49 protein-coding genes (2 of these 49 only partly in view) are annotated in these 57671 nt (G+C 36.0%); 19 read left to right on the forward strand and 30 right to left on the reverse strand.

Going from position 1 to position 57671, the window contains the following annotated elements; genetic code table 11:
* Window positions 1–541, reverse strand: partial view of a type IX secretion system membrane protein PorP/SprF gene (locus OD90_RS07535; protein ID WP_144668519.1) — the 5' portion only. 458 nt of this gene lie to the left of the window's left edge; only the first 541 of its 999 coding nucleotides appear in the window; its start codon is at window positions 539–541; its stop codon lies beyond the left edge, outside the window.
* A 293-nt stretch (window positions 542–834) separates the two neighbouring features.
* Here OD90_RS07535 and OD90_RS07540 point away from each other — a divergent pair, with 293 nt between their 5' ends.
* Complete coding sequence (locus OD90_RS07540; protein ID WP_144668521.1) at window positions 835–1737, forward strand: NifU family protein; 903 nt, start codon at window positions 835–837, stop codon at window positions 1735–1737.
* Window positions 1738–1815: 78 nt separating this feature from the next.
* Here OD90_RS07540 and OD90_RS07545 read toward each other — a convergent pair whose 3' ends face one another.
* From OD90_RS07545 to OD90_RS07560, 4 genes are all read right to left on the reverse strand, one after another.
* On the reverse strand, window positions 1816–2994 hold the full coding sequence (locus tag OD90_RS07545; protein ID WP_144668523.1) for an acyl-CoA dehydrogenase family protein: 1179 nt from the start codon (window positions 2992–2994) through the stop codon (window positions 1816–1818).
* Between the two features lie 59 nt (window positions 2995–3053).
* Window positions 3054–3830: a tRNA1(Val) (adenine(37)-N6)-methyltransferase gene (locus OD90_RS07550; protein ID WP_261374480.1), complete on the reverse strand. Its 777-nt coding sequence runs from the start codon at window positions 3828–3830 to the stop codon at window positions 3054–3056.
* 14 nt (window positions 3831–3844) lie between these two features.
* On the reverse strand, window positions 3845–4369 hold the full coding sequence (gene rimM / locus OD90_RS07555) for a ribosome maturation factor RimM (protein WP_144668525.1): 525 nt from the start codon (window positions 4367–4369) through the stop codon (window positions 3845–3847).
* Window positions 4370–4485: 116 nt separating this feature from the next.
* Entirely contained in the window at window positions 4486–4998 is a 513-nt protein-coding gene (locus OD90_RS07560) for a 30S ribosomal protein S16 (RefSeq protein WP_144668527.1), read from the reverse strand.
* Window positions 4999–5399: 401 nt separating this feature from the next.
* Here OD90_RS07560 and OD90_RS07565 point away from each other — a divergent pair, with 401 nt between their 5' ends.
* Complete coding sequence (locus tag OD90_RS07565) at window positions 5400–5846, forward strand: ferritin-like domain-containing protein (protein WP_144668529.1); 447 nt, start codon at window positions 5400–5402, stop codon at window positions 5844–5846.
* Between the two features lie 309 nt (window positions 5847–6155).
* On the opposite strand, the gene OD90_RS07570 is transcribed toward OD90_RS07565, so the two are convergent.
* From OD90_RS07570 to OD90_RS07580, 3 genes are all read right to left on the reverse strand, one after another.
* Window positions 6156–6533, reverse strand: coding sequence for a hypothetical protein (locus OD90_RS07570; protein WP_144668531.1), 378 nt, complete (start codon window positions 6531–6533; stop codon window positions 6156–6158).
* 245 nt (window positions 6534–6778) lie between these two features.
* On the reverse strand, window positions 6779–7531 hold the full coding sequence (locus OD90_RS07575; protein WP_144668533.1) for a hypothetical protein: 753 nt from the start codon (window positions 7529–7531) through the stop codon (window positions 6779–6781).
* Window positions 7532–7608: 77 nt separating this feature from the next.
* Entirely contained in the window at window positions 7609–8568 is a 960-nt protein-coding gene (locus OD90_RS07580; protein ID WP_186434725.1) for a hypothetical protein, read from the reverse strand.
* 287 nt (window positions 8569–8855) lie between these two features.
* Here OD90_RS07580 and dnaE point away from each other — a divergent pair, with 287 nt between their 5' ends.
* The 9 genes from dnaE (at window position 8856) to OD90_RS07595 (ending at window position 17342) form a co-directional block, all read left to right on the forward strand.
* Window positions 8856–13247, forward strand: a complete 4392-nt coding sequence (gene dnaE, locus OD90_RS07585) for a DNA polymerase III subunit alpha (RefSeq protein ID WP_144668534.1) — start codon at window positions 8856–8858, stop codon at window positions 13245–13247.
* 338 nt (window positions 13248–13585) lie between these two features.
* Entirely contained in the window at window positions 13586–13750 is a 165-nt protein-coding gene (locus tag OD90_RS13155) for a hypothetical protein (RefSeq protein ID WP_186434726.1), read from the forward strand.
* 33 nt (window positions 13751–13783) lie between these two features.
* Window positions 13784–13948, forward strand: a complete 165-nt coding sequence (locus OD90_RS13160; protein WP_186434727.1) for a hypothetical protein — start codon at window positions 13784–13786, stop codon at window positions 13946–13948.
* Window positions 13949–13981: 33 nt separating this feature from the next.
* Window positions 13982–14146: a hypothetical protein gene (locus OD90_RS13165; RefSeq protein ID WP_186434728.1), complete on the forward strand. Its 165-nt coding sequence runs from the start codon at window positions 13982–13984 to the stop codon at window positions 14144–14146.
* Between the two features lie 33 nt (window positions 14147–14179).
* Window positions 14180–14344, forward strand: coding sequence for a hypothetical protein (locus OD90_RS13170; RefSeq protein ID WP_186434727.1), 165 nt, complete (start codon window positions 14180–14182; stop codon window positions 14342–14344).
* A gap of 33 nt (window positions 14345–14377) precedes the next feature.
* Window positions 14378–14542 (forward strand): hypothetical protein, encoded by a 165-nt coding sequence (locus OD90_RS13175; protein WP_186434727.1) that lies wholly within the window; start codon window positions 14378–14380, stop codon window positions 14540–14542.
* A 33-nt stretch (window positions 14543–14575) separates the two neighbouring features.
* Window positions 14576–14740, forward strand: a complete 165-nt coding sequence (locus tag OD90_RS13180) for a hypothetical protein (RefSeq protein WP_186434727.1) — start codon at window positions 14576–14578, stop codon at window positions 14738–14740.
* A gap of 27 nt (window positions 14741–14767) precedes the next feature.
* A complete protein-coding gene (locus OD90_RS07590; protein ID WP_144668536.1) occupies window positions 14768–16666 on the forward strand; it encodes a tetratricopeptide repeat-containing sensor histidine kinase in 1899 nt (632 codons plus the stop codon).
* A gap of 10 nt (window positions 16667–16676) precedes the next feature.
* On the forward strand, window positions 16677–17342 hold the full coding sequence (locus OD90_RS07595; protein WP_144668538.1) for a response regulator transcription factor: 666 nt from the start codon (window positions 16677–16679) through the stop codon (window positions 17340–17342).
* Between the two features lie 301 nt (window positions 17343–17643).
* Here the strand turns inward: OD90_RS07595 and odhB are convergent, their stop codons facing one another.
* A complete protein-coding gene (odhB, locus tag OD90_RS07600) occupies window positions 17644–18900 on the reverse strand; it encodes a 2-oxoglutarate dehydrogenase complex dihydrolipoyllysine-residue succinyltransferase (protein ID WP_144668540.1) in 1257 nt (418 codons plus the stop codon).
* Window positions 18901–18965: 65 nt separating this feature from the next.
* Window positions 18966–21716, reverse strand: coding sequence for a 2-oxoglutarate dehydrogenase E1 component (locus tag OD90_RS07605; protein ID WP_144668542.1), 2751 nt, complete (start codon window positions 21714–21716; stop codon window positions 18966–18968).
* Between the two features lie 112 nt (window positions 21717–21828).
* On the opposite strand from OD90_RS07605, the gene OD90_RS07610 reads away from it, so the two are divergent.
* Window positions 21829–22368 (forward strand): hypothetical protein, encoded by a 540-nt coding sequence (locus tag OD90_RS07610; protein ID WP_144668544.1) that lies wholly within the window; start codon window positions 21829–21831, stop codon window positions 22366–22368.
* A gap of 150 nt (window positions 22369–22518) precedes the next feature.
* Window positions 22519–23259: an SDR family oxidoreductase gene (locus OD90_RS07615; protein WP_144668546.1), complete on the forward strand. Its 741-nt coding sequence runs from the start codon at window positions 22519–22521 to the stop codon at window positions 23257–23259.
* Between the two features lie 82 nt (window positions 23260–23341).
* On the opposite strand, the gene scpA is transcribed toward OD90_RS07615, so the two are convergent.
* From scpA to hflX, 5 genes are all read right to left on the reverse strand, one after another.
* Window positions 23342–25468, reverse strand: coding sequence for a methylmalonyl-CoA mutase (scpA, locus tag OD90_RS07620; protein WP_144668548.1), 2127 nt, complete (start codon window positions 25466–25468; stop codon window positions 23342–23344).
* A 60-nt stretch (window positions 25469–25528) separates the two neighbouring features.
* The gene (locus OD90_RS07625) at window positions 25529–26893 is read right to left on the reverse strand and encodes a methylmalonyl-CoA mutase subunit beta (protein WP_186434729.1); all 1365 of its coding nucleotides are present in this window, start codon (window positions 26891–26893) and stop codon (window positions 25529–25531) included.
* Window positions 26886–27149 carry an FtsB family cell division protein gene (locus OD90_RS07630; protein ID WP_315897470.1) on the reverse strand — a complete coding sequence of 88 codons (264 nt, stop codon included), beginning with the start codon at window positions 27147–27149 and terminating at the stop codon, window positions 26886–26888. Before OD90_RS07630 ends, OD90_RS07625 begins: the two co-directional genes overlap by 8 nt.
* Before the next feature lie 88 nt (window positions 27150–27237).
* A complete protein-coding gene (gene udk / locus OD90_RS07635; protein WP_144668554.1) occupies window positions 27238–27846 on the reverse strand; it encodes a uridine kinase in 609 nt (202 codons plus the stop codon).
* A gap of 57 nt (window positions 27847–27903) precedes the next feature.
* Window positions 27904–29136: a GTPase HflX gene (gene hflX, locus OD90_RS07640; protein ID WP_144668556.1), complete on the reverse strand. Its 1233-nt coding sequence runs from the start codon at window positions 29134–29136 to the stop codon at window positions 27904–27906.
* 69 nt (window positions 29137–29205) lie between these two features.
* On the opposite strand from hflX, the gene OD90_RS07645 reads away from it, so the two are divergent.
* Window positions 29206–30189: an endonuclease gene (locus OD90_RS07645; protein ID WP_144668557.1), complete on the forward strand. Its 984-nt coding sequence runs from the start codon at window positions 29206–29208 to the stop codon at window positions 30187–30189.
* 85 nt (window positions 30190–30274) lie between these two features.
* Here the strand turns inward: OD90_RS07645 and OD90_RS07650 are convergent, their stop codons facing one another.
* Together OD90_RS07650 and OD90_RS07655 are read right to left on the reverse strand one after the other, a co-directional pair.
* Window positions 30275–31684 carry a DUF5689 domain-containing protein gene (locus OD90_RS07650; RefSeq protein WP_144668558.1) on the reverse strand — a complete coding sequence of 470 codons (1410 nt, stop codon included), beginning with the start codon at window positions 31682–31684 and terminating at the stop codon, window positions 30275–30277.
* A gap of 30 nt (window positions 31685–31714) precedes the next feature.
* Window positions 31715–34486 (reverse strand): carboxypeptidase regulatory-like domain-containing protein, encoded by a 2772-nt coding sequence (locus tag OD90_RS07655; protein WP_144668559.1) that lies wholly within the window; start codon window positions 34484–34486, stop codon window positions 31715–31717.
* Between the two features lie 146 nt (window positions 34487–34632).
* On the opposite strand from OD90_RS07655, the gene OD90_RS07660 reads away from it, so the two are divergent.
* The gene (locus OD90_RS07660) at window positions 34633–35691 is read left to right on the forward strand and encodes an endonuclease/exonuclease/phosphatase family protein (RefSeq protein ID WP_222430160.1); all 1059 of its coding nucleotides are present in this window, start codon (window positions 34633–34635) and stop codon (window positions 35689–35691) included.
* Between the two features lie 86 nt (window positions 35692–35777).
* Here the strand turns inward: OD90_RS07660 and OD90_RS07665 are convergent, their stop codons facing one another.
* From OD90_RS07665 to OD90_RS07700, 8 genes are all read right to left on the reverse strand, one after another.
* Entirely contained in the window at window positions 35778–36212 is a 435-nt protein-coding gene (locus OD90_RS07665; RefSeq protein ID WP_144668560.1) for a potassium-transporting ATPase subunit KdpA, read from the reverse strand.
* Window positions 36213–36326: 114 nt separating this feature from the next.
* Window positions 36327–39530: a carboxypeptidase regulatory-like domain-containing protein gene (locus tag OD90_RS07670; protein ID WP_144668561.1), complete on the reverse strand. Its 3204-nt coding sequence runs from the start codon at window positions 39528–39530 to the stop codon at window positions 36327–36329.
* Window positions 39531–39701: 171 nt separating this feature from the next.
* Window positions 39702–41315 carry a glucose-6-phosphate isomerase gene (gene pgi, locus OD90_RS07675; RefSeq protein ID WP_144669666.1) on the reverse strand — a complete coding sequence of 538 codons (1614 nt, stop codon included), beginning with the start codon at window positions 41313–41315 and terminating at the stop codon, window positions 39702–39704.
* Window positions 41316–41332: 17 nt separating this feature from the next.
* The gene (locus OD90_RS07680; RefSeq protein ID WP_261374481.1) at window positions 41333–42619 is read right to left on the reverse strand and encodes a peptidoglycan DD-metalloendopeptidase family protein; all 1287 of its coding nucleotides are present in this window, start codon (window positions 42617–42619) and stop codon (window positions 41333–41335) included.
* Between the two features lie 19 nt (window positions 42620–42638).
* Window positions 42639–43577 (reverse strand): tryptophan 2,3-dioxygenase family protein, encoded by a 939-nt coding sequence (locus tag OD90_RS07685; RefSeq protein ID WP_144668562.1) that lies wholly within the window; start codon window positions 43575–43577, stop codon window positions 42639–42641.
* Between the two features lie 8 nt (window positions 43578–43585).
* The gene (locus OD90_RS07690; RefSeq protein ID WP_144668563.1) at window positions 43586–44404 is read right to left on the reverse strand and encodes a DUF3108 domain-containing protein; all 819 of its coding nucleotides are present in this window, start codon (window positions 44402–44404) and stop codon (window positions 43586–43588) included.
* Between the two features lie 100 nt (window positions 44405–44504).
* Complete coding sequence (gene hppD / locus OD90_RS07695) at window positions 44505–45665, reverse strand: 4-hydroxyphenylpyruvate dioxygenase (RefSeq protein ID WP_144668564.1); 1161 nt, start codon at window positions 45663–45665, stop codon at window positions 44505–44507.
* Window positions 45666–45831: 166 nt separating this feature from the next.
* Window positions 45832–46992 carry a homogentisate 1,2-dioxygenase gene (locus tag OD90_RS07700; RefSeq protein WP_144668565.1) on the reverse strand — a complete coding sequence of 387 codons (1161 nt, stop codon included), beginning with the start codon at window positions 46990–46992 and terminating at the stop codon, window positions 45832–45834.
* A gap of 258 nt (window positions 46993–47250) precedes the next feature.
* Between OD90_RS07700 and OD90_RS07705 the strand changes: the two genes are divergently transcribed.
* From OD90_RS07705 to OD90_RS07720, 4 genes are all read left to right on the forward strand, one after another.
* Entirely contained in the window at window positions 47251–50271 is a 3021-nt protein-coding gene (locus tag OD90_RS07705; RefSeq protein ID WP_144668566.1) for an aminotransferase class III-fold pyridoxal phosphate-dependent enzyme, read from the forward strand.
* 225 nt (window positions 50272–50496) lie between these two features.
* Complete coding sequence (locus tag OD90_RS07710) at window positions 50497–51045, forward strand: response regulator (RefSeq protein ID WP_144668567.1); 549 nt, start codon at window positions 50497–50499, stop codon at window positions 51043–51045.
* 4 nt (window positions 51046–51049) lie between these two features.
* Window positions 51050–52462 (forward strand): sensor histidine kinase, encoded by a 1413-nt coding sequence (locus OD90_RS07715; protein ID WP_144668568.1) that lies wholly within the window; start codon window positions 51050–51052, stop codon window positions 52460–52462.
* 4 nt (window positions 52463–52466) lie between these two features.
* Window positions 52467–52886, forward strand: a complete 420-nt coding sequence (locus OD90_RS07720) for a response regulator (RefSeq protein ID WP_144668569.1) — start codon at window positions 52467–52469, stop codon at window positions 52884–52886.
* Here the strand turns inward: OD90_RS07720 and OD90_RS07725 are convergent.
* From OD90_RS07725 to OD90_RS07745, 5 genes are all read right to left on the reverse strand, one after another.
* Window positions 52883–53884, reverse strand: a complete 1002-nt coding sequence (locus tag OD90_RS07725) for a metal-dependent hydrolase (protein ID WP_144668570.1) — start codon at window positions 53882–53884, stop codon at window positions 52883–52885. The two genes, OD90_RS07720 and OD90_RS07725, sit on opposite strands and share 4 nt — an antisense overlap.
* 7 nt (window positions 53885–53891) lie before the next feature.
* Window positions 53892–55664 carry a MutS-related protein gene (locus OD90_RS07730; protein WP_144668571.1) on the reverse strand — a complete coding sequence of 591 codons (1773 nt, stop codon included), beginning with the start codon at window positions 55662–55664 and terminating at the stop codon, window positions 53892–53894.
* Window position 55665: 1 nt separating this feature from the next.
* Entirely contained in the window at window positions 55666–56022 is a 357-nt protein-coding gene (locus tag OD90_RS07735) for an MmcQ/YjbR family DNA-binding protein (protein ID WP_144668573.1), read from the reverse strand.
* A gap of 104 nt (window positions 56023–56126) precedes the next feature.
* Complete coding sequence (locus tag OD90_RS07740; protein WP_144668575.1) at window positions 56127–56741, reverse strand: DUF4230 domain-containing protein; 615 nt, start codon at window positions 56739–56741, stop codon at window positions 56127–56129.
* A gap of 122 nt (window positions 56742–56863) precedes the next feature.
* Window positions 56864–57671, reverse strand: the 3' portion of a protein-coding gene (locus OD90_RS07745; RefSeq protein WP_144668577.1) for a carboxypeptidase-like regulatory domain-containing protein. 695 nt of this gene lie beyond the right edge of the window; the window shows 808 of its 1503 coding nt (coding positions 696–1503); its start codon lies off the right edge, out of view — the gene reads right to left on this strand; the stop codon is at window positions 56864–56866.

Here is a 57671-nt window from a genome sequence, read left to right on the forward strand (position 1 = left end):
CTGGAATCGCATTCTTAACTGTAAAATGAGCAGAAAAATCTAAAAAGTTATAAGACATCCCAAAATCAACATTAAAGTAAGCGTCGCTTAGAATACCACCAGTAATTATAGGATCGTTAGTGGGGCCAAAAGCAGTCTCATCTAATTTACCTTGGACAATACCCCCGCTAATGCCAAATGAAAGTTGGTTAAGGTCCGTATAATTACGTGATAGTAGTAAATGGTACGCAAATGTTGCAAAAGCCCCTTGTTGAGAAAAGTAACCATTACGATCATTATAAAGAATCCCCCCTACACCTATCTTTTCGCCCACGCGACTATTGACATTTAATGTTTGTAAAGCGGGTGCATTATTAACACCTGCCCACTGGCTACGTGCTGTCAATCTGATTTTCCCAGTTTTTGAAGCTCCCGCCATAGAAGGATGCAATAGGTACAAATTATCTTGTAAATAATCCCAGTAGACAGGAATTCCCTCTTGTGCTACTGCAAATTGAACAAAGAATAATGCTAATAGAAAATATAATTTCTTAAAACTCATTGTATACTTTTTCTATGATACATTTATGAAATGTTTTAACGTAACATCTCATGTATGCTCATTAATTCAGGTAAGAAATCACGTTACACGCTGTCTCTCCTATGGCTTTCAAAAATAGAGCTTTTCATTAATTCTAACTTTAGAATTGATGTCAACTTTTTAATAATTTCTATTAATGATGATTAAATAATTATGCTTTCACAGAAGCAGTGAATTTCACTTAAAAGAGTGTGATAATAAGGTCAATAAACGAAGCAAAAGCTAGACTTTAATTACCTTTGCAAAAAAAATTAATGGCTCCATATAAGATTTCTGTAGAGGTAACTACAAACCCAGCAATTAAAAAGTTTCAGGCAGATCAATTTCTCGTTAATCATAACAGCTACGAGTTCAAAAATATTGATGAGGCAAGCAATTCTCCACTAGCGCAACAACTGTTTTATTTACCATTTGTAAAAACGGTTTACATTGCACAAAACTTTGTAGCGATAGAAAAGTATAATATTGTAGACTGGATTGATATACAAGATGAGGTTGCAAATCAAATTGCAGATTTTTTAAATGACAATGGGATCATAATCATAGAGGATGTTGCCGCAAAGAAAATTCCTGCAACGGTTTATGCCGAGTCTACTCCCAACCCTTCTACCCTTAAATTTGTAGCCAATAAAAAATTGGTCACCACCGCTTTTGAGTTTAAAAGTATTGAAGACACCACTAATGCGCCGCTTGCAAAAGCACTTTATAGCTTTCCGTTTATAAAAGAAATCTTCTTTGATGAAAATTATATTTCTATTCAAAAATATGATGTGGTAGAGTGGGATGAGGTCGTGACAGAAACGCGTGAATTCATAAGAGATTACATTCAAGAAGGAAAAGAGATTGTGACTGCCGCACAATTAAAAACACCTCAGCAAGCAGATGCTATTTCAGAGAAAGAATTTGAATCTCTAGATGACATTTCAAAAGAGATTGTCAACATCATAGAAGAATATATCAAACCGGCTGTAGCCAGTGATGGTGGTAATATCCTTTTTAAGAACTACGATGAAAACAGTAAAAATGTCTCTGTAATTCTTCAAGGAGCTTGCAGCGGGTGTCCTTCAAGTACATTTACACTTAAGAATGGTATAGAAAATATGCTTAAAGAAATGCTTCCTGGTAAGATTAATAATGTAGAAGCGATTAATGGATAGAAACTAATATTCCACTAAAAAGAAAACCCTTTTGATAGTTCAAAAGGGTTTTTTCTTAGGTATAATATAGAGATCTAACTATTTAAAAGCATTTTCTCCAGTAATATCCAATCCGGTGATCAGTAAATGAATATCGTGTGTTCCTTCATACGTAATCACACTTTCTAAATTCATCATGTGTCTCATGATACTGTACTCACCAGTAATTCCCATACCTCCTAGCATTTGTCTTGCTTCACGAGCAATTTTGATAGCCATATCAACATTGTTACGCTTAGCCATAGAAATTTGTGCAGAGGTTGCACGGTCTTCATTTTTAAGTTGACCTAGACGAAAAGCTAGTAACTGTGCTTTGGTGATTTCTGTAATCATCTCTGCAAGTTTCTTTTGTTGCAATTGAAAAGCTGCAATAGGCTTCCCAAATTGAATACGCTCTTTAGCATATCTTAGAGCCGTATCATAACAGTCCATAGCTGCTCCTATGGCTCCCCATGCGATACCGTAACGTGCAGAATCTAGACACCCTAACGGTGCTCCTAGTCCTGATTTGTTTGGTAGTAAGTTTTCTTTAGGCACTTTTACATCCTGAAAAATAAGTTCTCCGGTTGCACTCGCACGCAATGACCACTTATTATGAGTTTCTGGCGTAGAGAATCCTTCCATCCCACGCTCAACAATAAGACCGTGTATACGCCCTTCCTCATTCTTTGCCCAGACTACTGCAACATCACAAAACGGACTGTTAGAAATCCAAAGCTTTGCTCCATTTAATAAGTAGTGATCTCCTTTATCTTTAAAGTTGGTCACCATCCCACTTGGGTTGGACCCGTGATCTGGTTCTGTAAGACCAAAAGATCCCATAAACTCACCAGAAGCAAGTTTAGGTAAGTATTTTTTGCGCTGCTCCTCTGTACCATATTTGTAGATAGGATACATCACAAGAGAAGATTGTACAGAGGCAGTAGATCGCACTCCAGAATCTCCACGTTCTATTTCTTGCATGATTAGTCCATAGGAGATTTGATCTAGTCCTGCTCCACCGTATTCCTCTGGAATATATGGACCAAAAGCCCCTATTTCTGCAAGACCAGGGATGATAGATTTTGGAAATTTGGCCTCCTGAGCTGCTTCCTCAATTATAGGTGATACATCACGCTTTACCCATGCACGGGCAGCATCTCGTATTAATTTATGTTCTTCGGTCAGAAGGTCGTCTAGATTGTAATAATCTGGCGCCTCAAAAAGATCTGGTTTCATAGCTTGGTTTTTAACGCAGTAAAAGTAACGAAAACGTTTTCTTCCTAAAAAAAATACGCCTACATTTTAAGGTAGAAATCTTTGACCAAGGAGATATACTCCGAAGTGTAGTTGTGGCGAGAATTTTCAATGGTGAGCTCAGATACTTTTGGTGTAGTTTCGCTTTCGCGAAAGCGGAATTCCATCAAACTCCTCTTAACTTCAGAAGTAGGGGTTCCCTTTACTCTCGTAATTCGGGTAGGAAACAAATCTGCTCGTGAACAAAGCAATTTAAAATCTTCTTCACGATAATACGGAATGACCACGGAAAACTGTCCCTCTGGAGATAGCAACTTTGCTACAGCCCCCACTAACAATTCAAATGGCATGGCATCTTCAAAACGTGCATTTTCTCTAGCATTTTGAGCAGCGCCATCTGCAACCGAACGTGATTGCACATCACTTACAGTTGCTGCACTTAAGTTCTTTTCAAAAAAGGGTGGGTTACAAATAATGAGATCATACGTATCCTCAATTTCTACGGCAAATTCATACAAATGCGCATGATAACAAAACAGCCGATCGCCCCAAGGACTGTTTTCAAAATTTTCGGCCGCTTGTTCAAAGGCGTTATCGTCTAGCTCTACCGCATCTATAGTTTGCGCATTGCTCCGTTGGGCAAGCATCAAAGCAATGACTCCTGTACCTGTACCGACATCTAAAATACTGTCTGGATAGTGATCTAGCGATGCCCATGCTCCTAACAAAACTCCGTCGGTTCCTATTTTCATGGCACAACGGTCTTGATGTATTGAAAACTCTTTAAATGTGAAAGGTTTAGATGCAGAGGTACTCATAAAGCTTTTGATTGTTAGATATATAAATCAATCAAACCTTCTGGTAATTCAAAGTGCATTTGCTTTGCCTCACGATCTACCTTTTTAATAAAATCATCTACCATAGGAATAAGGACTTGATTGCCGTCCCTATCTATTTCAAAAATAGCTTGGGTATTACTATCATTTACGTAAGTAATCGTACCTATCTCTCCAAACTCCTTATCAACCGCAGTAAATCCTACAACTTCATGAAAGTAAAATTGATCACCTTTTAACTCTGGTAAAAGGTCTAAGGGTAAGTACAAGCTAGCTCCTATCATATCATCTGCATCCTCTTCGGTATCTACATCTTCAAACTTTACCCGGAGTAAACTTGATTTATGTAACTGTGAAGATTCTATAAAATAAGGAACTAAGGTGGGGCCAAAATCTACAAATACAGAATCCATACCTACATATAAGTCTGGCTCATCTGCATCAAGCTTCGCTAGTAACTCTCCTTTAAAACTATACTTGCGTACTATTTTACCAAGGTAAAAACATTCTTCTTTCTTCATAGACTCTAAAAATAGTATTTAATCTTTTTATTACCACAAAAGGGCTTTTGATATTAAAAAGAAACAAAAAAAAAGCCTTGACGTTACATCAAGGCTATTCTTAAACATCTAATGTTTTACTCTTCAGAATCTGCTCCTGCTTCTTCTGTAGCTTCTGCAGTTTCTTCTCCTGCTTCTGGCTCAGGTTGAGCTGCTGCAATACGAGCTTCGTTTACCGCTTTTTCTGCTGCAAGCGCTTCTGCTTTTGCTTTCTCTTCAGCTGCAGAAAGATTTCCTTTCTTAGCCTCCACTTTGTTAGCTTTTTCTTCTACCCAAGCATTAAATTTTTCTTCTGCTTGCTCCTCAGTGATAGCGCCTTTACGTACACCACCTACTAAGTGATTTTTAAGCATTGCTCCTTTGTAAGAAAGAAGACGCTTTGCCGTTTCAGTAGGCTGTGCTCCGTTCTGTAACCATGTTACCGCTCCGTCAACATCTAAGTCTATTTGAGCTGGGTTACTGTTAGGATTGTAAGTACCTAGTTTCTCTAAGTATTTACCATCTCTCTTTGCACGAGCATCTGCTGCTACGATCCAGTAAAAAGGTTTTCCTTTTTTACCGTGTCTTTGTAATCTGATTTTAACTGACATAAAAGTTAATTTGTGGGGTACCCGACCCCTATTTATTTTAGCCTGCAAATATACTATATTTTTAAGACTCCCAACACTTTATAGATATTTACTGTTAGTCTATTCCTTAAAATTCTAATGGATTGTTTACTCAATGTGTTGAATTATAAAAAAGTGGTATTCCTTATTATTCTATAATCAATAGTTCTAAAGTCTTGTGAGTACGCTTTCGCGAAAGCGTAACCCTGTTCATATTCACCTGAAATTTTCTTGTTTGTTAATGCCTTTATGATTGCTTAACTCGTTTTTAAGTTAATTAGTCACAATTTGAGTATGAATAGGTTAAAGGTGGTTAAAGTACTATGCATAGGGGGATTACCACTATATCTTTACATCATTACTAACAACAAAAAAAACAAAAAATGAGCTATTCAGAAGAAGTAGGAAATAAATTAAATAATTTACTAACTAAATCATACGACGCAGAAGCTGGTTACAAGAAAGCATCAGAAAACGTAAAGAATTCAGGATTAAAAAATTTCTTTAACAGCAGAGCGCAAGATCGTTACAACTTTGGACACGAACTTAAAGAAGAAATCAGAAGCTTTGGACAAGAAGTAGATAAAGGAACAAGTTTCCAAGCAGATATGCACAGAGCATGGATGGACGTGAAAACAGCATTCTCTACAGATGACGACGAGTCAACGTTAGAAGAAGCAATTCGCGGAGAAAAAGCATCAGTTGAAGAATACAATGAAGTATTGACTGAAACTACATTACCAAGTTCTACTAGAGCTATTCTAGAAAAACAACGTAATAGCATACAGAGTGCTCTTAACGAAGTGAAGTCACTTGAAGAGTGGGCATAATCTAATAAAGATTGCAATGAAAAGGAGAAAATCCAGCCAATAGGCTGGATTTTTTTTTGCTTTAATCAACGATAGATTCAAAGTTTGTACGAAGACTGTTGAAGTAGCTTGCTTCCTAACTCAGTTCTATATTGCAATTAGTTACTCTAAATATCGCCACACAAATTGCACCTATCAGAAATGCCGCAAGAATTTTATATTAATTTGTTTTTTCAATTTTGACTTTATACATAAATATAGCGCTATATAAAGCGTTTACTTTTAGGACTTAACAGAGAAGTTCAATTTTTAAATACAATGATTTTCGTCTCAATCTATAAACTCCGAGATAGAAAACTTCAATGACTTATTGATGGAATCATAATCAGTTTCTTTGTCCATGTGTTTTTCAAATTCGGCGAATTTTAGAACTAGAGTTGAATCGATAATTTTAAAGTGCCCCTTACCTTTAGCACCAGATATATATGCTATGGTCCCACACCCTCTTGGTTTATTTTCTTTTTCGCGCTCTTCTTTCACAGTAAGTGGCGAGAAATTATGGTATTTATTATATTCAAATACGTTATTTTCCTTTATGATTATATACGTTAGTTTATCTTTTAAAATATGCTGTCCCTTTTCTAACTTCTCTTGAGAATAAAGTGTTGAGGACATAATAATTAGTAATAGTATAAATGCTTTTGTCATCGTAAAATTATTATTAGTGATCTGTGATTACTTTTACTATGAAGGGCCTGTATTGCATCTCTTATCATCTAATTTAAAAACTATTATTGAATGAATCGAAAGCCAAATTCTTAAATTTTACTATTCATTTGTTTATTACAAAGTCGCCAATTTCAGAAACTTCCCAACTTTTTAAAAATACCTCAACTTTAATTGAGCAAATTATTTACCTTGATATTTATATAAAAAATATCACTAAATATTTCTCACAAGTGGTGCTGACTTAAAAAACTTAGGTTTGCTTTTTGTTGCTCATAATAAAATATTATTACTAATAATTTACTGTTTTCAGGCACCTTGTTTTTTACTTTCCTATCAAAGCTAGCCCAATTACTGTCCTCAATAATTTTAATCAATTTTGAATCCACGGGGTTATCAAATCCAACTATCATATTTATATTTTTAATACCTAAATCAGATGTAAATACGATCTCATAAATTCCATATTTTTTTTCAAGCTCAATACCACTAAATTGTTTTAATTGTTGAGCCAAATTACTTTCATTTCTAAAACTGATTTTATTGGTAAAATGTATATCCTTTGATTTGAGAGTTCTTAAAATATCTAGTTCTTTTTTTTGTTTTCTGATATTCCAATCATAAAATTGAAGTAATCCAGAACACATTCCAACCACATAATTTCCATTATCATTTTTACTCGTATAGATTATTAATTCAGTGTTTTCTGGAATAAACATAGCACATGAGCTTCCCATGTTTCCATCACTACGACCAGCAATAAATATTGACTCAGTTTTTTTACCTTTAAAAAGTTCCTGAATTATTATATCTGCTCTATAAAGTTCTTCCGAACCTTCATTACTATAATTTTTAACGATTTTGACTCTTGCCACTAAATCAGATTTAGAATACTTTTCAGTTAGATTTGGTGGCATACAATCACAAGCAAACACCCCGATGGAAAAAAGAAATAGTGTGATTTGTAAGATTTGTTTCATAGCTGGTGATAACTATAGATCAAAATTAGCTTAAAAAGGCTTGTTTTTAACTCAGTTTTTTTGTGAATTGCAAGACTCTATTCCTGATTAAAATCCATTTTAGTTTGATTCTCTAACTCGCGATTTCTTTGTTTCCTTTTCGTTTCTATACGATTAGAATCTTCAAATACATCAGTCACATTATAAACGCTAATTGTTCCAATTTGAATTTCTCCATCATCATCCATTGTTTGTTCCATTTCTAAGTCTGCAATGATATTTGTTCCATTTGAGAAACTAATTTCTTTATTAATTACAGCTGTTCTAAATTCAGCATCTCGCATATAAAAATTTATTGGAATACCATTAAAAATACCTTTCCATTTCATATTTCCTTTTTTAAGAACAGGAGCAACAATTTCTATAAGTTCACTTTCCTTATATTCAGGCTCAATTTCAATCGTATGAATAATAAATTTATCAAAGTGCTCTCTTGGAACTATATTTTCTTTTGTAATTGGCTCTAAATCTTCATTTAATCTTTGAGTAGAAACTTTTTCAATTTTGTCTTCCTTCAGTAGATTGGAATAAAAATTAGATTTAAATAATTTTACCTTGTTAGTTTCTCCAATATAGATGGATAAATTTTGAATTATTAAGATTTGTTCTTCTGATGTTTTATCATCAGATTCCAAGTCTTCTTTTAATTTTTCAATATGAAGCCTAACTTCTTCCTTTTTCATTTTTTCATAATCTCCATCTCTCGTTATTTCGCTAACTACAACTTCTGTAATAATAGCAGACAGAATACCACCTAAATACAAAAGAGCATTTTTTACACTTCGCTTAACTTTTTTCTTCTTAAGTAATTTGTAATAAGCTTTTATTCCTCCTTCTCCAATCGCAATTGCTTCAAAAAGTAACTCTTCATCAAGTTCAAGAATTTCAGTAACTTCTTTAAAAATTCGAAGTACTTCAAATTCCGATTTATTTTTCAGATAAGCATCCATTGAATGGAAGTCATCTTTAAGAAAGTAATGTATTTGTAAAAACTCCATCTATTAATGTTGGTAGCACGTGTTGCACATAACTAGCGTTTATATAATCCCACCAAAATACACATTCTATCAACAAAGTATTTGCGGATTTCCGCAAATAGATGAAATAAAGCAATTTAACCGTTAGCAAGGTGCTATTTTAAAAGCAAATCCTTGTAATCAACTAGCCATCTATACGACCTACTACCTACCTCTCATATTTGTATAACTCTTCATAATTCGCTGCTGTAAATCGCCCCCTAAAACCCTAAAATTACCTACTTTTAGTACCCACATTTTTTTCGCCTATGTACCTCATTTTTGACACAGAAACCACTGGACTTCCTAAAAACTGGAACGCCCCACTTACAGACTCAGACAACTGGCCACGCGCGATACAGATCGCCTGGCAGTTACATGATGAACTAGGGAATCTTATAGAGCATCAAGACTATTTGATCAAGCCAGAAGGTTTTGACATTCCTTATGATGCAGAGCGTATACACGGGATTTCTACGGCGCTGGCAGAGAAAGAGGGCGTTGCACTATCTGAGGTGTTAGAAAAATTTAATATCGCCTTATCACAAACCAAATTTGTAGTGGGTCAAAATGTGGGTTTTGACACCAATATCATGGGCGCAGAGTTTCACCGCCTACACATTGGGAACGATTTACAAGAGCTCCCCGTACTGGACACTTGTACAGAAAAAACGGCCACCTTGTGCCAATTGCCGGGTGGTAGAGGAGGTAAATTTAAACTCCCTACGCTTACAGAGCTGCATAAGCATTTATTTGGTGAAGGTTTTGGCGAGGCGCACAATGCCACGGCAGATGTAGAGGCAACCACGCGTTGCTTTCTGGAGCTGGTGCGCCAGCGTATCTACACCGTAGAGGAGCTCGATGTACAACCCGATTATTTTGAGCGGTTTTCTGAGGCAAATCCGCAGCCCATCACCTTTATTGGGCTAAAGCACATCAACCTCAAAAAAGCATCTGAAAAGATTGCCAAAGCGCTGGCTTCTCAAAACGAGGCTCCAGAAATTTCTAAGGCAGAGATTGAAGAAAATAAGGAGCAACTCTCAGAGGTTAAGTTTTCACACTTACACAACCACTCGCAATTTTCTATTTTACAGTCTACCGCTAGTGTACAAGATATTGTAGCCGCCGCAGCTGCACAAAAAATGCCCGCCGTTGCCATGACAGATATGGCAAATATGATGGGTGCCTTTCACTTTACAAAAGCGGTAAAGGGTCATAACGCTTTCGCGAAAGCGGAAAACCAAAAATCACAAGAGGCAGGCGAGGCTCCAGAACATCAAGAATTAAAGGCAATAATAGGTTGTGAGTTTAATGTCTGTACAGATCACCTCAACAAAAACCAAAAGGACAACGGTTACCAAATCGTCATCCTTGCCAAAAATAAAAAAGGCTACCAAAACCTATGTAAAATGGCGTCTATCGCTTATACAGACGGATTTTATTACGTCCCTCGTATTGACAAAAATGTCGTAGCACAGTATAAAGAGGATCTCATCGTCCTTACCGGAAATTTATACGGTGAGGTGCCCAGTAAGATTCTCAATGTAGGTGAAAATCAAGCCGAGGAGGCGCTTATCTGGTGGAAAGAACAGTTTGGCGAAGACCTCTATGTAGAGCTCATGCGTCACGGGCAAGAGGATGAAGATAGAGTGATGCCGGTGTTGATCTCGCTTTCGCGAAAGCATAACCTCAAACTAGTCGCTACTAATAACACGTTTTACATCGATAAAACAGATGCAGATGCGCACGATGTGTTGCTCTGTGTAAAAGATGGAGAAAAGGTCGCCACCCCTAAAGGTCGTGGCCGTGGGTATCGTTATGGATTACCGAACGATGAGTATTACTTCAAAACGGCCGAAGAGATGAAATCCCTCTTTGCCGATGTGCCAGAAGCCATACTCAACGTACAAGAAATTGTAGACAAGGTAGAGCCTTATGAACTAGCGCGAGACGTACTCCTTCCTGCTTTTGACATTCCAGAGCAATTTCAAGTAGCCGAAGATCTCGCCGATGGCGGTAAGCGTGGAGAGAATAAATTTTTACGTCACCTGGTGTACGAGGGGGCAAAAAAACGATACGGAGCAGAGCTCTCGCAAGAAGTCACAGAGCGGCTAGACTTTGAGCTAGACGTTATTGAAAAAACAGGATATCCGGGATATTTCTTGATTGTAGAGGATTTTATACGAGAGGCTCGTAATATGGACGTTTCGGTAGGTCCGGGACGTGGGTCTGCCGCGGGATCTGTAGCGGCTTATTGTTTATGGATTACCAATATCGATCCGCTTAAGTATGATTTGCTTTTTGAGCGTTTTCTCAATCCGGATCGTGTGAGTATGCCCGATATTGATATTGACTTTGATGATGAAGGTCGAGGTCGTGTCATGCAGTATGTAATTGATAAGTATGGCGCCAATCAAGTAGCCCAAATTATCACCTACGGCACCATGGCGGCAAAGTCTTCTATACGAGATACCTCAAGAGCACTAGACTTACCGCTTAGTGATGCAGATCGTATTGCGAAGCTCATTCCTACGATGAGTAAATTGCGTAAAATCTTTGGCAAAAGTGACGCAGAGTTGCGTAGCTCCTTCCGTGCAGATGATCTTGTGAAAGTGCAAGAATTAATCACGCTAGAGCAAGAGGATACGATGGAAGGCCAGATGCTTAGGCAAGCTCGGCAATTAGAAGGATCTGTACGTAATACAGGTATTCACGCCTGTGGGGTTATCATCACGCCGAGTGATATTACCAATTTCGTTCCCGTTGCCACCGCAAAGGATTCTGATCTTTATGTGACACAGTTTGACAACTCTGTGGTAGAAGATGCCGGTCTGCTAAAAATGGATTTCTTGGGTCTCAAAACGTTGACCCTCATTAAGGACACCGTAAAGCTGGTAAAGTACCGTCATGATGTAGACCTAGATCCAGAGAACTTTCCGCTAGATGATGAAAAAACCTATGAGCTTTTCCAGCGTGGAGATACCGTAGGGATATTTCAATATGAATCTCCTGGAATGCAAAAACACATGCAATCTCTCAAGCCGACTGTATTTGAGGATTTGATTGCCATGAATGCCTTGTACCGTCCGGGTCCTATGGAATACATTCCGTCCTTCGTGCGTAGAAAACACGGGGAAGAAGATATTGAGTATGACCTCCCAGCGATGGAAGAATACCTCAAAGAAACCTATGGTATTACGGTATATCAAGAGCAAGTGATGCTACTGTCACAAAAACTCGCCGATTTTACCAAAGGTGAAGCCGACGTCTTGCGTAAGGCCATGGGTAAAAAGCAAATTGCCGTACTTGATAAAATGAAGCCTCAATTTATTGAGCAAGCGAGTGCAAAAGGTCATGACCCCGTAAAACTGGAGAAAATTTGGAAAGACTGGGAAGCATTTGCGGCCTACGCTTTTAATAAATCACACTCTACCTGTTATGCCTGGATTGCCTATCAAACAGCATATTTAAAAGCACACTATCCAGCAGAATATCTTGCGGCAGTGCTTTCTAACAATATGAATGACATTAAGCAGGTAACCTTCTTTATGGAAGAGGCAAAACGGATGGGTCTAGAAGTATTAGGACCTGATGTAAATGAATCATTTCGGAAATTTACTGTAAATGATCAAGGCGCTGTTCGTTTTGGAATGGGAGCAGTAAAAGGAGTGGGAACGAATGCCGTTGCAACTATTGTAGAAAATAGAAATGACGGAAAATATAAGTCTGTATTTGACTTTGCTCGAAGAGTAGATTTAAGAGCAGCTAATAAGAAAGCATTTGAAAGTCTTGCACTGGCAGGTGGATTTGACGAGCTAGATCTAAATACACATAGAGCTCAGTTTTTTAATGATGACGGTGACGGTATTACATTTTTAGAAAAAGCAGTGAAGTATGGCGCTCGTTATCAAGAGAATGAGAACAGCTCGCAAGTAAGTTTATTTGGTGAATCTAGCGAAGTGCAAATACCCGAACCCGAAGTTCCTCCGTGTGAAGAATGGGGCACTATGGAAAAATTAAAGCGTGAAAAAGAAGTGGTAGGTGTTTATATTTCTGGCCATCCACTAGACGACTTTAAAACGGAGATGACTACGTTTTGCAACGCAACGCTCGCTCATTTCAATAGAATGGAAGAGTTAGTCAATCGGGAGCTTATCTTCGGCGGGGTAATTACAGACGTGCAACATCGAGTTTCTAAAAATGGGAAAGGCTGGGCTATGTTTACAGTAGAAGATTTTACAGATACGTTTGAGTTTAGGATGTTTGGAGAAGAATATCTCAAAAATCGTCACTACCTCATCCCAAATAGCTTTATTCACGCAAAAGTGTTTATCAAAGATGGCTGGGTAAATAGAGATACCGGTCGTAAGAGTGAACCTCGCACGCAGTTTAACGCCATCGAAATGTTGCAAGATGTGATGGAGAAGAATGCTAAAAAGCTTACCATTAATCTTGATATTAAAGAAATCGCCGACAACAGAATTGAAGAAATAAAACAAATTCTGGATCAGCACAAAGGTGATGGAAAATTACATTTTCAAGTTTTTGAACCTTCCGAAAAGATATATGTAAAAATGCCTAGTAAGCGTGTTAAGGTTAATATTTGCCAAGAATTACTCGATGAGCTTGAAAAGAATAACGTGCACCATAAATTGAATTGACCAAATATTTATTCCTACTATTTAAATTGGACTAGATATTTTGATAAAGCTACATAAGTGCATCTTTTGACGATTATTTAAAGTTAAATAGTATATTTACCTAACAAACAGTTAGATACCAACACATAATCAAATACATTATGAAAAGTCCCCTACGACTCAGAATTCTTTTTTATAGAAGTCCTTGCTCATTTTTAAGCAATTGACACCATCTGATTTTATTTTTTTATTGATTACTACTACTACTTAATCAGTAATCTTTTCTTTTTCAACAAGGTCAGATCCCTGTTGAATAAATCAATCTTATTAATTCTATTTACTAATAAAAATTCAATTTTATGAAAACTATTATTTATGCCCTATTATTTCTTTTTCTAGGTGTAAACTTTACAGCCTGTACTCCAGAGGCTATCTATGACCAAACGGACACAACTCAAAGTACTGTTCTAGGTGAGGACGCAAATGATCCAGAGGATGAGGATGACATGGACAACGGAATTTAAAATTCAAAAATAAAAACATTAAAATATAACAATATGAAAACTACACTATACATCCTACTATTCTTATTCTTAGCAGTAAACTTTACCGCTTGCACACCAGAAGCTATTTATGATCAGACTGACACAACTCAAAGTACTGTTCTAGGTGAGGACGCAAATGATCCAGAGGATGAGGATGACATGGACAACGGAATTTAAAATTCAAAAATAAAAACATTAAAATATAACAATATGAAAACTACACTATACATCCTACTATTCTTATTCTTAGCAGTAAACTTTACCGCTTGTACACCAGAGGCCATCTATGATCAAGCAGACCAAACCCAAAGTACTGTTCTAGGTGAGGACGCAAATGATCCAGAGGATGAGGATGACATGGACAACGGAATTTAAAATTCAAAAATAAAAACATTAAAATATAACAATATGAAAACTACACTATACATCCTACTATTCTTATTCTTAGCAGTAAACTTCACAGCATGCACACCAGAAGCTATCTATGATCAGACTGACACAACTCAAAGTACTGTTCTAGGTGAGGACGCAAATGATCCAGAGGATGAGGATGACATGGACAACGGAATTTAAAATTCAAAAATAAAAACATTAAAATATAACAATATGAAAACTACACTATACATCCTACTATTCTTATTCTTAGCAGTAAACTTCACAGCATGCACACCAGAAGCTATCTATGATCAGACTGACACAACTCAAAGTACTGTTCTAGGTGAGGACGCAAATGATCCAGAGGATGAGGATGACATGGACAACGGAATTTAAAATTCAAAAATAAAAACATTAAAATATAATAATATGAAAACTACACTATACATCCTACTATTCTTATTCTTAGCAGTAAACTTTACCGCTTGCACACCAGAAGCTATTTATGATCAGACTGACACAACTCAAAGTACTGTTCTAGGTGAGGACGCAAATGATCCAGAGGATGAGGATGACATGGACAACGGAATTTAAGTTTAATTAAACTCTTATCTTAGGAGAATGAATAAAATTATTGTTCTTCTTGTACTAACGGGTTATTTATGCAACTTTAACATATCGGCTCAAAATAACTCTGATTTGCTTTTAGACAGTTTAAAAAAACGGGCAGAAAGCAAGTCACTTTCTTTTGATGAGAGATTACTGGCTTTAGAAAGGATAATACCAATAGCAAAAAATATATCTGATTCTTTATACTTTAGAGTTCTAGACTACAGATTGACATTATTGAACATTTCTGGTAATTATGATGGAGCAATATTAGAAGCAGATAATTTAATTTCGCTATCTAGAAAATCAGGAGAGCCTCAAATAACTGCCGATACCTACAAGAAGAAGGGGAGGCTTTTTGCAAAACAAAAAAAGCAATTACAAGCCTTTAAGAACTATTCTCGCGCTTTAGAGCTATACACAATACTAAAAGATAGTTTAAAATTTGTGATGACCTCTAAAAGTTTGAGTTTTATACAGTCGCAAAAAGGAGATCTTGTAGGAGCAGAATATACTATTGTAAATGCTTTAGATTACAGTAACGCCGTGAAAGACAAATCTGAACTAGCATGGTTTTATGACGTCTTAGGAAGAATATATAGAGAACGTTCGCTTTGGCAGGAAGCTATTCAAAATCATCGAAAGGCTTTGCAACTAGAAAATAGCCCTAAATCTAGAGTATCATTACTTAACAATTATGCCATTACACTTACTAAAGCCAGACGATACAATGATGCAATGAATACATTAAACATCGCGCTAGAGTATAATAGCATAACAGATCCCATTATGCGGTATAGGTTACTTGATAACTTTGCTTTCGTAAAGGGAAAACTAGGCGCAACAGACGCCATTGAACTATTAGAAAAATCCTTAAAATCAAGACAAGAAATTAATGATGCCCCTGGTGAATATGCCAGTCATATCCATCTATCTGAAATCTTTGCATCTCAAAATAATGACACAAAAGCAAGATATCATGCACAACAAGCCTATAACATCGCGCGCCAATTACAAAACACAGAAGCAATAGTAAGAGCACTGGATTTTCTGATTCCTGTAACTGAACAATCAAATGTGCTCTTTGGAGAATATTCAGCACTTTCAGATTCGCTTACCTCAGCTCAGAATAAAGCTAAATTTGAGTTTGCAAAATTACGCTTTGACGTTGAAAAAGCCGAAGAAAGAGAATCTATTGCTCTTAACGCACAATCTGCAAGTGAATTAAGGGAATACAAAGCGGTGAGACGTCGTAACTGGGCCTTTGCTGGACTGATAAGCTTTTTACTAATTGGAACTGTATTTCTCTTATACCAACAAGAAAGAATAAAAAAACAACGCCTTTTAGACACTTACAACACTGAAAAACGTATTGCAAAAAAATTACACGATGAACTGGCAAACGAAATTTATCTTGTGATGACACAATTAGAAGATACTCGTACACAACCAGTTTTAGCAGATAAATTAGAACACATTTATAAGCTAACTAGAGACATCTCAAGGGAAACACAACCTATAAGCACAGACAACTCTTTTTCCAATGAGCTTGCACTGAGTTTGCAAAACTATACATCTGATGATAGAAAATTAATTTTGAGAGGATTAGAATCTGTAAATTGGAATCAAATAGATGGCAAAAAGAAAATAGAAATTTATCGGGTTTTACAAGAACTTATGACGAATATGCGTAAGCACAGTAAGGCCTCTTTTGTAGCGCTGGTATTTAAAGAATTTACTAGTATATTAGAAATCAACTATAGTGATAACGGTAAAGGAGTTTTTCTCAGAGAAAATGTATTAGGTGGGTTAGAAAATATGGATAGCAGACTCGCATCTATAGGAGGAACCATAAAATTTGACTCTGCCGTTAATGAAGGTTTTCGTGCAGAAATTTCTATCCCAATCTAAAAAGAAATATATGTTTAAAAAAGTTTTGGCTGCAGAGGATATAGATAACATAAAGCTAGGTGTAGCCTCCATTTTAGAACAACTGGATATACTTGAAATTACACATGCTCAATATTGTGATGAAGCATATATTAAATTTAAAAAAGCATATGTAACAGACACTTCTTTTGATCTTCTTATCACTGATCTATCTTTTAAAGACTCACATCGAGATGAGAGACTTACTTCAGGCGAGCAACTTTTTAAAGCTTTAAAGGAAGTAGACCCTTCATTAAAAGTAATTGTATATTCTATGGAAGATCACCCACAACGGTTTAACACACTATGGCAATCTGGATTAATAGATGGTTATGTCTGTAAAGATAGAAAGGGCTTAGAAAATCTTAAAGATGCCATTAAAGCCGTATATAGAGATGAAAAATATGTCTCTAAAAACTTGGAAGATGCCGTTAAGCAAAAAAATTTAGTAGAGATCAGTAATTATGACATTGAATTATTAGGATTACTATCAGAAGGATCAACTGTAGAGGAAATAAGTGATTATTTCCAATCTAAAAATTTAAAACCTTACAGTAAAAGGTCTATTGAAAGAAGACTGAGAGAATTGAAAGGTGAATTTGGGGCAAAAACCACAATACATTTAGTAAGATTATTGACTGATTTGAGATTAATTTGACTTTTTTCAAAAAAAAAGCCTCTTTTGGCGGAAAACCGCCAAATTTTACATTTAAACCTTATTACCTTTAGAGTCCCCTACGGTTCTTTTCTATTAAGGGTTTAATTCAAGAAATTAGCTGGAAAGAGCCTTATAAAACCCTTATTCTCTGAATAAGGGTTTTATATAACTTAAATAGTACCATTAATCAATTCCCCTACGTAAAATGCCTATTCTTTTAAAGAGTAGGCATTTTTTAATGCTCATAAAAAAACCCATACATATTGATGTATGGGTTCGTTAATTTAATATGCTATTGGCTCTATAATTCTAACGCTTTTTTAATATCTCCATCCATTAGAATATTAATCGGATCTTCTAAAGCTTCTTTTACTGCCACTAAGAATCCAACAGATTCTTTCCCATCAATAATACGGTGATCATAAGAAAGTGCAACAAACATTATAGGTGCCACCACTATACCTCCATCAATTACTACAGGACGCTCTACAATATTATGCATCCCCAAGATACCTGATTGTGGCGGATTTATAATTGGAGTTGATAACATAGATCCAAAAACACCTCCGTTTGAAATAGTAAATGTTCCCCCAGTCATCTCGTCTACAGTTATTTTTCCATCACGGGCTCTTAAGGCAAGTCTTTTTACTTCACTCTCAACTCCTCGAAAGGAAAGATTCTCTGCATTACGCATTACTGGTACCATAAGTCCTTTGGGACCTGATACTGCAATTGAAATATCTTTATAATCAAACGTAAGCATCTCCTTACCGTCAATCATACTGTTTACAGAAGGGTACATTTCTAATGCACGAACTACTGCTAACGTAAAGAATGACATAAAGCCGAGACTTACACCATGTTTAGCTTTGAAATCCTCTTTATACTCAGAACGAAGGTCAAATATAGCCTGCATGTTAACTTCGTTAAACGTAGTAAGCATTGCAGTAGTATTTTTTGCTTCCACAAGACGCTCTGCTACTTTGCGACGTAACATAGATAGTTTTTTACGAGACTCTCCACGAGTACCTGTACCTGGCGTGCCCATTGATGGCTTAGCATTTACTGCATCATCTTTTGTTATACGACCATCACGCCCTGTTCCTTTTACAGTAGCAGGATCCATGTTCTTTTCAGCTAGTACTTTTTTAGCTGCAGGACTTGCTACTCCAGAGGCATACGTTTTTTCCTTTAAAGAGTCTGCTTTTTCTTCTGTGTTAGGTGTCTCAATACGTTGCTCATCTAAGTCTGGAGAAGGGCTTGCTTTCTTCTCATTTTCGTCGATGTATGTATCAGTAGATTGATCATCACTTCCAGGCTTTTCAGCATCCGTATCAATGAGACACACTATTGCTCCTACAGCGACAGCATCACCTTCCTCTGCTTTGAGTGTAATTACACCAGATGCTTCGGCTGGAAGCTCTAGTGTTGCTTTATCGCTATCAACTTCTGCAATAGCCTGGTCTTTTTCTACATAATCGCCGTCTTCAACTAGCCATTGTGCAATCTCTACTTCTGTGATGGATTCTCCCGGAGAAGGGACTTTCATTTCTAACATATCGTGGTTGTTATTGCGCTTTCGCGAAAGCGGAAAAATTAACTCCGCTGTGTTATTAAATTTACTTATTGTTTCGGTGTATTAAATACATCTTCAATTACTCTTTTGTGACGAGCTTTTGATCTAGTACTACTTCCTGCAGCTGGAGAACTGTACATTCTTCTAGATGCAAGACGTAAATTCCTCTCTTCCCAATGTAGCAATAAATGTGCCCAAGCCCCCATATTCTTTGGCTCTTCTTGTGCCCAACAAATATCAATTCCATTTGGATACTTACTGATAATCTCCTCGAGTTTCTCTACAGGAAGCGGGAATAACTGCTCTATGCGAACTAGTGCTACATCGTCTCGTCCATTTTCTTCTCTTGTTTCTAGAAGATCATAGTAAAATTTACCTGTACAGAAAACTAGTGAAGTCACCTTCTTCTTGTCAACATTTACATCATCAATCACCTCTTGGAAACTTCCTTGTGCGAGCTCTTCCTTAGTTGAAATCACTTTAGGGTGACGCAACAAACTCTTAGGTGTGAATATGATAAGAGGTTTTCTGAAATTGAATTTCATTTGCCTGCGTAGCAGATGAAAAAAGTTTGCAGGCGTTGTTACGTCTGCAACAATCATATTTTCTCTAGAACACATCTGTAAGTAACGCTCCATTCTAGCACTAGAATGTTCTGATCCTTGGCCTTCATAGCCATGTGGTAACAGCATCACTAAACCATTTTGTGTTTTCCATTTTGACTCTGCAGCAGAAATGTATTGATCTACCATTATTTGAGCTCCATTTGAAAAATCTCCAAATTGTGCTTCCCATATGGTCAATGTTTTAGGGGTTGCCATGGCATAACCATAGTCAAATCCTACAACACCATATTCTGATAAGTGAGAGTTATAGATGAACATTTCACCTTCAACCTCTAATAGATTATGAAGATTCACTTCTTTTGTATCACTTCCTTCAGGCTTTATTGTTGCGTGACGGTGTGAAAATGTTCCTCTCTCTACATCTTGACCTGACATACGAACATTAAAACCTTCTTCCATAAGAGACGCGTAGGCAAGCAATTCTCCCATTGCCCAGTCTAAATTATCTGTCTCAAAATAACGCTTATTGCGATCTGCAATAATCTTTTCTATTTTGCGATAAAATTTTACATCTTTTGGTAGCGTAGTTATTCCTTTTGCAAGCGTATCAAGCTTTTTCAAATCGTATGTAGTATCTACACCGGCAATGATATCTTCTCGTTTACCTAGCTTATAACCATCCCAATCATCTGCAAGAATTTCTGTGATGACAGTTTTATCCTTTTTACGAGACTCTTCTAGATCATCTTCTAACTCATCTTTATAATCAAGTTCTAATTGCTTGATATAACCTTCGTCTATAATTCCTTCTTTAAAAAGCTTAGTTCCATAAATATCACGAGGACTATCATGTTTTGCTATAGCTTTATATAATTGTGGTTGCGTAAAGCGAGGTTCGTCTCCTTCATTATGCCCATATTTACGATATCCTAAAATATCAATAAATACGTCTCTACCAAAAGCCATTCTAAACTCAAGAGCAAAGGTGAATGCGTGACAAACAGCCTCTACATCATCTGCATTTACGTGTAAAACAGGTGATAAAGTAACCTTGGCAATATCTGTACAATATGTTGATGATCTAGCATCTAGATAGTTGGTTGTAAAACCAACTTGATTATTTGCAACTACATGGATTGTTCCCCCTGTACGGTAAGCTTCAAGTTGCACCATTTGTATAACTTCATATACCACACCTTGTGCAGCAATTGCAGCATCACCATGAACTAAAATAGGAAGGATCGCTTTCTCATCTCCATCAAGTTCATTATCAAGTTTTGCTCTAGAGATGCCTTCTACAACAGCGTTGACCGTTTCTAGGTGTGATGGATTAGGCGCTAAATCCATTCTAATATCCTTTCCAGAGTTACTTTTACGCATACTGGTCCAGCCCATGTGATATTTTACATCTCCATCAAAAAGTGCGTCTTCTGCATATTCTTTCCCATCAAACTCACTAAAAATCTTTTCTGGTGACTTCTTGAAAATATTTGCAAGAACATTAAGACGGCCACGGTGAGCCATTCCCATCACAAATTGTTTTACACCTTTATCTGATGCTTTTTCAATGAGATGGTCTAAACCTGGAATAAGTGCATCAACTCCCTCTACAGAAAAGCGCTTTTGTCCTACATATTTGGAATGTAAAAAACTTTCAAATGATATAGCTTCATTTAGTTTCTTAAGGATGTGTTTTTTCTCAACAGGTGAAAACTTAGGGTGATTATCATTAACGTTTAACCAGTTTTGTATCCACTTAATTTCATCTGGATTGCGCACGTACATATATTCAATACCAATAGCATCACAATAAATAGCTTCAAGGTGTTTTATGATCTCACGCAATGAAGATTTACCTAATCCTAATATAGAGCCAGCTTCAAACTGCACATCAAGATCTTGATTGTCTAAACCAAAATTTGTGATATGTAATGTGGGCGAATATTTACGTCGCTCACGTACAGGATTTGTTTCTGTAAATAAGTGGCCTCGAGTACGGTACCCGTCAATAAGTCGGACTACCATAAATTCTTTTTGCATACCTTCTGGAAGCGCTACAGGAGCAACCTCTTGCTCTTCAGAAAAAGCCTCTCCACTTTCTAATCCAAAATCAAAACCTTGAAAAAAAGCTCGCCAGCTTGGTTCTACGTTATCTGGATTATGTAAGTATTGATCGTAAAGCTCTGCAAAGTATGATGTATGTGCTGCGTTTAGAAAAGAAAATTTATCCATTGTTGTGACGTCTAGTCGTCGTTTTTACGATTGGAATACAAAAATACAACAATTAACATTTTAGGGCATATAATCCATATATTTATAACATAGAATTAATAATTTATACCGAATGATTCGCTTTATAAAAATTTATTCATTAGTAATCATACTCCCACTTATATTTTCAGAATCAGTTTTTTCACAAGAATTTGAGGTGGAGAAGAAGAATGATTTTTGGAATAAAGTTCACTTTGGCGGTGGTTTAGGGTTGAATTTCTCAAGAGGTTATACGCAAATTTCTGTTTCTCCTAGTGCGCTGTATCAACCTAATTCTTATATCGCTTATGGCCCAGGATTAAATTACAGTTTCCAAAAATTTGGGGATTATAAGACTTCGCTTATAGGAGGTAGTGCAATTTTTCTATACAATCCTACAAATTTTCTTCAGTTATCAACAGAAATTGAACAACTTCGAGTGTCTCAATCTATTGATGGAGAACCAGATATACCTAATTTTTGGAACACTGGTTTATTTGTAGGCGCTGGTTATCGATTAAACATTGGTGGACAAGGCCTTGGTGCTATAGGAATACGGTATAACTTGCTTTATAATGATAATGACAGTGTTTATGCAGACGCTTGGTTACCTTTTGTAAGGGTATATTTTTAGCAAGTTTTTAATCATATCCAATCATTATCGTTGATTATTCCTTCCTAACAAATTGTTGTACATGTTAAAATCTACACAAATACCTCTTAACAACACGACAAATTGATTGATGCTTCTTTTAAAGATTAATAATTTTGTTAAAAAGAAATTATGGAATTGAAAGACAAAACAATAATTATCACTGGAGCTTCTAGTGGTATCGGAGAAGCGACAGCTCACAAACTAGCTGATAATGGAGCTAATGTTGTACTAATGGCTAGAAGCACAGACAAGTTAAAAGAGTTGAAATCTGCAATCGAAAACAACGGCGGAAAAGCCCTTGTTGCAAGTGGTGACGTCACTAAAAAAAGTGATTTTGATAATGCAGTTAAAGAAGCCGTTTCTGAATTTGGCAAAGTAGATGGTTTAATTAACAACGCAGGATTAATGCCTCTATCATTCATTGAAAAATTAAAAACTGATGAATGGGAGCAAATGGTGGACGTAAACATCAAAGGCGTTCTTAATGGAGTAGCTGCGGTACTACCAGAACTGAAAAAAAATAAAGGAGGACATATTATAAATATTTCTTCTATGGCAGCTCATCGTTACTTTCCTGGAGGAGCTGTGTACTGTGCCACGAAGTCTGCTGTAAAAATGTTCTCAGAAGGATTAAGACAAGAACTTGCTCCAGAATATGGTATTAACGTAACTTCTATTGAGCCTGGAGCAGTTGAAACAAGTTTGACAGACACCATTACTGATGAAGATATCAAAGATAAAATGAAGGAGATGATGGAAATGACGACACTAAAAGCTGAAGATATTGCAAATGCAATTTATTATTCCCTTACACAACCGGCACGTGTAAACATAAATGATGTTTATATAGTTCCTAGTGAACAGAAATAATAATAGTCTAATAAAAAAACCTCGCAATTCTAATTGTGAGGTTTTTTAGTTTATATAAGAATAAAGTTTAAAAAAATACCACCTATTGCTCTATCATAATTTCTAACAAGGCGATAGCAGCTTCACTTATTTTAGTCCCTGGTCCAAAAACTGCTGCTGCTCCTGCTTCAAATAAAAATTGATAATCTTGTTGAGGGATTACACCACCTACAATCACCATTATATCTGGACGACCAAGTCTGTTCAATTCTTCTATTACTTGTGGTACTAATGTTTTATGACCCGCAGCTAGAGAGGATACACCTAAAATATGTACATCATTTTCTACCGCTTGCTTAGCAGCTTCTTTTGGCGTTTGGAATAAGGGCCCTATATCTACGTCAAATCCTATATCTGCATAACCAGTAGCTACTACTTTCGCACCTCTGTCGTGGCCATCTTGCCCCATTTTTGCCACCATTATTCTAGGACGGCGTCCATCTTGTTCGGCAAATTGATTTGCGAGTTGTTGCGCTTTCGCGAAAGCGGGATCCTGTTTCATTTCTTTACTATATACACCACTAAAAGATTGGATTGCAGCTTTATGTCTTCCATAAACTTGCTCTAAAGCATCTGAAATCTCACCTAAAGTAGCTCTTTCTCTTGCGGCAATCACCGCTAAAGCCAATAAATTTTCATTTTTATCCCTTGCCGCAGCAGTTAGATTTTTTAAGGCTTCTTCAACTCTCTTTGAATCTCTTGTATCTTTTATAGATTTAAGACGACGTAGTTGACCCTCACGAACTTTTGTATTGTCTACATCAAGAATATCTAAATGTTCCTCTTCTGTAGGTCTGTATTTATTAACGCCCACAATAATATCCTGACCACTATCAATACGAGCTTGTTTACGAGCAGCAGCTTCTTCAATGCGCAACTTCGGGATACCTGCTTCTATGGCTTTTGTCATCCCGCCAAGCTCCTCTACTTCTTGAATAAGCTCCCAAGCCTTGTTTGCTATATTATGAGTTAAAGATTCTACATAATAGCTACCTGCCCAAGGATCTACCGTTTTAGTAATATGCGTTTCTTCTTGTAAGAAAATCTGGGTATTACGAGCTATACGTGCAGAAAAATCAGTAGGCAAGGCAATCGCTTCGTCAAGGGCATTTGTGTGTAAACTCTGGGTTCCTCCAAATGCTGCCGCAGCTGCTTCAATAGTAGTACGCGCTACATTATTAAAAGGATCCTGTTCGGTAAGACTCCAACCACTGGTCTGACAATGCGTGCGTAGTGCTAAAGATTTTGGGTTTTTAGGATTAAATTGCTTTACGATTTTTGCCCACAACATTCGCGCAGCACGCATCTTTGCAATCTCCATAAAATGATTCATCCCGATAGCCCAAAAAAACGAAAGTCTAGGAGCAAAACTATCGATATCCATTCCTGCAGCAATCCCTGTTCGTATATACTCTAGACCATCTGCAAGGGTGTAGGCTAACTCTATATCGCAAGTAGCTCCTGCTTCTTGCATATGATAACCAGAAATTGAAATACTGTTGAACTTTGGCATTTCCTTTGCCGTATATTCAAATATATCTGAAATGATACGCATAGACGGTTTTGGTGGGTAGATATACGTATTACGCACCATAAACTCTTTTAAAATATCATTTTGGATAGTTCCAGAAAGATCTTTTAAGTCTACGCCTTGCTCTTCTGCAGCAACAATATAAAATGCCATTATAGGAAGCACTGCTCCATTCATGGTCATAGAGACAGACATCTTATCAAGTGGAATGCTATCAAACAACAGTTTCATATCTTCTACAGAATCTATTGCCACTCCTGCTTTTCCTACATCTCCTTCTACACGATCATGATCACTGTCATACCCACGATGTGTTGCAAGATCAAATGCGACTGAGAGCCCTTTTTGACCTGCATCGAGGTTTCTTCTATAAAATGCGTTACTTTCTTCTGCTGTAGAAAAACCTGCGTACTGCCTTACCGTCCAAGGGCGACGAACATACATTGTACTGTAAGGACCTCTTAAATTTGGAGCAATTCCAGCCACAAAATCTAGGTGCTCTAACTCTTCAATATCTTTTTGAGTATAGTTTTTCTTAACCTCAATATTCTCAGCAGTAGTGCTTGACTCCTTAATGTTAGACTGCTTTTGTTTAGCATCCTTTCTAAGAGTGATATGTTGCAAGTCTTTTCTACTCATTTTTGAAATTTAAAGTATTATTTTCTCGGGAAATTTTAAATAAACACAAGTGTTTATTCTTTAAGACTCCATTTTGAGTCTTTCTTTCTCAATATTTTCTGCGAGTCTTTTTGGGATAATTGGAGCAATTAAAGTTTTACGAGGTTTGATTTTTAGAAAAGGATATAGTTCTAATTCGTCCTTCATTCTATCTAGAATATTTGGATGTTTATTTGTACCTAATAGGGTAATTTCCCCGCTATCAAATTGTGCCTGTTCAGCACTTGCGCTTTCTTCTATCTTACGTTGTATGGTACCTGCTTTAAGCTGACTCAAGAACCCTCCGTTTCTTTCAATATCTTTAAAAAGCTCTAGAGCTTTTTCTACTAACTGCGTTGTAAGTGATTCTATATAATAACTTCCATCTGCTGCATTTTGAACAGCATCAAAATAGCTCTCTTCTTTTAAAATAATAAGCTGATTTCTAGAAATACGCTGCCCAAATTCATTGATTTTATGATATAATGCATCATAAGGCTGATTTACCACCCAATCTGCACCTCCCAACACTGCGCTCATACATTCTGTACTTGTTCGCAACATATTTGTGTTGTAATCGTATATGGTCTTATTGCGGGTAGAAGGGTGAGCAATAATTTTGATCACAGCATTTTTTGTAACAGTTTCAAACTCGTCAAAAAGAGTTTGAGCGAGTACCCGAAAAGCTCTTAATTTTGCAATCTCAAAAAAATAATTTGTCCCAACAGCAACTTCAAAGACAACTTCGTCAATTGTGCATTCCTGCTCACTACAATAATGTAAATATTCTGTAAGTTGTGCAACACCATAAGAAAGTTGTTGCACCATCGTGGCACCAGCGTTTTGATATAAGGTGGTGTCTATTGAGATACTTTTAACATGACCTCTCAAAATTTCAGCAAAGGCTTGATGATCCTTTTTTAGATTGGTAAACCAATTTCCATCACTAGCCAAATGATGAATGATATCCAATTTTATATTAATTTTATACGCTTTCGCGAAAGCGTATATCTCCTCATAAAACAGAACATCTAAGAACTGGAGATTGAAATATAAGGGAGCCTCTATGTATTCTAGTTTATCAAATAATTCTTTGGCTTCAAATTTTTGATCTGCGGTAAAATAAATTGCCTCTGCACCATTATTAATCGCTTTATTTGCAGATTTTGCAGATTGTGATGCATTTGCAATAAAAATCGCTTCGCCCACAAACCATTTTTCAGGCATCGCTACAGAAAGAAAGTTTTGATCCATATCCTCCCGATGATAAAATGGTTTTACATCTATACCTTCGTTACTATGCCATATAAGTATCTCATTATAATCTGCGCCTTTGAGATCAAATTGAATTTTTTGTTTAAAGGCTTTTGAAGATACAGGCTCAAACTCTGAAAATAATTTACTCATTATTATTTTTTATAATACTGTCTTGGTACTCGATGATATAAATCTCTTCGTTATCTTTTTTCATGAGATATTCCTCCCTGGCAAATCGCTCTAATCCTGCACTGTCTTGTAATTGTTCGATTTGTTCTTTATCTGTGGAGATTTCATTCTGGAAATAATCTCTATTTCCTTCTAATTTTTTTATTTCTTGATTAAGCTCGCGGTGCAATAACCATGAACTACCGTCAAAAAAGAACATCCACACAATAAAAATCAAAAAAATTAGCAAGTATTTATTGCTTAAAATTTTGAACCACTTTTTTGCTTTTAGCTCTTTGAGACCCATTAGTAAATATATAAAAAGACTAGCTTACACGTTCGTTTATAATACTACGAACGATATCTACAGCTACCGTATTATACCTATTGTTAGGTATAATAATATCTGCAAATTCTTTTGTGGGTTCAATAAATTGTTGATGCATGGGTTTTAACGTGCTTTGGTATCGCGTCAATACTTCATCTAGGTCACGGCCACGCTCTGCTATATCTCTTTTAAGACGACGTATAAGACGCTCATCACTATCTGCATGCACAAACACTTTAATATCAAATAAATCTCTAATAGTAGCGTCTGTTAATATTAGAATTCCCTCAACTACTAAGACTTTTGTTGGGCTTATGAGTGCTGTCTCATTTGTTCTGTTGTGTTCTACAAAAGAGTAGACTGGCTCTAATACAGAACGTCCCTGCTTGAGCTCACTTAAGTGCTCGCAAAGAAGATCAAAATCTATAGCATTAGGATGGTCAAAATTAACTTTAGTACGATCTTCTCGAGAGAGATGCGATAAATCTTTATAATAAGAATCTTGTGATATGACAGAGACTTGTCCCTGGGGAAAATCTGATACAATCTGTTCTACGACCGTGGTTTTGCCACTACCTGTACCGCCACCTACGCCAATTATAAGCATGCTACCTAATTTATTTAAATGTATATTGTTTTAAACGCTTTCGCGAAAGCGTATTTCTTACTCTTCCTCTCCCGTTGCATCTACTTGATCTTCATATTCAGGATACAAAAATGCATTGTATGGAAAACGAGTAACGTGTATTTCTCTCACACGATCATAAACTTTCTTACGAAAGGTTTCAAAATTATCTTTATTGAGTGCCGAAATAAATATTGAATCCCCATTAGTTCTAGACATCCATGTGTTTTTCCACTCTTCAAGAGAATAATGAGCACCTGTGCGTTCTATCATGAGGTCATCTTCATCGTATGCCTCAGCTTTATAAGCATCTATCTTATTAAACACCATTAACGTAGGTTTATCCATACTCTCAATCTCATCGAGGATTTGATTTACAGAGGCAATATGATCTTCAAATTGTGGATGCGAAATATCAACCACATGTAACAATAAATCTGCCTCGCGTACTTCGTCTAACGTACTTTTAAAAGAATCTACAAGCTGTGTTGGAAGTTTACGGATAAAACCAACAGTATCAGAAAGTAAAAAAGGTAAATTCCCAATCACTACTTTACGTACGGTAGTATCTAAGGTGGCAAACAATTTATTCTCAGCAAAGACGTCGCTCTTACTAATTACGTTCATGAGCGTACTTTTCCCCACATTTGTATACCCGACAAGCGCTACTCTTACCAATGCACCACGGTTCCCTCTTTGGGTAGCCATTTGCTTATCTATCGTTTTAATTTTCTTTTTAAGCAATGAGATACGATCACGCACGATACGTCTATCTGTTTCAATCTCCGTTTCTCCAGGACCACGCATTCCAATACCTCCACGCTGGCGCTCTAAGTGTGTCCATAAACCAACGAGTCTAGGTAATAAATATTCATACTGGGCAAGTTCTACTTGCGTTCTTGCATAACTTGTTTGGGCTCTTTGAGCAAAAATATCAAGGATAAGATACGTTCTATCTACAATCTTACATTTAAGCAATCGCTCAATATTCTTTTGTTGAGCTGGTGTAAGTTCATCATCAAAGATTACGGTTCCCACCTCATGCTGCTCTACATAAGCAGCAACATCTTCCATCTTACCTGTCCCTATAAAAGTCTTAGGGTTAGGACGCTCTAGCTTTTGGGTAAACCTTTTAAGAACTTCGGCTCCGGCAGTATGCGCCAGGAATTCTAGTTCATCAAGGTACTCATTCATCTTATCTGCATCTTGCTTTTGGGTGACTAACCCTACAAGCACGCACTTTTCATATTCTATTTGTTCTTTTTCTAGCATATATACAAAGGTAGCAAATGAGGTGCAGTCTTTTTACCTAAATTGCACTACACAGTTAAGACTTATTTTATGGAGGATAATTCCGCTTTCGCGAAAGCGCAACAAAAACAAAACACTTGTATCGCCTTTTACAATCTTGAAAATCTTTTTGACACCACTAATAATCCTCATAACCTAGACGATGATTTTACTCCAGAAGGTATCAGAAATTGGAACACTTATAAGTACGAGAAAAAGTTAGAAAAGTTATCCAGTGTGATTTCAAAAATAGGGAGGATTGAAACAAACACCGCTCCGTCAATTCTAGGGGTAGCCGAAGTTGAAAACAAAAGTGTTCTTGAAGATCTCATCGCTACAGATAGACTTAAGGAAGAGAACTTTGGTATTGTGCATTATGATTCTCCAGATGAAAGAGGTATTGACGTAGCACTATTGTATAAGAAGAATGACTTTATAGTTATAGAAAGTAAACCTATTACTCTTATGCTCGAGGCAAAGGAGGGCGGTCGAGACTATACTCGTGACATATTATATGTCAAAGGTAATTTGCACGACTCTACAGTGCATATTCTTGTAAATCACTGGCCTTCTAGAAGACAAGGAGCAAATGATACAGCGCATAAACGTATTACTGCTGCTGCTCGCAATCGTGAAATCATTGATAACATCTTAGCAGCCAATCCAGATGCACGCATAATCGTCATGGGTGATTTTAATGACGGCCCACACAGCGAGAGTATTAAGACGCATCTCGCAAAGACAGATCTATATAACCCAATGTTATACTTAGGCACCAAATATGCTGGAAGCTTAAATCATAAGTTTGAGTGGTTCATATTTGACCAGATCCTAATGACCAACAATTTTGTGAAAATGCATAAAAATCCGCTGCTTTACGATAAGTCAGACATTTTTAATGACTTCTTTATTACAGAATTTGAAGGAAGATTTAAGGGCAATCCATTTCGCACATATGCTGGTGATAGATACTTGGGAGGGTATAGCGATCACTTCCCTGTGTACAGCATATTTACTGCTACTTTAAACTCTTAACTTGTAAATAAAAGAAAAGACCCACTACATTGAGCAGTGGGTCTTTTTATTGTTTGATCACTTTCGCGAAAGCGAATTGAATTTCTTAGTTTGCTTTTATTTGAACACCTTCAAGTTCATATGTACCATCAAAATCTGCTGCCCCAGATCCATTGTATCTAAAGGCAATGTAACCAGCAGCTTCAACACATGATAGGTCTACGATACCTGACTCGTAAAACTCTCTAAAATTGTCATCATCTTGTGTGATATATGCTGCTGGAAGGACGTCCCAAGTTGCATTAGGAATATTTGCAGGTACTCCATCCCAATCACTAGAGTATAATAACTCTAAAGTACTACCATCAGAAAAACTGTTTGATGTTAAAAACTCTAATGTCTCACCATCTTCTGCAGTAAAATCTACTAGTGGTGTTACTAACCAAGAGATTGTTGAAGCATCACCAGATCCGAAAGCTCCAACTCTAGCAGAAATACCTATTGAAACGCTGTTTGACGTAGATGAATATGCCTCCCATTGTTCTGATCCAGCTTCAATAAAATTAGTCCAACCATTTCCAGAAATAGGACTGTTTACAGTTTGCCCATCAAAATCATCCTCAAATAATACGTTTATTCCAGCAACTGCGGCTAAACCACAATCAATTTCTACTGGATCACAACGATTTTCATCTTCTAACATTACATCTGATAGATCATTAATCGCTAAATTAAAAGTATCACCAAAAAAGTTACGTGTTAATACACCCGAAATAGTTCCTCTTCCTGTAGGAAGTAGAACTGATTTAAAACTTGCAAAGGTACTTGTGCTTAAAAGAACTGTTTGTTCTGAATCACAACTGAATATAATGCGTTCTCCATCAAACTCATCTGTAGCTTCACCTGCAAATGTCAATGATTGATCAACAACCTCTTCTTTTGCAAATTGTACGTTTGTAAGTTGTACAAATATGTTCTCAAGATCTTCACTAAAATCTGCTATCGTAGTTTGAACTGGAACTATAGTCTCAACAATAGATGATCTCTCAATGTAATCAAATTGAAGTGGTGCAGGAATTTTCTCAAGGTTTTCTGTTACACCAAGGGTTAGTACTCCATTGCTTTCACCTAAATGAAGCCCTTCTAATTTTACATAAATCTTACGACCCACTTCATAATACGTAAATAGTGGGCTTTCATCTATTAATACACGAAGACCAGCTGTAGGCTCTGAAGCACTATTCTGAATGATAATCTCTTCAAACCAGTTACCTTCTTCATCACTACTTATTACATACCCTTCTACATATTGTGTAGAATCAGAGAGGTCTACTGTTTCTCCTTCCTGTAGAAAAAGGTTTCTAAGTGCTTCTACACTTGTAACCTGTCCATCTGCAAATACAGGATCTGTTCCTGTTAGATCTGGCACTGTGTAATCATCATCATTAACGCAGCTTACGGTAGTAAATAAAGCTATAATAGCCAGAAATACGTATGTTAAATTTATTGTTTTCATAATCTATATCTTATTAATCTAATGTTTTTTTTAAAATCTTACGTATGCATTTACGTAGTAAGTAGTCCCAGGACCAAAGAACAAGCGATCTCCAAAAACTGGAGTCTCTCTTTGAGATTCTTCTAACTGAGATCTATAGTTTGCTCTTCTTGAGTCTTCAAAACCTCCTGTGATGTAAGTCTCATCAAGTACGTTGTTTATCGTTGCAAAAAAACCAATAAAATAGTCTCCCACTCTCCAAGACTTACCTCCAGTTACATTCACTAAAAAGTAATCATCTATCTCAGTTTGCTTTAATAACCCCTTTGCTATCTCTGGATTGTAATCGTTAAAAGGTTGACCATCAACATCTCTTAAAAAATTAGAAGTTCTTCTAATGTTACTTACATCAATATAAGCATTTGAAAAATAGTTTGTTGTTAAACTAAAATTCCAAAAATCTGGATCACGATATTCAAAACCTACTTGGTAGGCTCTTTCTGGACCACTAGATACGTGAAGGTTTTCTAGAGCTACTGTGTCATTAGTGTCTGTACCAAATTGTGGAGCTGTAGACGTATAATAAATTTCTGGATTATTAGTGTAGGTATATTGTCCTACAGATGCAGCTGCCTTTAATTTTAAGGTAGGCAATACTTGCGCCTCAACTCCTAGTTCTGCACCTATATTTCTTCTATCGATGTTAGTGGTAATTTCTTGCACAAAAGAAGATGAAGATGCTCCAATATTATTATTTGTAAAAAAGAACCCTATGTCAGTACCGTCACTAAATCCAGAATAAAATCCTGTTAGGCGTCCCTTTACGATAGGAGATCTAAAAATGTAACTCGCGTCTATTGATTGCACTTTCTCACTTTCCAAACCTCTTACGACATCATTGTTTTGACGAGCGTTACTAAAACTATTTCGTGTATTTGGAGCAGTAGTATAATAACCAGCATTGACATCAAATAAGTGACGCCCAGTAATTTTATAAGTAGCTCCCGCTTTTACACCTCCATTTGTAAAAGATAATTTCTCGCTTTTACCAAAAGATGCGTCCCCTGGGAAAAATCCATTCTCGTATAATCCGTTACGTTGATATGTTGTATTACTTGCTGTACTAGAAAGATAAAAATCTACTTTGTTGTATTTAAATTGCGCCTGTATAAATCCAGAAACAACATCTGCATCTATCTCATAATTGTATTTATAGCGGTCTCCTTCTGTTACAATTCTATTAGGATTATTCACATCACTTTGTGGTGTTGCGCCACCCTGTCCATCTTGACTCTCACTAATGGCAAAGTTATCAATATCTCTAAAGCCATTACCTCCTAGAAGGTCCCGCACTTGAGCATAACTTTCATTTCTTAGACCTCTATAACTTAAATTTCCATCTATTGTTATAGCATCTGTTATGCGAGAATTTATGATTGAATTTACTGTTAATTGATTGTCGCTCGTTACATCATCTTGGATGATGATTTTTGACAACTCTCCTGTATTTGCAAGGTATAGCGAATTCCAATCAAGCTGACCATCATTGATAAAATCTTGCTGTAAAAGGTATGCATTTTGGTAATCATAAGCTGTAGGATTCGGGTCTTGAAGCGCATAACTAGGTAATAACTGGTAATAGTTAGGCGAAGGGTTACGTAAACGTCCGTTATCTATACGGCTATTTCTAATAGTTCCAAATTGATAAGCCACATTTGAGTTTATTGTGGTTTTCTCTGAGATATCCCAATAATGGTTTAACATAAAAACAGGCTCTTCAATATTTCTAATACGAGAATTACGTTTCTCACCATCTTGATACCCCCAGTTAGGGTTATAAGTTCTACCTTTTAGATCGAAGATTTCTTGAGTAATGAAAGTTGATCTACCACGTCTATTAGGTGTATAAAAACCAGAAAAATTGAGACTATGTTCATCATTAATCTTCTTCTCAACAGAAACATACATAGAATTTGCATCATATAATGTTCCGTCTTGAAAGCCTTCGTTACCAAAACGTCTACCTAATAGAACGCTATATGCCCATCCCTTTGCGTTAAGGCCTGAGTTATAACTTGCCATTATCCTTCCTTGATAAGATCTATTGCTCGCTGCATATGATACTCGACCACCTTTACGCTCTTGAGAAGCTCTCATTACAATATTTGTGGTACCAGCAAGTCCACCAAAGCTATATTCACTAGGACTTAAATATTTTGCAAATTCTCTATTGCGTTGTGCATCATTAAGACCTCCCCAGTTACCCCATTGAGGTCTTCCGGTGTCTTGTTTATTCATTTCAACACCATTGATAAGAACCTTTCCATTTTGGTTATCTAAACCTCGAGGTCTGAAAAACGTTGCGCTCCAGTCAAATGCTGCAGCACTAAGAAAGACATCTCTTCCTGCTGAGAGTAATCCAGAAACATTGAAGTTTCCTAGATTATCGTCGTCGCTATTCACATCGTTATCTGAAAGTGATATAAGACCTATCTGCTGTTGCTCTGCAGAGACATCAATATCCATAGTTATAGTATCTACGTTTACCACTTCTCCAGAAATTAAAATAATAGGAAGTCTTTTTGTGAGAAAACCTTCTTTCAGTATCAAAAGAATTTGATCTCCAACAGCGTCTACCCCAGTAAGTTCGAAAACTCCTGTAGCAGTTGTCATAGTCTCCATAGAACCCCCTTCTAAACGAATTGTAACGTCTGGAAGCGGTTCTGATGTGATTGCATCAATCACAGTTCCTGTCACCTGTGTTTGAGACCAAGCTGCTAGGCCCATCATGACAAGAACAAAACTTAAAGTAAATTGCTTCATATGTATAATTAATAATTAGTCTTTAGAACGGTTATTATTAAGAAACCGTTACGATTAGCGGGCAAAAATACTTAAAATCTTACATTTCATTACCTTTGGCACGCTCTATGCAAAATAATTTACAAAAAGATAACACACCTTATTAGATGAAAAAGACTAAGTACCTTGTTATAGCTACGATTATGCTTGTTACTGCTTTCGCGAAAGCGCAGCAAAAAAAATCCTATCGAGCCCATACCATCGCATTTTATAATGTTGAGAATTTATTTGACACAGAAAATGACCCAGTTACCTTTGACGATGACCGTACTCCTGATGGTAAGGATAATTGGACGGAAGAGATTTATGCGGATAAGGTCTCAAAAATGGCGAAAGTAATTTCTGAGATAGGAGCTGACATTACAAATAATGCTCCGGCGCTTATAGGACTAGCAGAAGTTGAAAACAGAAAAACTGTTGAGGCACTAGCAAATGATCCTCAATTACTTCAAAAAGATTATGGCATTGCACATTTTGACTCACCAGACAGGCGCGGTATCGATGTCGCTTTGATGTATCAAAAATCACTGTTTAAACCTACCAACATAAGCAAACATGAACTGCTTATTTATGATAATGAAGATCCCACTAAGCGACGGTTTACGCGTGATCAATTATTGGTATCTGGTATGCTAGATGGAGATTTGATACACGTCATTGTAAATCATTGGCCATCAAGATCAGGAGGAGAGGCGCGTAGTCGTAAAAAGCGAATGGCAGCTGCAGCGCTTAATATGAAATTAATAGATAGTCTTCAAAGTAATGACCCCTACGCAAAAATCATTACTATGGGAGATCTTAATGATGACCCTACAAGCCCAAGCGTAAAGAAAGTTATGAAAGCTTCTGGAGATAGAGATAAAGTAAAAGATAAATTACTCTACAACCCTATGGAGCCTATGTTTAAAAAAGGCATAGGCACACTGGCATATAGAGATGGATGGAATCTTTTTGATCAAATAATTGTTACTGCACCATTACTTGATAAAGATTTTAGCACCTATCGATATTATAAGGCTGGGATTTTCAATGAAAATTATCTTACTAATCCTAAAGGTCGTTACAAAGGATACCCTTATAGAAGTTTTGCAAATGGGTATACAGGTGGTTATAGTGATCACTTTCCAGTATATGTACTACTTATTAAGGAAGTAGAGGAGAACTAACAATAAACTTTATAAGAAAAGAAAACCTCAAGTTTATAGCTATAAACTTGAGGTTTTTTCTTTTCTACAAGGTTTTCTATAAATCATTAAAACCACTGCCCCCATGGAATAATAGCCAAGACGGCAATTAAAGCAAATGCGTAGAAGAAAGCTATTTTCTTAAATTTAGGAGTTGACAGACGTTGTTTTTTATGTTTTGAATACCCTATAGTTACCAAAACTACGGCAACGATCATTAATGTAGGATGCTCAACAGCCAATTGCCTAGCCTCGCTAGAAAGCCCCCCCATACCGTTATTTTGAATGGCAGATAAACCATTAGGAGAAACAAACCATAACACTAAACCTATTAAAAGCTGCAAGTGCATAGTAATTAAGGTAAATAGTGCTAGGCTCATATCTCGCCCACCGTATTCCTTCTTACCAAAATATTTTGAAAGTGCATTAAATGTGGCTACAACCAAGACGATCACTACTACATAGGCCCAATACGAATGGACAAATTGAACTACTGAATACATTTTAAAAATTTTATGTTGAGAATCAAATATACTTTATAAAATCAAAAGCCGCTACTGTTTCCAGTTGCGGCTTTTTAAAATTGCATGAAGCAATTATTAATATTTAAACAGGTCTTAGTTAAAGATATAACGTAAACCTAATTGCATTTGCCATCTTGAAGAATTAAAACCAGCATCATCAATTCGATTCAATCCTCTGCCTACTCCATCATTAAATGTATATTGAGGAGTAGTTCCATCTGCTGCAAAACCTTCAAAGTTTAACAATGTAGCTGTATCAAATCCACTTGTAAAGTATCTTCTTCCCCAATCCTTGTTAAGAAGATTTGTGAAGTTGAAAATATCTGCAGAAAATTGGAATGTGTGCTTTGTTTCCTTCACATTTACAGAAAATTCTTGAGCAAATTTTAAATCAATCACATGACTCCATCGAGCTCTATTTCTATTACGCTCTGCAAATTGACCTCTTCTATCTTGGAGATAATCATCTTGCGAAATAAATGCCTCAAGTGCTGCATATTGATCTTCGGCAGATACTCCATCACGATTCTCCACTAAGTTTGCTTCCTCAAATGTAGCTGGAATATATGGTAAAGCCACGAATCCTTCATCTACGTCAGCGATCAAGCCCTCGCTAAATCCAACTACATAACTATATGGTGTTCCTTCTGCTCCTTCATAAAATAAGCCGATAGTCGTTTTGACATTATCAGACCATTTGTAATCCATAACCACATTTGCAAGTGTTCTGTGTCCTTGACTAAAATCTGATATTGAGGTTCCTAATTGATTTGATCCATTTACACTCTCATTAAAAGCCCAGTTAGAGATACTCCTAGAACTCGTAGCATCAAAGACAGTTGTAGAACGTCCATATGAATAGGTCGCAGAAGATCTGATATCTAATTTTGACGAATAAAAATTATTTCCCAAAGTCACTGAAGCATTATAAGATTCACCTTCATCAGTGTTTGATAATAAAAACACATTACCATAAGTATCATCTATTTTTTCAAATCCATAATTATCTCTTGATCCCGCACCTGTAGTCTGAAATTGAGGACCTTCAAGGTTTAAGTTTTCATAATTTACACCGGAAATCACATCACTATGAGATATTTCTCCAGAAAGTGTAAATCCATATCCAAGCTTTTGATCAACAGCGAAACTTTTCTTAAAGACTTGTGGTAGTTTTAAATCTTCAGCAAGAAGGTCAATATCACCTGTAAATTCTAAATCTCTTGTAAATTGAGAGTTGACATCGGGATTGAAATCTGGCACAAAACCATTTCTAGCTCTAAAATCTACTTCGTCACCTGTTACACCATTATTATTATAAGCACCACCTGGCCATACTAATGGAATTCTCGATGTAAATACCCCTAAACCACCTCGTATTTGAGTTGTTTTATCTCCTTTTACATCCCAATTAAATCCTAATCTAGGAGAGATATGTGCTGTAACTTTTGGACCTTGGCCAACACGTGCTCCTTGTAAATCTTTACCAGCAGCCTCCAACAATTCAACTCCTCTAGTATTAAAATCTTCATTACCACGTCCATCATCCCAAATAGGAAGATCTACTCTTAAACCGCCAGTTAATCTGAAGTTTTCAGTTAATTGGTATTCATCTTGAGCATAGAATCCTAATTGAAATAAATCAAACTCTGCAGCTCCTACTGAATTATCACCTGACCCACCTAGTAAAGAATAACCTCTTCTATATCTATCAGCATCATCGTTGAAAAAATCTTCTAATGAATTATAGCTATACGCACCAAAATTACGACCTAAAAAGAGATTCTTTACAGAGCTATATTCATTATGCGTTCCCAAGGTAATTGTATGTCTTCCTTTAAAAATCTGAAAGTTATTTGTTAATGTAAAAATATCTTGATTGAGTAAATTTGCCGTAGAGAATGCCTCAGAACCAGCATTTATTCTTCCGTCACCATCTCTAACAGTAATATTTGGAAAGGGATCACCGTTAATACCTCTATCATCCCTAACTCTTGTATATCCAAAGACAAAGCGATTAGAAAAATTATTTCCAAACACAGAATTTAATTCTAGAGAAGCTGTGTTTGTAATTGATTCAAAATTTTGGGCACCACCAGTAAAGTTTATAACCCTTGAACTGGATCTTCCTATACCAAAAAAGTCAGCCTTCACGTAATTGTTACGGAAAGAAAGCTTGTGATCTTCATTGATATTCCAATCTAATTTAAATAAAATTTTATCACTGTCTAATGTTCTCGTGTTCTCGTTAAAAGTACCAGGATCGTAACCATATTCGCTTATCAAATAATTTCTAAAAGCACTGAGACCTGAAATACCTGAATCCCCGGCATAATCACCATTAAAAGGCTGTGGTGTTTCATCTTTCTGACCTTCATAATTTACAAAGAAGAACAATTTATCCTTAATGATCGGTCCACCTAATCTTATACCGTTTGTATAAGCTGTAAATCTAGGTAACTTTTCTCTTTCACTTTCATCTTCAAAATCTCCAGGTGTTTTTCCAGCAAGATTTTGATTTCTAAACAAAGTATAGGCAGAACCTTCAAATGTATTTGATCCAGACTTAGTAACAGCACTAATGGCACCTCCGGAAAATCCACCAATAGTTACATCATAAGGAGCTACATTTACTTGAAAAGATTCAATCGCATCAATAGAGATTGGATTCACACCTGTTTGACCTCCATTTGTTCCTGAATCAGAAAGACCAAAAGCATCATTATTTACAGCACCATCTACATAAAGTGCATTATAACGATTGTTCTGACCTCCGATTGATAATTCATTATCCCCTCTCACTTGCGCTTCAGGTGTCAAACGTGCAAAATCAGAAATTGATCTTGAGATGTTAGGTAGTGCATCAACTTTAGCTTGACTGATTGTTGTCTCAGAACCTGTTTTATCTGCATCAAAAACACCATTTGTCGTTGCAGTAATTACCACCTCATCAAGAGCGTTTTGAGATTCTGTTAGCGTAGCACTGATACGTCTAGTCTCACCTAAAGTAAGTGAAAAGCCATTTAGAACGTAATCATCAAAACCTACATATGTGATCTTAACATTATACGGACCACCAGGTTTTAAATTTGTTAAACGGTAAAAACCATCATAATCAGTTACCGCTCCATATACAGAACCTGTAGGTAAGTGTGTAGCAACAACTGTTGCGCCTGGCAGAGAACTTTCGGCACCCTCAAGAACTCGTCCTGAAATACCACTGGTAGTTACACCCTGTGCAAATGACGCTGCGCTCACGAAGAACAAAGCAATCAAAGATAAAATTGTGAATTTTTTCATAATATATTTATAATTAGCTGGCGCGAAATTACTCATTACTATGAAAGATCTAGATTAACAGAAGGTTAACTTATCTATTTTAACACATTATTATGATCACATCAATTAAACCCTGCTAATACTATTGATATCTTAAAAAAAGAGATTAGATATTAATTTAAATCCTGAAAACTAAGATTTTTTGTAAGAATTAACTAATGAAATCGTAGACAAATCATGCACACTTTCATCTATACTGTCAATATTATTTAAAATTTTAGTAGCTAGTTGCTTCCCAAGTTCTACTCCCCATTGATCATAAGAATAAATATTCCATATTACGCCTTGTACAAATATTTTATGTTCATACATAGCAATAAGAGCACCTAAACTTTCTGGGGTCAACTTTTCAATCAAAAATGATGTGGTAGGCTTGTTTCCAGAAAACACTTTGAAAGGTTTAAGCTGCTCAATCTGATTTCTAGACATTTCTTTGGTAGATAACTCAAGTTCTACTTGCTCAAGTGTTTTTCCATTCATCAATGCTTCTGTCTGTGCAAAGAAGTTTGCCATCAGTTTATCGTGATGGTTTTTATTTCCATAAAGTGATTTTTTGAATCCAATAAAATCAGCTGGAATTAATTTAGACCCTTGATGTATCAGTTGAAAAAATGCATGTTGTGAATTTGTACCCGGTTCTCCCCATATGATATTTCCAGTCTCATACGTTATTTTCTTACCATTACGATCTACACTTTTCCCATTGCTTTCCATTATGGCTTGTTGCAAATAGGCAGGTAATCTATGCAAGTATTGTGTATATGGAATTATTGCTTCTGTCTCACATTTGTAAAAGTTATTATACCACACACTGAGGAGTGCCGTAAGCACTGGGATATTTTGATCAAATGGAGTGTCTCTGAAATGCCTATCCATTTTATAAGCACCATGCAATAAACTTTCAAAGTTTTTGTAGCCAATGGCTAATGCAATAGAAAGCCCTACAGAACTCCACAGAGAAAATCTCCCTCCTACCCAGTCCCACATAGGGAACACATTGTTATGATCTATACCAAAATCAGCTATCGCTTCTAGATTAGTAGAAACTGCTACAAAATGACTTGATACTCCGTTCTCACCTAACTGCTCTACAAACCATTTTCGTACGGTCTGGGCATTTGTTAAAGTTTCTTGAGTTGTGAATGTTTTAGAAACAATCACAAAAAGAGTTGTTTCTGGATTAAGTTTTTTTAAAGTTTCCATTACATGATCACCATCTACATTTGAGATAAAGTGTACATTTAAATGGTTTTTATAAAACTTAAGAGCCTCCACAACCATCTGAGGTCCCAAATCAGAACCACCTATTCCAATATTAACAACATCAGTAATAGCTTTTCCAGTAACACCTTTATGTCTCCCTGATATTATTTTTTGTGTAAAATCTTCAATTAGTTTTTTAACGGAGTCAACTTCCTCTTTCGCGAAAGCGGTATCACCTTCATCCCTCAAGGCAGTATGCATAACTGAACGGCCTTCTGTCGCATTAATTTTATCTCCCCCAAAATAGCTCTTCATGGCACTTTTGAGACCTGCCTCCTCTGCGAGATCAATAAGCAAAGCACGTGTATCTTTAGTGATCAAGTTTTTACTGTAATCAACTAAAAAATCCTCCCAATGAATACTGAAATCAACAGCTCTACCTTCATCATTAAAAAGATCTTTAAGCTGTACATTTTTCATTTCTTTAAAATGCACGTCTAACTTTTTCCAAGCTGTTGTAGTAGTTGGGTTTATATTTCTCATCATGAATCTATTGAAATTTACTGAATACTCAGCGCTAGTTCTTCTTGGAGCTCTACCTGATCCACGGTTTCAGAAAACCAAGGAATACCATCTAATCTTGTTTGTAATGGTTTGCGTATGCTATCATAAATAGGCACCAAATTTTCTGCGAGAGGTTTGGATGCAGGAAGGTCCTGTTTGAAAGGATCTACTTGCCTACCATTTTTCCAAAAACGATAACATACGTGAGGTCCTCCAGAATTACCTGTCATACCTATTGTTCCTATCACATCTCCCTGTCGTACTGATTGGCCTACTTTAACATTACGCTTCTGCATATGTAAGTATTGTGTGTCATAAGTAGCATTGTGTCTTATTTTGACATAATTACCATTTCCACCTCGACGTTCTGATTTTGTTACCACACCATCTGCAGTTGCTAGAATAGGTGTGCCTATAGCTCCGGCAAAATCAGTTCCTTTATGTGGTCTCAACCTATATCCGTAATATTTTATACGTCTTTTTAAATTATACCTAGAAGAAATACGACTGAATTTAAGTGGTCCTTTCAAGAAGGCTCTTCTTAAATTATCTCCATTTTCATCAAAGAAATCGAAGCTACCTGGCAAAGAGTCATTTTCAAATCTAAAAGCATACATCTCTCTTCCAGCATGTTCAAATAACACTGCTTTTATTTTCCCTATACCTGCTGGGATTGTATCATTCACAAATCGCTCTTCATATATTGCCTTAAAACGATCTCCTTTTTGTAGTTTGAAAAAATCTATAGTCCATGCATAAATATCTGCCATTTTATAAGCCACGTTTACACTAACTCCAAGGTCATCAAATGTAGATGAAAGATTACTATCTATCACACCAGATATCTCACGCTCATATGTTGTCGTGGGATGTTTTTCTAAAGAAGCCTTTACCGTAGACTGGAAATCTAAAACCACATAATCCTCTCTACTTTGCTCATATATAAAAACCTTTGCCGCTTCAATAGAATCCTTAGACTTCAAAACTACATATGGTTTTCCTGGACGTATGCGGCTCGTATTGAAAACAGGTTGTACACTATCTGATATTTCTTGAATTGTTGCATAATCTACATTTGCTTCAAAAAGAATTTTTCCAAAACTGTCTCCAGACTGCACAGTATCCCGCTCTACAACAAAATCATCTAGTACGTAACCGTATTCTTTTACGATTTCTGGCGGAGCTTCATAGATTTCTTCTGCACTAATGTTTTCTTCTGTAGTCTTATTACAAGAAATTATAACAAAGCATATAAAAAAAAGAAAGGGGAACTGATATTTCACAAAAAGTAGGTTCTTAAAATTAAACGTCGTGCCCCCAGTTATCAAGCTCCTCTTTAGTCCATACCTCTGGAAAAAAGATTCTTCTTTGATACTTAGGATGCATATATTTTGTCCACTCACTGCCACCTGTTGCTTCTACAACTTTTTTGCCATTGTTTAAGTAATGACTAGCAGCATTGTAATGAGACATTACCCAAGTTACATTGACAGTATAATCGTAATGACGCATTGCGTCACGTAATTTCTGATTTTCACGGTCTTTTAAAGGTAGCGACTTAAAACGGGCGTACAAATTTATAGTATTATATTCTTTTGTAAAGGCTACAAAGTCATTTTTATATTTTTCTTCAAAAGCGCTGAGTAGATATGATTTTTTGCCTGTTTTGTAATCCTTACCTGCTGCTTGCCAGTATAAATGTTCTAAAGCATGCTCATAAGGAGTATTACGATCTATGCTTTCGCGAAAGCGGGCATCAATCAAATTAATTAAATCTGTACTTGCAAATTCTATTTTACGATATTGTGCGCTCTGGAACCCGCTTGCAGGAGTAAGAGTTTTTCTAAACTTCATATACTGATCCAGATCCATTCCCTCTTGCATAATACTGAAAGAACTTGTGAGCATATCAAAGTATCGACTAATTCTATCTAACCGAGAGCTAAAAAAGTCTACAGTAAGATTAGGGTGATGTGCCACCTGATCGATCTCCCAAAGTACCATTTTGAATAAAAGTTCATTAATCTGATGATACATAATAAATACATTCTCATCAGGAAAACTAGTACGTGGTAATTGTAAATTAAGTAAGGCGTCTGTATGAATATAATCCCAATACGTAATGGGTTTACTTTGTAAAAGACCCTCTAGATGGTCATCTAGATCTTGGTCTATTTTTTCATATTTATCATCAAGAGCATCAATGATTTTTTCTATGTCTGGTTGTATAGGCTTTCTCATTAAAATACTTAGTCAAATGTAATTTTAAATGGATGTTTAAGACCACGATATGCATCTAGATCTGCCTTGAGCGAACCTACTGAAAGGTCTGCTTGTATGCGCACAGGGATTTTATTTTTATCATCTGTTACCCACATGGTAAGACTTTCTTTTTCTTTAAAAACTCTACCAGACTGAACTAGTGGTTTAAACACTAATGTTTTTACGTTTCCAAATTTAGTCTTGACAATTTCTTTGTCAATAAACCGCATCTTAAATGGATAGTTTTCTCCATCAAAAAACATCGTCAAGTCAATTTCATCTCCCTTTTTTAGGTTTGACGTTTCTAAGTTATTGCGCAAGTAATACATCGCAGACACTAAATCTTGGATATTTGGCTCCGTTTTTAGGACCGTTTCTTTATTACGTCTCAAGTCTTTTATAAGTGCTGTATTATTTTTATGATCAAATTCTACAACTCTATGTTTCTTATGCCCCCCTTCATCAATATTACGTAAAAACTTATAAGGTAAATCTGTTTTTTTATCTACCCAGCTTTCATAATAGTCTTCTACTCCAAAGGCTAGACCTACAATACCTGTAGTTTCACCAAAACCTTTGATATGGTGAACATCATTTCCTTTGTACACCTCATCATTAATTGCTATAGTAGCATACCCGCCTGTAAGTAAACCGTAGTGAACTCTAAACTTAAGCCATTCACCTGCTTTGTAAGAATTTCTACGTTTAATATCCAATAGCTGTTCTGGTGCCTTCACAAATGAAAGACTCATAAGTAAACTTAAGGCTACCAGTATCGATGCTATTATTTTTGATGTTAGTTTCATATTTTGGTTATTTGCTTATAACGATATATAATACAAATGTTGTTCCAAAGGTAAAAAATAAAGGCCGCAATGATATTGCGACCTTTAGATATTTAGGTTTTTAGAGTGTTCCTCTTTGGGCTTGTTCCCTTTCTATCGACTCGAATAGCGCCTTAAAATTACCTGCACCAAACCCCTTTGCTCCCATACGCTGTATGATTTCAAAAAATAACGTAGGTCTATCTTGTAACGGTTTTGTAAAAATTTGTAGTAAGTACCCATCTTCATCTGCATCTACAAGTATAGAAAGCTCTTGTAGTCGTTCTATATCTTCTTTCATGACTTTCATATGCTCACCTAAACGTTGTGGAATGTCATCATAATAGGTTTGTGGTGGAGGTGGCAAAAAGTCAATTCCTCTCGCTTTAAGTTGCGCAACTGTCTTAATAATATCATCTGTCGCCATTGCAAGATGTTGTACACCTGCTCCTTCATAAAAATCCAAATATTCTTCAATTTGAGACTTTTTGGCTGCTTCTGCAGGTTCGTTTATAGGAAATTTGATGCGACCATTTCCATTACTCATCACCTTACTCATAAGTGCAGAGTACTCCGTATGAATTTGCTTGTCATCAAAAGATAAGAAGTTCACGAAGCCCATTACCTCTTCATAAAATTTTACCCACGTATTCATTTGATTCCAACCTACATTACCTACCATATGATCTACATACTTAAGTCCTGTAGGCTCTGGATTGTAATCAGATTTCCACTCACGGTAACCTGGCAAGAATTGACCATTATAATTTTTACGTTCTACAAACATATGAACAGTCTCACCATAGGTGTAAATTCCAGCGCGTACTGTCTCTCCATGCTCATCCTTTTCTACAAAGGGTTCACAATATGATTTTGCCCCACGTTTTGTTGTCTCTTCGTAAGCACTTCTAGCATCCTCTACCCATAAAGCAACTACTTTAACACCGTCACCATGCTTAACGATATGATCATTAATAGGGGATTTACTATTTAAAGGAGAAGTAAGTACAATACGTATTTTATCTTGCTTAATCACATAACTCACCTCATCTCTAGAGCCTGTCTCTAGACCTTTGTAAGCGTATGATTGAAATCCAAAGGCTGTTTTATAAAAGTGAGCGGCTTGCTTTGCATTTCCTACATAAAATTCTACGTAGTCTGTTCCCAATAGGGGTAAAAAATCTTGTGCTCCTTCAAAAATTTTTTCTAGTCCGTAGTCAACGGATTTTAAATCTTCTTTCATGTCTATTACTCTAGTACAATGCTGTATTTACAATACCATCATTGCTATTAATTTTTGTATAATACTTCTTAATCTTCTAAGAAGTGTAGTCTTATATGGATAATTTTTAAAAATTTAAGTTCTTTGATAAAGATTTAGCTTAAGCAAAAAACTTAGTTTATTTTAATTAGTGATCTAACCAACTTTGATAATACTCTTCATCTGCTATTCCCATCGCATCCTTACAGACTTTAAGGGGTTTAAAAGTATCTACCATTACTGCTAGCTCTTCTGTCCCTTCTTTTCCAATACTTTTTTCTGCAGTTCCAGGATGTGGGCCATGCGGTATACCTGCTGGATGTAGTGATATATGTCCAGCTTCAATATCTGTACGACTCATAAAGTCTCCATCTACATAATATAAGACCTCATCACTATCTATATTACTGTGATTATAAGGTGCGGGTATACTTAGAGGATGATAATCATATTTTCTAGGTACAAAACTACATACCACAAATGCATCTGTCTCAAAGGTCTGGTGTACTGGGGGTGGCTGGTGTATACGACCTGTGATAGGCTCAAAGTCATGAATGGAGAAAGCATAAGGATAATTGTATCCATCATACCCTACAACATCAAAAGGATGTGATGCATAGAGCATTTCAAAAATATCATCTTGCTTTTTTACCTTGATTAAAAATTCTCCATCCTCATCGTTAGTCTCTAGCTCATAAGGCTGGCGCAAATCTCGCTCACAAAAAGGGGAACTCTCTAACAATTGACCAAACCAATTACGATATCTTTTTGGGGTGTAAATGGGTCTTCGAGACTCCACAATAAAAAGTCTATTATCATCAGTGTCAAAGTCCATTTTATAAATCACACCTCTTGGAACTAGTAGATAATCTCCATATTTAAAATCTAGATTCCCTAAATGGGTACGTAATTTTCCCGTACCTCTATGCACAAATATAAGCTCATCTGCATCTGTGTTCTTGTAAAAATAATCTTGTGTTCGCTCTTGTGGAGCAGAAAGAAGTATCGTACAATCACTATTTGTCAAAACAGCTTTACGACTTTCTAAAAGATCTTTCTCTGGTTTAATTTGAAAACCACGGAAGCGATACGATTGAATGTTATTTTCTTTGGCAATTTCTGGCTTCACAGAATATTGCTTTTTAATTTCTTTTACTTGTGTGGGTCGCTGGTTATGGTAGCTTATGGTGCTCATACCATCAAATCCGATGGTTCCGAATACTTGCTCGTTGTATAGCTCCCCATCTGGTTTACGAAATTGCGTGTGACGTTTAGGAGGAATCTCTCCCAGTTTATGATAAAAAGGCATTTATATATTTTTAAATTGACTTAAAGTTACTTAAAAAAACAAGTATAAGTCTATTCAGGACTCCTCTTTATGAGGAATTTAAGAAGTAATAATAAATATGTCCAACTATGTAATATCATCTCTGTAAATATATAATAATATTTAGGCTTTTTCTAAAATTCAATACAGTCCCAATTTATATATTATGTCCTTGCCGCAACAATGCTATTAATTGTAGACATTTACTACCTTTCAGTCACATTAATTATCCATTAAAATATGAGTGTCAATAACCACCTAGATACTGCAAAAGAAATTCTTCTAGATTATTACAATATAAAAGGTAAATTGACCATTCTTCCTGGAGAAATAGACCTTAACTATAAAGTACACACCCCTGATGAGCAGATATTCATCTTGAAAATTTCAAGAACTGCAAGTACAAGTAACTCATTAGAATTTCAAATAGCCCTTCTTAATCATCTTAAAGATTTTGCTAGGGATCTTAATATACCTAAAGCAATAACCACCAAAGACGGTAAAAAATTAGTTAAACTAAAAGATGAAAAGAACCAAGTAATTTTTGTAAGACTCTATACCTGGATTGAGGGCAGATTATGGGGTGAAGTTTTACCTAAGAATACTCGTATTAAACAACAATTGGGAAGCTACGGAGGAAAGCTTACAAACGCACTAGCAACTTTTACACATCCCTGTTCTCAGTATATATCAGAATGGGATATAGCACAATCGCTATGGACTAAAAAATTTACTCATATACTCAAAAGATCAAAAGAAAATAGAATCATTCCAATCATTACTCGTTTTGAAGCTCTTCAAGGTTCTTATAAATCGCTTCCTAAACAAATCATACACAATGATGCAAATGACAATAACATAATAGTTTCTTTTGATAAGCTTACTCCAGAAGTTATTGCTTTAATTGATTTTGGCGATTCCATCTACACACAACGCATTAATGACCTAGCAATTATGTGCGCATACGTCAGTATGGAACATATCGATCCGCTGCGAGCAATATTGCCCATTATTCGTGGGTATAATGAGGCATGTAAATTAAGCGTAGAAGAACTGGCTCACCTATATATCACCATACAGATGCGCCTTGTGATCACTGTAGTTAAAGCTGCTATAAACCATACCAAAAATCCTGAGAATTCATATCTATTTGTTAGTGAGAAAGCAGCATGGGGTAACTTAAAAAAATGGAGTTTAATAGATGAAGAATTTGCTTTGATGCGCTTTCGCGAAAGCGTAGGTCTTCCCCCACATCCTTCACGAAATGAATTTAATAATTGGATAAAAAAAAAGCAGCTTCCCCTTACTGCACTTTTTCCAACCGTACAACGTAAAAATGTTTACCCACTTGATTTAAGCGTATCTAGCACTTGGATAGGGCACGAAATAGATTTCAATAATCTAGACTGGTTTCAATACAACATCAATCAATTACAAAAAAAAGTGCCTTCTAAAATCATTGCGGGAGGATATCTAGAACCTAGGCCGCTTTATACAGATGATAGTTTTGACACAGAAGCCGACTTTGGAAAACAGAATAGGAGTGTGCATCTAGGAGTTGATTTTTGGCTGCCCGCAGAAACACCTGTGCATACAATTTTTGACGGAGAAGTAGTCACTTCAACATTTCAAAAGCAACATAAAAACTACGGTGGACTCATTATTTTAAAACATAATGAAGACAACCTAATATTTTACACCCTGTATGGCCATCTGTCCAAAAAAAGCAGCGCTGCTCTAACAAAAGGTGATCTCTTATCTAAAGGAGATTGCGTAGGGTATTTAGGATCTCCAGAGGAGAATGGTAGCTGGGCACCGCATCTGCATTTTCAAGTGCAGCTTAGTCTGCTCAATTTTATAGATGATTTTCCGGGCGTAGCATTCCATCACGAAATAAAGAGCTGGAAAAGTTTATGTCCAGATCCTATGATACTTTTTGGAATTGATACGCTTTCGCGAAAGCGTAAAAAAACAACTACAAACCGTAAAATTATAGATTATCGAAAGCAGCATTTAGGTCTAGGGATGTCCCTGCACTATGATTCTCCTATCCAAATGGTACGCGGTAATGGGGTGTATCTTTTAGATCAATACGGGAAAAAATACCTTGATACGGTAAATAATGTGGCCCACTTAGGGCACGAACATCCAGCTGTTGTTATCGCTGGGCGTGATCAAATGGCGTTACTTAATACAAATACACGCTATTTACATAAAGATATTATGGAATTTTCTCAAGCGTTATTACAAACGCTGCCAAAGGAAATTTGTGTGCTCCATTTTGTAAATTCAGGTAGCGAAGCAAATGAACTTGCGCTACGTATGTCTCGAGTTGTAACAGGAAGCAAACAAGTAATCGCATCAGAAATGGGTTACCACGGGAATACAATAAGCACGGTAGCAGTAAGCTCTTATAAATTTAATGGTAAAGGTGGAAGCGGAAAACCAAGTGACACACATCTATTTCCTTTACCTGACACGTATAGAGGTGTATACAGAGATGCTTGTGCCTCTCAAAACTATATTGAAGAGGTACATAAATGTATCCAAGCAATTGAATCTAGTGGACAAAAAGTAGGCGCTTTTATTATCGAGAGTCTCATTAGTTGTGGTGGACAAATTGAATTACCAGATGGATTTTTAAAAGGAGCTTTTAAAACAGTAAGAAATGCTGGAGGCGTGTGCATCTCTGACGAAGTACAGACGGGTGTAGGACGTATAGGAACACATTTTTGGGGTTTTGAACTTCATGATGTTATCCCCGATATTGTTACCATTGGGAAACCCATTGGGAACGGACATCCAATAGCAGTGGTAGCTTGTACTCGAGAAGTTGCAAATGCTTTTTCAAATGGAATGGAATATTTTAATACCTATGGAGGGAATCCAGTTTCCTGCGCTATAGGTAAAGCGGTTTTAGACACCATCAAGCAAGAAAATTTGCAGCAAAATGCTTTGGTAGTGGGAAGTTACCTTAAATCTAAACTGAGCAAACTTGCTAAAGATTTCCCAATTATAGGTGATGTGAGAGGACAAGGGTTATTTCTAGGTTTTGAACTTGTGGGTACTAACCTTAACCCGTTACCCTTACAGGCAAATTATCTTATTAACCGTATGAAAGACCATAGCATCCTGATGGGTGTTGATGGTCAAGATAATAATGTTATTAAAATTAAACCTCCACTTACTTTTAGTATAGAAAACGCAACTACTTTAATTTTTTATTTAAAGAAAATATTGCAGGAGGACTTTATGAGATAATAAAGGTTGCAGTGTTTGTCTATTTATTGGCATATCTTTTATTTAAAATTCAATTTACATAATGAAACTCTCAATGCAATCATAAATATGAGGGGGAAGTAAAAACTTAAATGATCTAAAAATAAGATCTTTAGAGACAAAAAGAACATTTTATTTTTTTGAAAATGTTAAGATTGTTGCTTTTATATTCCGCCTATCTTTACCCACAATATAATATTACTATAAATGATTGATACTCCTTTACGCATTCTCATTGTTGAAGACCTTGTCTCTGACGCCTTTCTGGTTCAAAAGCAGATTAAAAAATTCTGCTCCAATGTTGAAATAAGTGTTTCGGATAAAGAGCTTTCACTATCTGTGGCGCTCAAGCAGTTTGTCCCTGATATTGTAGTAAGTGATTTCAACCTAGAGGGATTTACAGGCTTTGATGTAATAAAACAAGTAAAAAGTTTTAATAAAGACATTCCAGTTATTATAATCACAGGCAACTTAAATAATGAGGAGAAAGCTGCAGAGCTTATCATGCAAGGAGCATCTGGATTTTTCTTGAAAGAAAATTTACAAAATTTACAAGAAAAATTAAGACCTCTATTTGAGAAATTTATATCAGAAAAGAAAGAACTTATTGATAGGTTAGAAAAGCAAAGAGAAAAAGACGCTAGAGAAAAAGAGCTTACTGACTTTTTGAGACATCATGATTTTGAAGCTTATGAGCACAAGGAAGCCATACTGTCTTTAAAAGACAAAGTGCTTAAATTTTTATCTCTAAAGTAGATAAATGGATACAAAGGATTCAAAAAATATCGTTAGATCCCTGTATCTAAGTTTCTTTTCTACCCTTGCGGTCATTATTTTAATAGTCGCTTTATACTTTGCTTCCCAGTATTCTCAAAAATGGATTATTCATACCAATGGAGTAAAAGCAGATATACACAGCCTCTCAGAAACATTAACTCGCGCAGAAAGTAAACTAAGGGGTTATCTAATAAGTAAGGATCCTGAATACAGAATTGACTTTAAAGTTGAAATCGCCAAACTTGACAATAAACTTGACGTTATACAATCAAAGATATACGACAATCCTTCACAATTAGATAACCTTAGAAAATACCGAGCGCTAATTAATGAAAGAGTCTCTGGAATGAATAATAGTATGGATAATTTCGTACTAGGCACTCCAGATGAGAATAGAAGACGTGCAGGTAGAACTCAAATACTTAGCCTTATAGATTCACTAGACAACATTAAAGATGTAATGCTTGTCGAAGAAAATGAGCTTCTCATAGATAGAAAATCTACGTATGATACAATTTTTGTATTCAGTCTAGTAGCATTAGCAATTGCACTTCTTTTAATGCTCTATAACGTCTATGCAGTTAGACAGCGATTACTACCCTTATTTACAAGACTTGCAGAGAACAATGATGAGTTAACTTCAATATTAAAATCACGCGATAATGAGATTGAGCTTAAAGAGGCTCAAATAGAAGTTAATGAAGATTTACTTCATCAGATGGAGAATAAAAACAAGCAACTTAACCAGTTTGCTTACATCGCCTCTCATGATTTACAAGAACCACTACGTACGGTAGATAATTTTATAGCACTTTTTGAAGAGGAATATGGAGAAAAACTAGATTCTGATGCTTCTCAGTATTTTAATTTTATTAAGGGGGCCACTGAGAGAATGAAAGGACTTATTACTGGTTTACTTAATTATAGTAGATTAGGTAAATCGGGCAGACGCGTAAAAGTAGAGCTTAGTAAACTGCTTGAAGAAATCAAAAGTGATATGATTTCAAACATTCAAGACACAGGCGCTGTGATCACTAATGACTCATTACCTAAAATATCTGGATACCCTGTAGAGCTGAGACAGCTCTTTGCAAATTTAATTGGGAATGCGATTAAATTTATGCCGAAAGAGAAAACCCCAAAAATCCATATTGGTGTAAGCGAGTCCCTTAATTATTACACTTTTAAAATATCTGATAATGGCTTAGGAATTAAAAAGGCACATCTAGATAAAATCTTTAATATGTTCACACGCTTACATACTGCAAAAGAGTATCAAGGAACGGGAATAGGTCTTGCTTTTTGTCAAAAAATTGTTGAACTGCATAAAGGAACTATCACTGTAGACTCTAAGCTAGGAGAGGGAAGTACGTTTACATTCACACTAAAAAAATAAAAAAATGCAACCATTAAGAGAAATATTACTCATCGATGACTCAGAGTCTGATAACTTTATACATTCAAGAGTTATAAAAAAAGCAGGTGTTACTGCAAAGACAACTATAAAATATTCTGGGGAAGAGGGCTTAGACTACCTCCGAACGTTGATCAACGAGGATTACCCACGTCCGGATCTCATCTTTTTAGATATCAATATGCCAGGGATGGATGGCTTTGAATTTCTTGAACACTATGAAAATCTCGAAGACACTCAGAAAGCGCATGTTGTAATAGCAATGCTTACTACATCTACCTCACCTGTAGATCGAGACAAAGCAGATAAATACGACTTACTACAGCATTTTGACAATAAGCCTTTAACTGAAGAGAGCTTAATGAAAGTTTTAAGAAATCAATTTCCAGGAAGATTTGATGATTAATTTCCTCTAAGTCTATTCCACAAATTTTCTAGTACTAATGATATATTTCTTGTTTCAGGACGGTTTTCTGTAACTTCAATGCGTCCATCAATATCTTCAATCGTATAACTAAATACGAATTGGGATTTTGATGGATGTGTAGGAATTAAACCGAATCTTAAATCATTAAATATCCACGTATCTTGCTTTTTTTCTATGGTGTACCATCCTTGAGAAATTGTTATTAGACGCTGCACTTCTTCCGTAACAGTTATATCCTCTGTCAATTTTCTGTTTTTTGGATAGGCTATAAAAGTGGGAGGCTTGGTATCAAAAAGTGAATATTCCCCTATCAAGTAGTTATCTCCAGCATCTATATTTGCATTCCACAAAATTGTATTCATCGCTGAAGGCCTAGTAGAAATAGAAGTATAATTGATATCCTGATCAATTAATGCTTTAGTTATCTTAATATGTGCATTCCACTTAAGAAGTAACGCGATAACCAGATATATAGAACTCATATAAATACCTAGCTTGTTGATACGCTTTCGCGAAAGCGTATCCCTGTTTTTTGTCATTGCTAGTAATACACAAACTAGAAAAGGTAATGTATACAGCGGATCGATTACAAATATAGTATTAAATGCTAGGCGGATTTTGAAAGGCCAAAATAGTTGAGTACCCCACGTTGTAAAAATATCCAGTAGTGGATGTGTAAAGAGCCCCAAGAAAAACAACTTGGTCCAATCTTGATAACCTAAATCCTCTCTTTTTGTTATCTGATGCACCAACCAGCCTAGAATAGGTGCCATAATAATTGAAAACAGAAGTGAGTGACTAAATCCACGATGTATTTCTGTGGCAGTAATCGTATCAGTAACATACCTCGCAAGAACATCTAAATCTGGAATCGTACCTGCAACAGCTCCCCAGAGCATAGCTCTATTACCGATTTTTTTACCCAAAACAGCCTCACCTACGGCGGCTCCCAATACAATTTGTGTAAGACTGTCCATCTCTGTATTATTCTACAATTTCCATTTTCTTAAGTAAGAAACTGGCATTCATATTTTGGCAAATTCCTTTTTTGAAAGTGTAATCAAAATACAACTCGTCATCTATAATTTGTGCGTCAAAGTAATAATTTTGAACTTGGGATAAATCATTTGCCGCCTCACATAAACTAAGGTCATGTGTCGCAATAATTCCTGTAGCTCCAGATGCTACTAATTTATTAATAAACTTACGGGATCCTACTGCCTTATCTGTACTATTTGTACCCTTTAAAATCTCATCAAGGATAATAAAATAGCGATCCGTTTTAATTTGATCTACTATAAATTTAAGACGTTTTAATTCACTAAAGAAATAACTCTCATCATCTGTAAGGCTATCTGTTGTACGCATACTTGTAATAAGTTTTATAGGCGTATATGAAACTTCCTTAGCAGAAACTGGAAGACCTACATTTGACATAACGATTTGCAATGCGATAGTACGTAGGAAAGTACTCTTACCAGCCATGTTTGCTCCTGTAATAATAAAAAATTGGTCATGATCTATCGTAACATCATTACGCACTGCCACTTCTGGACTCAAAAGAGGATGAGCCACAGCAGTAGCAACCATAGTATTTCCTGATGGAGTAATTTTAGGAAAAATATGATTAGGATGATTAAAAGTATAGTTACCTAACGTATTATATGCATCATAAAAATCTATTACCTGAAACCAATTAGGTATGGAGGCCTTATTAGAAAGTATCCACTGTTCAATATCTGAAACGATTGCCAAATCTCTTAGAAAAAATCCGTTTGCAAGGAATCCTATAATGATGTTATTACGTTGATCTAACGCATCTAATTTTTTTGAAAATTTATAAAGTATGCTAGAGCTAGCAGTAGTATCAGTTATAATTTGGTTTCTCTTTTTTGAGAGTAATAAACTTTTAAATTCTTTATTTTCTATTTGTGAAAGAAGTTTTGAATATTGAGTAAAAGTGGTTTGTATTTTACTCGTATGCGTAGATAACTGGTTGATTTTTTTTACAAACCTTCCAGTAATTAATAGGCCAATCCCAAAAATTAAAAAAACCCACCAGCCCGCGATAACTCCAAAAAAATAAGCAGACAATACGATGAGTGAAATTAAACTAAAGATTCTGGCAAATATCTTAATAAACTTAGGGGTGAATGTCTCATAGTTATCTAACCAACCAATAACGCTTTTGGTAGAAACTTCGGTTTTTACTAAAGTTGCTATAGCTGCAAAACGCTGTCTCCACTGAGCTAAATTTGCTAATTCGCTAATGGCTTCTTGTTTATTTTCAATACAATCAATCTTGTTAGATAGGAGCTCCTCAACCAATTTTTTTGACCCACTTTGCAAGGCTGTACGGTTAAGGTATTGATAAAATGATCCTCTCCCAAACATGTCAATATCTTGACTATATACATGCTCTGGATTGTGATGCTCCATACCATCTGGCAAGTCGTAAAAGTCTCTATCCAGCACTTTTAATTCTAGCTCATTACTAGCTATTAACGCTTGTACTAAAGATTTTTCATATTGTAGTTTACTATGCCTAGTCACCAAAATGAGAAAAGCAGCAATGCCTATAATGACAATCGTTATAATAAGTTTTCCATTTCCTAAGGACAAATAAATTCCTAATGCAGCGGCAAGAAATACTGTTAACCGAACAGCACTCGAGATATTGAGCTTTGTCTTTAGTTTTTGTAAATCTTTTGTAAATAGGTCAATTTGGTTTGTATAAAAATGATGCGGTGTCGTCATATCATAAAGCCGCAAGTTCGGCTTGAAGTTTTTTTGTCATTTTTGAAATAACAAGTTCATAAGAATGATCTATAAGATCTTTAAGTAATTTTGGTTCTAAAGCTTCAACAATGCAGGTGTTCCAGTGTGTTTTATTCATATGCCACCCAGACAATATCGCTTCATCAAATTCTGATCTTAACCTCTGGGCTCTTTCTGGGTCACACTTTAAGTTTACAGAGAGCGGCACGCGCTCTAGAGAAGCTAAGGCAAACATTTTTCCCATCACTTTAAAAACGAGTGTTTCTTTGTCAAAAGGAAAACTCTCTGTAACTCCTTTCTTAGATAGACAGTAGGTTCTAAAGTCTTCTATATTCATCTACAAGCAGTTTTTGTAAAAATCATTGTACTCAGTGTGTATTTAACGCTATTGCCCGCAAACTGATAAGGCCATTATAAGGTGATCTTGCTAGCTAACAAGAGTCATTCTATATTCTTAATTTCTTCGGAAGAGCCTATTTCTAGGGCACTATAATCTAGATTCCACCCTATAGTCTCAACCAATTTTTGCATTAACTGTACAGTTTCTAATGCCTGCTTTTTGGCTTCATTATACAATCCACTCTGAGGTATCTTATCCTTTATGTGTTGTTTTGCCTCACGATTAATTTCTGTAAGATCTGTACTCGTAAAAGGATTTGCCCAGCCTTCTTTTTTATCATAATATTTAAAATCTGTTTCTACAGAAAGGAGTTCGGGCTCTGGGAAGTCGTAAAGAACAATCGTTCTTTTCTTATCGTTTGCTTCCATTTTTATCTTTGTTAGATCAAAACCTATATGTGCTTTTGCATCTATCAATACAATAGCCTTTTTTGATCCTAACAAAAGATTCATCCATTTATTCTTGAGGCTTTCATAGTGGTAAATTTCAGCAAAATCACCTTCTACGGTAATAAATTTACATACAGTACGTATACGCTCCATAAGTACAACAGATTGCTTCTCTACATCTTTAGATTTTGATGAGCTAGAAAACCATCTATATATAAAGAAAGCGACAACAGCTCCAATGGCTAACCCTATAAATAATTCTTCCATACTGTAAAGATACCATTATGATCGATTTATTTATTGCAATTACTTGCCTACATCTACAAGTTAAGTTGTTGTATACACTAGAAAATAGTTTTTAGAATACGCTTTCGCGAAAGCGTACTATTTTATTTTACAACCTTGAATTTTTGAATTGCTGAGTTAGGTTCTATTACGGTGTGATCTTCCCAAAAATTAGGATCATAGGCTGAGAGGTAAGTGGCCTCAACATCCTTACTATCAGTTGAGGATTTATAAATCTCTTCTGTAATTGCAGCTGTATGAAAGACTACAAATTCTGACTTTGAAGTGGCTGTAATTTTAAAATCAATATTTAGATCAAGTTCATTCTGCTTGCGACGTCCTTTTACGTGTTTGTTTTTCTCAATAACGGTAAGTGGTCTATCTACCATCATCTCGACACCACGTTCTAATTCCATATAGGCAAGTGCATATCCTCCATTTTTGTTTTTTGTAAACATTGAAGTGCCTTTATAAACAATATCTCTATACCCTATACCAAATAGCTTTAGTCCATAGAGCTTTTTGATGTTATGAAAATCCAATCTCATGATGGCAAAATCATCTGTATTCACATAGATTGTTCCAGAAAAATCCTTAGAGCCCTTAGGCTTAAAAGACAATACATATACGATGTCCTCTCCCATAGAAGTGATGGCTGTTTGAGTAAATTCATACCGATTTGATTTTTGTAAGAAATCTAGCTTTGAATCTTCTTGAAAAAAGAGCTCTTTGTACAATCTACTAATTCCACTTTTTACGCTCGAAGTAATATCCTGTATTGTCGGGTCTTCTCCAGCTTTTAAATGTATACCAGCCGTTGTGTCTTGAGGATTATCATCCTCATTAATCTCACTTATAGGAATTTTCTCACTTAACCAACCAGACTTAATTTTTAAATATGAATCTGGCTTA

This window comes from Dokdonia sp. Hel_I_53 (assembly GCF_007827465.1).
GTDB lineage: Bacteria > Bacteroidota > Bacteroidia > Flavobacteriales > Flavobacteriaceae > Dokdonia.

Bases quoted from the DNA above. Each gene is read 5' to 3' on its own strand.
- OD90_RS07540 (WP_144668521.1), top strand. From the start codon at position 835: ATGGCTCCATATAAGATTTCTGTAGAGGTAACTACAAACCCAGCAATT.
- OD90_RS07545 (WP_144668523.1), bottom strand. From the start codon at position 2,994: ATGAAACCAGATCTTTTTGAGGCGCCAGATTATTACAATCTAGACGAC.
- OD90_RS07550 (WP_261374480.1), bottom strand. From the start codon at position 3,830: ATGAGTACCTCTGCATCTAAACCTTTCACATTTAAAGAGTTTTCAATA.
- rimM (WP_144668525.1), bottom strand. From the start codon at position 4,369: ATGAAGAAAGAAGAATGTTTTTACCTTGGTAAAATAGTACGCAAGTAT.
- OD90_RS07560 (WP_144668527.1), bottom strand. From the start codon at position 4,998: ATGTCAGTTAAAATCAGATTACAAAGACACGGTAAAAAAGGAAAACCT.
- OD90_RS07565 (WP_144668529.1), top strand. From the start codon at position 5,400: ATGAGCTATTCAGAAGAAGTAGGAAATAAATTAAATAATTTACTAACT.
- OD90_RS07570 (WP_144668531.1), bottom strand. From the start codon at position 6,533: ATGACAAAAGCATTTATACTATTACTAATTATTATGTCCTCAACACTT.
- OD90_RS07575 (WP_144668533.1), bottom strand. From the start codon at position 7,531: ATGAAACAAATCTTACAAATCACACTATTTCTTTTTTCCATCGGGGTG.
- OD90_RS07580 (WP_186434725.1), bottom strand. From the start codon at position 8,568: ATGGAGTTTTTACAAATACATTACTTTCTTAAAGATGACTTCCATTCA.
- dnaE (WP_144668534.1), top strand. From the start codon at position 8,856: ATGTACCTCATTTTTGACACAGAAACCACTGGACTTCCTAAAAACTGG.
- OD90_RS13155 (WP_186434726.1), top strand. From the start codon at position 13,586: ATGAAAACTATTATTTATGCCCTATTATTTCTTTTTCTAGGTGTAAAC.
- OD90_RS13160 (WP_186434727.1), top strand. From the start codon at position 13,784: ATGAAAACTACACTATACATCCTACTATTCTTATTCTTAGCAGTAAAC.
- OD90_RS13165 (WP_186434728.1), top strand. From the start codon at position 13,982: ATGAAAACTACACTATACATCCTACTATTCTTATTCTTAGCAGTAAAC.
- OD90_RS13170 (WP_186434727.1), top strand. From the start codon at position 14,180: ATGAAAACTACACTATACATCCTACTATTCTTATTCTTAGCAGTAAAC.
- OD90_RS13175 (WP_186434727.1), top strand. From the start codon at position 14,378: ATGAAAACTACACTATACATCCTACTATTCTTATTCTTAGCAGTAAAC.
- OD90_RS13180 (WP_186434727.1), top strand. From the start codon at position 14,576: ATGAAAACTACACTATACATCCTACTATTCTTATTCTTAGCAGTAAAC.
- OD90_RS07590 (WP_144668536.1), top strand. From the start codon at position 14,768: ATGAATAAAATTATTGTTCTTCTTGTACTAACGGGTTATTTATGCAAC.
- OD90_RS07595 (WP_144668538.1), top strand. From the start codon at position 16,677: ATGTTTAAAAAAGTTTTGGCTGCAGAGGATATAGATAACATAAAGCTA.
- odhB (WP_144668540.1), bottom strand. From the start codon at position 18,900: ATGTTAGAAATGAAAGTCCCTTCTCCGGGAGAATCCATCACAGAAGTA.
- OD90_RS07605 (WP_144668542.1), bottom strand. From the start codon at position 21,716: ATGGATAAATTTTCTTTTCTAAACGCAGCACATACATCATACTTTGCA.
- OD90_RS07610 (WP_144668544.1), top strand. From the start codon at position 21,829: ATGATTCGCTTTATAAAAATTTATTCATTAGTAATCATACTCCCACTT.
- OD90_RS07615 (WP_144668546.1), top strand. From the start codon at position 22,519: ATGGAATTGAAAGACAAAACAATAATTATCACTGGAGCTTCTAGTGGT.
- scpA (WP_144668548.1), bottom strand. From the start codon at position 25,468: ATGAGTAGAAAAGACTTGCAACATATCACTCTTAGAAAGGATGCTAAA.
- OD90_RS07625 (WP_186434729.1), bottom strand. From the start codon at position 26,893: ATGAGTAAATTATTTTCAGAGTTTGAGCCTGTATCTTCAAAAGCCTTT.
- udk (WP_144668554.1), bottom strand. From the start codon at position 27,846: ATGCTTATAATTGGCGTAGGTGGCGGTACAGGTAGTGGCAAAACCACG.
- hflX (WP_144668556.1), bottom strand. From the start codon at position 29,136: ATGCTAGAAAAAGAACAAATAGAATATGAAAAGTGCGTGCTTGTAGGG.
- OD90_RS07645 (WP_144668557.1), top strand. From the start codon at position 29,206: ATGGAGGATAATTCCGCTTTCGCGAAAGCGCAACAAAAACAAAACACT.
- OD90_RS07650 (WP_144668558.1), bottom strand. From the start codon at position 31,684: ATGAAAACAATAAATTTAACATACGTATTTCTGGCTATTATAGCTTTA.
- OD90_RS07655 (WP_144668559.1), bottom strand. From the start codon at position 34,486: ATGAAGCAATTTACTTTAAGTTTTGTTCTTGTCATGATGGGCCTAGCA.
- OD90_RS07660 (WP_222430160.1), top strand. From the start codon at position 34,633: ATGAAAAAGACTAAGTACCTTGTTATAGCTACGATTATGCTTGTTACT.
- OD90_RS07665 (WP_144668560.1), bottom strand. From the start codon at position 36,212: ATGTATTCAGTAGTTCAATTTGTCCATTCGTATTGGGCCTATGTAGTA.
- OD90_RS07670 (WP_144668561.1), bottom strand. From the start codon at position 39,530: ATGAAAAAATTCACAATTTTATCTTTGATTGCTTTGTTCTTCGTGAGC.
- pgi (WP_144669666.1), bottom strand. From the start codon at position 41,315: ATGAGAAATATAAACCCAACTACTACAACAGCTTGGAAAAAGTTAGAC.
- OD90_RS07685 (WP_144668562.1), bottom strand. From the start codon at position 43,577: ATGAGAAAGCCTATACAACCAGACATAGAAAAAATCATTGATGCTCTT.
- OD90_RS07690 (WP_144668563.1), bottom strand. From the start codon at position 44,404: ATGAAACTAACATCAAAAATAATAGCATCGATACTGGTAGCCTTAAGT.
- hppD (WP_144668564.1), bottom strand. From the start codon at position 45,665: ATGAAAGAAGATTTAAAATCCGTTGACTACGGACTAGAAAAAATTTTT.
- OD90_RS07700 (WP_144668565.1), bottom strand. From the start codon at position 46,992: ATGCCTTTTTATCATAAACTGGGAGAGATTCCTCCTAAACGTCACACG.
- OD90_RS07705 (WP_144668566.1), top strand. From the start codon at position 47,251: ATGAGTGTCAATAACCACCTAGATACTGCAAAAGAAATTCTTCTAGAT.
- OD90_RS07710 (WP_144668567.1), top strand. From the start codon at position 50,497: ATGATTGATACTCCTTTACGCATTCTCATTGTTGAAGACCTTGTCTCT.
- OD90_RS07715 (WP_144668568.1), top strand. From the start codon at position 51,050: ATGGATACAAAGGATTCAAAAAATATCGTTAGATCCCTGTATCTAAGT.
- OD90_RS07720 (WP_144668569.1), top strand. From the start codon at position 52,467: ATGCAACCATTAAGAGAAATATTACTCATCGATGACTCAGAGTCTGAT.
- OD90_RS07725 (WP_144668570.1), bottom strand. From the start codon at position 53,884: ATGGACAGTCTTACACAAATTGTATTGGGAGCCGCCGTAGGTGAGGCT.
- OD90_RS07730 (WP_144668571.1), bottom strand. From the start codon at position 55,664: ATGACGACACCGCATCATTTTTATACAAACCAAATTGACCTATTTACA.
- OD90_RS07735 (WP_144668573.1), bottom strand. From the start codon at position 56,022: ATGAATATAGAAGACTTTAGAACCTACTGTCTATCTAAGAAAGGAGTT.
- OD90_RS07740 (WP_144668575.1), bottom strand. From the start codon at position 56,741: ATGGAAGAATTATTTATAGGGTTAGCCATTGGAGCTGTTGTCGCTTTC.